The following is a 47,422-nucleotide window of genomic DNA, read 5'->3' on the forward strand; positions in this document are numbered from 1 at the left end:
CGTTTTAGAACCTATCCCAGTCGTGAGCGTCTTCTGCTGGCCGCGCATCGGGAGCGCGGACCAGGCGTGAGGAGGACGCGTGGCGCGCCACGCGACGACGATCAACGCAGTCCCCGCTACTGAGGAGCGCCAGAACAGGGCGTATTCATCTACTGGGATAGGTTCCTGGAGCGCCGATGACCGCCAGGCAAGTGTCCAGGCCGGCCGCGCCGCGTGACTGAAACAAATTACGTTGCCGGCCGTAACACTGTTATACTTCGCCCGTGCGGCAGCTATGTCCAGTCCCCTTGCCGCTGTCTTTCGACCTCTAATCTGATTGCCTGCGACTGGCGCCTTGTATGGCGACAGGCCGATCTCACAATAAAGTTACCATGTCCTTTTCCACTCTCGGATTGTCCGACGCTATCGTACGTGCAGTTACCGAACACGGCTACACCGTCCCGACACCGATCCAGACACAAGCAATTCCCGCCGTGCTGGCTGGCGGCGACTTGCTGGCCGGCGCGCAAACCGGCACCGGCAAGACCGCCGGTTTCACGCTGCCGATCCTGCACCGCCTGTCGACCGACGCAAAAGGTAGCGCGATCACCAGCAATACCTCGACCCGCCCGATCCGCGCGCTGATCCTGACCCCGACGCGCGAACTCGCAGCGCAGGTCGAGGAAAGCGTGCGCGCCTACGGCAAATACACCAAGCTGAACTCGGCCGTGATCTTCGGCGGCGTCGGCATCAACCCGCAAATCAAGCAATTGAAGCACGGCGTCGACATCCTGGTGGCGACCCCGGGACGCTTGCTGGACCACATGGGCCAGAACACCGTCGACCTGTCGCACATCGAAATCCTGATCCTCGACGAAGCCGACCGCATGCTGGACATGGGCTTCATCCGCGACATCAAGAAAGTCTTGGCGGTATTGCCGCCGAAACGGCAAAACCTGCTGTTCTCGGCAACTTTCTCGGAAGAAATCAAGGCGCTGGCCGACGGCTTGCTGAACAAGCCGGCAATGATCGAAGTGGCGCGCCGCAATTCGACCGTCGAAGTCATCGCGCAAAAAATCCATCCGGTCGACCGCGACAAGAAACACCCGATGCTGTCGTACCTGATCAAGTCGAACAACTGGACCCAGGTGCTGGTGTTCACCCGCACCAAGCACGGCGCCAACAAGCTGGTCGAGCAACTCGGCGCGGACGGCATCGGCGCGCTGGCGATCCACGGCAACAAGAGCCAGTCGGCGCGTACCCGCGCATTGTCCGAATTCAAGGATGGCACGCTGCAAGTGCTGGTCGCCACCGACATCGCCGCGCGCGGTATCGATATCGACCAGTTGCCGCACGTCGTCAACTACGACTTGCCGAACATTCCGGAAGACTATGTACACCGTATCGGCCGCACCGGCCGCGCCGGCGCCACCGGCGAAGCGGTATCGCTGGTCTGCGTGGATGAACACGAAATGTTGAAAGACATCGAAAAGCTGATCAAGCAAACCTTGCCGCGCGCCGTCATTCCTGGCTTCGAGCCAGACTTGAACGCCCGCGCCCAGCCTGTGCAATTGCGCAGCGGCACCGGCGGCCATCGCAATCCGCGGCCGGCCGGCACCGTCGTGCGCGTCAAGACCGGCGGCGGCGCCAAACCGCGCAGCGGCGGCAATGGTGGTGGTGGCAATGGCGGCGGTGGCCGCAGCGCCCCGCGTTCGGCAGCCCAGCACCGTTCGGGCGGCCGTGGCCGTTAAGCCGTATTGAGCTTTAGTGTCATGGAGAAACAGCGCCAGCATCCTCGCGGATCTGGCGCTGTTTTTTTATACCGGCGTGCGGCAATCTGGTTTAGCATGGCAGGCTGCCTGCTCCCCTTATTTTGATGCCGATGCCACGCTTTGCCGCCAATATTTCGATGCTGTTCACCGAACTGGACTTCCTGGACCGCTTTGGCGCCGCCAGGGCAGCCGGTTTTGACGCCGTCGAATTGCTGTTTCCCTATCCTTACCAGCCGGAGCAACTGGCCGAACGGCTGCAACGGCACGCCATGCAACTGGTGCTGTTCAATATGCCGCCCGGCGACTGGATCAATGGCGAACGCGGCATTGCCTGCGACCCGCGCCGCGGCGATGAATTCCAGCACGGCGTGCAGCAGGCGCTGAGGTACGCGCTGGCACTGGGCGTGAGGCAATTGCATTGCATGTCAGGCATCGTGCCGCCGGACCTGCCGCTGGAACAGGCGCGCGCGACGCTGATCGTCAACCTGCAATACGCCGCCGACCAGTGCCGGCCGCATGGCATCGATGTGCTGATCGAACCGATCAACCACTACGACATGCCGGGCTATTTCCTGAACCACAGCCGGCAAGCGGCCGGCATCATCGCCGATTGCCAGCGCGACAATGTCTTCCTGCAATACGACATTTATCATATGCAGCGCATGGAAGGCGAGTTAAGCAATACCATCGGTACGCTGCTGCCGCTGATACGCCATATACAGCTGGCCGATACGCCGGGCCGCCATGAACCGGGCAGCGGTGAAATCAATTTCCGCCACCTGTTCGGATTGCTCGACCGGATCGGCTACCAGGGCTGGGTCGGCTGCGAATACCGGCCGCTGGGCCAGACCGTGGCCGGCCTGGGCTGGCGCGAGATGTCGGCAGGCTGAGCATCGCCTTGCGTTTTCGCAAGACATCCACCGTCCCCTACAGCAACAATACCTTTTGCGACGCATTCCGCTGTCGCTGAAAGGACCCATGCAATCCTTGCATTTGATGGCATCGCCAGTATTGTCACTGATATTGACACTGATGCTGGCCGGCTGCGCCAGCCATCCGAAACCGTTGCACGAAGTCCGCGATTTCGCCGCCGAATCGGCCAGGCTGGGCGCATTCTCGGAGTTGACGACGCGCTACCGCAACACTTACCAGCGCGAGCAAGCGTACCTGTCGCCCGCCGCCGACAGCCGGGAACGGGTGCTCGATGCCAGCCGCCGCGCCGCCGCCGACGATTTTCTCCATATCCAGAAAAGCGTGGTGCTGTACATGCAAACGCTGGGCAAACTGGCTGGCGGCGACCAGTACGATTTTTCGCGCCAGGTCAAGGATCTCGCTGCTTCGATCAAAGCCTGGCCGGACAGCGGCTTGAACCAGCGCCATGTCACCGCCTATGCCGACCTGGGCCGTTTGCTGGGCCGGCTGGCAAGCGCGTCCTACCAGCAACGGGCGGTACACGACATGGCCGGCGAAGGCGGCGAACCGGTGCAGCAACTGCTCGATGCCATGACCGTGCTGCTGCGCATGTATGACAAGAGCAACCAGGAAGAAAAGAAAATCGTGCAGGGATTTTTCGACGTCAACATTCCATTTGCCGATGCGCCGAAAGACAGTTTGCTGGCCGCGCTGGCCAGGACCCAGGCGCAAGACAAGCACACCGAATACAGCCTGATTACGCGGCGCATCAGGCTGGCCGAAAAGAATCTCGATACGATTGCGCAAGGCCACCGGCAATTGCTGGACCAGCTGGGGCAACTGTCCGGCGCGACGGCGCAAACGGCGCTGAACCGGGCCGGCGCCAACATCCGCAACAGCCGCGCGGCGCTCGACAGCGCCGCCTATCAGGCTTATTAACCCGGGAGACGGCCATGGTGAAACCGACGGCAGCGCTGGCCAATGCTGCGCAGATAGAACAATTGGCCGACGGCTTGTCCCTGCTGGCCGATGCGCTGCATGGCCAGCTGGTGCGCGCGCTCAGGAAACGTGCCGCCGACCACGGCAACGGCATCAGCCAGCAAGAAGCGCAGCAATTATTCGACATCGAAGTGGGCTTGCGCCAGCAAGCGATGACATTGCACCTGGACGCCGCCATCCACGCCATCGCCGGGCTGCAGGTATCGCAAGACAGCGTGCTGAAACTGGCCGAGGCAGCCAGGATCAAAATCGCGAAACTCGACAAGGCCAGGGATTTGCTTGGCATCGGCACGAGTTTGCTGGAACTGGCCGGCGCCATCGTCGGCGGCAAACTGGACAAAGTGGCCAGCACCTTCAAGGACGTCAAAAGTCAGTTACAGGATCTCCAGCAAGTTCCCCCCTCATCGAGCTGAATCCGGGCTGAATGCGGCACAGCAGACGGCGCGCAAGCAAACCATCACTTGGCCTTTGCATTCGCGCCGCAGTTACCTACACTGTTCCTGAGCGCCGCTATCAAATGGGTGCGTGCGCCGTATAGCCTGGCCTGGTCGTGCAAGCAATGCCGCGATTTCAAAAGACATTGAGGAGACATTCATGGATATCAACCCCTATCTGCAATTTAACGGCAATTGCGCCCAGGCTTTCACGTATTACCGGCAGCACCTGGGTGGCCAGGAATTAACTTTGATGCCCTTTCGCGGCAGCCCGGCCGAAGATCAGGTCGAGGGCGACTGGAAAGACAAAATCATGCACGGCTCGATCAAGATCGGCAACACCACGCTGATGGGTTCCGATACGATGTGCGCGGAAACCGGCGCCGCCAGTGCCATCCAGGGATGCAGCATCTCGATCCACCTGGACGACCCGGCAGAAGCCGAACGTCTGTTCAATACGCTGGCGGAACGCGGCAAGACCACCATGGCGCTGGAAAAAACCTTTTGGGCGCGCAAGTTCGGCACCCTGACCGACCAGTTCGGCGTGCCGTGGATGATCAATTGCGAATGAACGGACTGGAACCAGCCCAGCGCCAGCGCTTGCAACACATGCTGGAACAGCGCAAGGCATCCTTGCTCGGCCAGATGGCGATCGATACCGCCGAGGCGGACTTGCGCGCGGCGATGGCGCATGAAATCGAAGCGTCGCCCGCCGACAATGCCAGCGTGCGCACCCTGAACGAATTGGTCAACGAAGCGGCGGAACACAATGCGGCGCAATTACGCACCGTTAAATATGCGCTGGCCAAGGTTGCCGATGGCAGTTATGGTATCTGTGAAAGCTGCGGCGAGGAAATCGGCTGGTCGCGCCTGGAAGCAAAACCGGAGGCGCGTTTTTGCATCAACTGCCAGACCCGCATAGAAAAGGCCCGCAAATAAGGCGCCAGCCGACTGGACCCGATTTGCGGGACTACCCCTTTCCACCGCTCCTGCTACAGGCGGCGGGCCGGCTCTTTGTCCAGCCTCGCGCACCTGGTCTCCTCCACAAATCATGCTCAGCTCATGTGCTGGCCGCCATTAATCGCAATATTAGCACCGGTCACGAATGCGGCTTCTTCCGACGCCAGGTAAGCGACCAGCGCCGCCACTTCCTCCGGTTCGCCCAGCCTGCCCATCGGAATTTGCGGCAAGATCTTGCTTTCCATGATATCGGCCGGCACCGCCGTCACCATCTTGGTGCGCAGATACCCGGGAGAAACGGTGTTGACCGTCACGCCATGGCGCGCCACTTCCAGCGCCAGCGACTTGGTAAAACCATGCATGCCGGCCTTGGCCGCCGCATAATTACATTGACCAAACGCACCTTTTTGCGCGTTTACCGACGAAATATTAATGATGCGGCCCCACTTGCGGGCCAGCATCGGTTCCAGCACTTGCTTGCTCATATTGAACAGGCTGTCCAGGTTGGCCGCCATCACCGCCGACCAATGTCCCAGTTCCATCTTGCGCATGCTTTGGTCGCGCGTGATGCCGGCATTATTGACCAGCACATCGACCCGTCCCAGGTCGGTCAGCACGCGCTCCACCGCCGCCGCGCAGGAATCGAAATCGGCCGCATCGGTCTGGTAAGCCGTGAAACGAAAACCCGCGTCTTTTTGTTCTTCGATCCAGTGCTGGAAGCGATCGTTGCCGGGCGAATACGTCGTTACCACTTGAAAACCCGCCGCATGCAATTTTTGACAAATTGCCGTACCTAAACCACCCATGCCGCCGGTTACCAATGCCACTTTCTTGTCGTTCATCTTCGTCTCCTGTTTTTTTGGTTTCTATTTTTTTAACTGCAAGAAACCAGTCTATGAGCTACGTCGATAAACGACATTGAGCAAAATCAAAGGCTGCGATTGCTGGCAACGATCAAATCGTGCGCGGACCAGCGCCGCGAGTATGCCAAAATGAACCTCACGCAGGAAATCGCAGGAGGTTTGGCCATGTCCTACAAAAACGTACTGGTGCACCTGGATGAAAGTGAGCGCAGCCTGGAACGCAGCGCCATCGCGGCCGGCATCGCCCACGCGTGCGGCGGCCATTTACTGGGCGTGGCGCTGACCGGCGTATCGCGGCTGCTATATCAAAACGGCCTCGGCGAAGGCGAAGACCCGAACCTGGAATTACACCTGGACTTGCTGCGCCAGCGCGCCAGCCGCGCGCTGGCCGGCTTCGGCGAACGGGCTGCGGCCACCGGCTTGCTGTCGTTCGAGCAGCGCGTGGTCGATGACGAAGCGGGCGGCGGCATCAGTTCGCTGGCGCGCTACGCCGACCTGGTGGTGATCGGCCAATTCAACCCGCAACAGCCGTCGCGATCGGTGATGAGCGATTTTCCCGGCCACGTATTGCTGCATGCCGGACGGCCGGTGCTGATCGTGCCCTACGCGGCGCCGGCAGCCGACCTGGCGCCGGTGCACGCGGCCCGTAACATCCTGGTTTCATGGAATGCCAGCAAGGAAGCCAGCCGCGCCGTCAGCGCCGCCCTGCCCCTGCTGCAACGGGCCGGCGCCGTGCATGTGACGGTGATCGACCCGCAACATCATGCCCACGAGCATGGCGAACAACCGGGCGCCGACATCGTGCGCTACCTGCAGCGGCATGGCGTGGCCAGCCGGCTGACGCTGCACCAGGTCGCCAGGCGGCGCGGCGACGTCGGCGACATCCTGCTATCGCTGGCGGCCGACGTGGCGGCGGATGTGATGGTGATGGGCGCTTACGGCCATTCGCGGCTGCGCGAAACGATACTCGGCGGCGCTACGCATACGGTGTTGCAGAAAATGACGATCCCGGTACTGATGAGCCATTAAAAAGAGCGCCGGAGAAAACCTTGAGGGCAAGGCAACGCCGCGATGGACGTTGTGTCAGGCGCTCTCATCCTCGGAAGCCCAAGGCTGGCCGCGGATCTTGGCCACCTGCCGCTGCGCCAGCCAAGTCCATAGCTGCAACGCGGCTTGCTGGCTCAGCGCCTGCATGTGGCGCGGACTGGCCAGCGCGATTTCGCAGTCGCGGTCCGACCATTCCTCGAACGTGACGGCGCCGCCATCGGCCACTTCCAGCTGGTACATCAAGCCGTCGTCGTAACCAAAACGCAACAGCGCCGATGCGGGCAGCCGATCCGCCCCTTGCGCCGCGCCTTGATACACTTCGGCCAGCGCCGCCGCCAATTGCGCTTCGCTAGGCGCACTCACTTCGCGGCCATCCGGCCTGGTGAGGATTACCCATGCTTGTGTCATGACCGCGCCCCCTGTGTCTACTCGTTAGCGTGCGATGAGCGCCGTTGCTGGAATAGCGGGCGCCTGTTGGCGGTATGAATTTATTTAATATCCAGGTAATCATACCGAAAAATGCCATGCAAGGAGGGCATTTTTCGGCAACGTTGAATTTGTGACACAGCGGCGCAAGGCAAGCAGCGCAGCGCGTTCAAGCCACCAGCACCGGCGTGGTCAAGGGATTGAAGTCGCTCCAGTCGCCGTTGGCGATGGTGCCCTGGGCTTCCTCGATATGCTCGGCGCCCAGCTGGTGCAGCACGTCGAGCGCCCGCTGGCGGTCGGCCGCGCCGTGCAGGGCGACGGCGATCAGCATGCCGGCCTTGCGCGGCGCGGCCCGGTTTTCGCCGCCCTGCTCGGCCTCGCCGCGTTCTTTCATGCTGTTGAAGCTATACAGCGAACCGACGTGCGCCCCGACCAGCGCACCGACCACCGGCCCGATCGGCCCCGTCGCCAGCACTGTCGCGGCGCCGACCGCCGCACCGACGGCGCCGCCGACCGCCACGCCCTGGCTAATGCCTTGCGGGGTTTCCTTGGCGCCAGGAGATGCAGCGCGGTCGCCGCCCAATTCATGCAAATCATGCTGGCCCGGCTGGTTGACGTAAAACGCGCTGATCTGGCTGTCCGGAAAACCGGCTTGCACCAGCGCCGCGCGCGCCTCGGCGATTTGATCCTGCAACTGAAAATGGCCTGCGAGTATGCGTGACATGATGTTTTTCTCCATGGTGACGATAGCCGGGACGCTCTGCTCCCCGATTACAAGCTTGCACCTTGCGCGGGCTGAAATCCGTACGCTTGCGCACACACGGCCAGCAATCGAAAAAATGTTCCAACAGCAAGAAAACATGCGGCTTTCGCCGTATAATAAATTGCGCAAACCGTAGCCATGACCTCTGCAAAGAAGGGAACGCTCGATGTATCCGCACCAGACGCACTCAGCCGAAACGCCCGGGACGACGCCGCTGCCGCGCTTGCAAAAGCGCCAGTTGCTGCTGGTCGACGATGAGCCGAATATCGTGTCCGCGCTGAAACGTTTGCTGCGCCGCGACGGTTACCGGATTTTTTCCGCGACCAATGGCCAGCAAGGCCTGGACTTGCTCGCCAGCGAAAGTATCGATGTGATCGTGTCGGACCAGCGCATGCCCGGCATGATAGGCGTCGATTTTTTGCGCAAAGCCAAACTGTTGTATCCCGATACGATACGCATCATGCTGTCCGGCTACACCGAGCTGCAATCGGTGACCGACGCCGTCAATGAAGGCGCGATCTACAAATTCCTGACCAAGCCGTGGGAAGACGATTTATTGCGTGGCCACATAGCCGAAGCGTTCCGCCTGAAAGAAATTTCCGATGAGAATCAGCGCCTGAACCAGGAGTTACGCCGCACCAACCTGGAGCTGGCGCTCGCCAACCGCAAGATGGAAGAGTTGCTGCAACAAAAGCAGCAGCAAATCCAGCGCGACGAGATCAGCCTCAGCATTGCGCGCGAATTGCTGCAATTGCTGCCGCTGCCGGTGATCGGCATGGATGAGGACGGCATGATCGCCTTCACCAACAGCGCCGCCGACAGCGTATTCCGCCACGGCCCGCCATTGCTCGGCTACCAGGCCAGCCTGGTGCTGCCCAAGCTGATGCATCGCGACGACATCGCCGATATCGACGGCCGCCGCTACCGCATCGAAGTGCATGCGATGGGCGAACATTCCGCATCGCGCGGCAGCTTGCTCGTCCTCAACCGTTGCGAAAGTCCGCCATGAGCGGCGCCGTGTTGATCGACATGAGCCAGGCCCGCGCCGGCATGGTGCTGGCCGGTCCGCTGCACGACAGCGGCGGCGGCATCTTGCTGCCGGCCGGCGCCACTTTAAGCGACAGCAATATCCAGTCGCTGCTGCGGCGCGGCATCGAAGTGTGCTGCGTGGCCGAACGGGAGCCGCCGCAAGACGAGGCCGCGCTGCGCTTGCGCCGGCAATACCACATGCAGCGCCTGGAACGCCTGTTCCGCCACAGCATTGCCGCCAGTGGTGGCGCAGACCGCGACGACGACGCCTCCGGCCTGCTGCTGCAATTGCTGCGCAACTACCGCAACACTTGTCAGGAGCATCGTTGACCATGCCCGGGATAGACTTGCAAGATGTGATCGCCCGCATCCAGGACTTGCCGTCGCTGCCGGCCGTGGTCACGGAATTGCTGTCGAGTATGGAGCAAGAAGATATCGACACGCACTTGCTGGCCGACAAAATCACGCTGGACCAGGCTTTGACGGCGAAAACCTTGCGCTTGGCGAATTCCTCGTTTTACGGCATGCAGTCGCAAGTCACTAGCATCCAGCAAGCCATCACGGTACTCGGTTTCCACAGCATTCGCACGCTGGTGACCGCCTGTTCGATTACCGGCAGTTTCCAGCCCGCGCCGGGCAGCCGCTTCGACTTCGAGGCCTTTTGGCGCCATGCGGTCGGCACGGCGGTGGCGGCGCGCGCGCTGGCGCCGCACCTGCGCCAAAATCCCGAAACGGCCTTCACCGCCGGCTTGCTGCACGACCTCGGCACGCTGGTGCTGGTCACCAGCTATCCGGCGCTGTACCGGCAGGCCGAACTGTACCGCGGCAGCCACGATTGCGGCGAGGCCGAAGCCGAACGCGCCATCTTCGGGCTGGATCACGCGCTGGTCGGCAGCACGCTGGCGGCGCACTGGAAATTTCCACTGGCGATACAGGCCGCCGTGGCCGGCCATCACGATCTGTCCGGCCCGGACGCGTGCTCGCCATCGCTGGCCCTGACGGTACACCTGGCCAACATCCTGGCCCACGCGCTGGACTTGTCCGGCATCGAAGACGACCTGGTACCGCCGCTGTCGCGGCAAGCGTGGACCAGCGCCGCGCTCAGCGATGATGATTGCTTGCAAGTATTGCGCGACATCGAACTGGGGTTCCAGGAAATGTGCCAGATCCTGGTCGGCGCATGAAGGATAACGCCCATAAAACCGCGGCCATCGCCCTGTCGGAATTCTTCGACGGCCACCCGGTGGCCACCTTCGCGATCGATACCGACCATATGATCACGCAATGGAACAAGGCGTGCGAACACTTGCTGGGCTGGAATGCGGCCGAGATGATCGGCACCCGCAAGCACGGCCTGGCGTTTTATGGACAACACCAGCCGATGCTGTGCGACCTGATCGTCGATGCCGACACCGCGCTGGCTAACCACGCCGGTTCGGACGTGATCCCCGGCGCCTATGAAGCCGAGGATTTTTTTCCCAACATCGGCGCCGGCGGCCATTGGCTGCACTTCACCGCCGCGCCGCTGCGCGATGAAAGCGGCAAGCTGGTCGGCGCGATCGAAACCATGCTCGACGTCACCGAACGGCGGGTGGCCGAAAACGCGCTGCGGCGCACCAACGACAACCTGGAACTCATCGTCGAAAAACGCACCGCCCAGCTGGCCGAAGCGAACCAGCGGCTGGAAGACGATATCCGCCAGCGCGAAGCGGCCGAGGCGGAATTGCGCAGCCGCAACCTTGCCCTGACAGAATTGAACGCCCGCCTGTCGATGGCCCAGCAACAATTGCTGCAAGCGGAAAAACTGGCCTCGATCGGCCAGCTGGCGGCCGGCGTGGCGCATGAAATCAATAATCCGATCGGCTATATTTTCTCGAATGTCGGCACGCTGCAAACCTATCTGGACGACTTGTTCCACATGCTGGCCAGCTACCAGGACGCCGAAGCGGCGCTGGCCGGCCCGGCCGCCGCACAACTGCGCCAGCGGCGCGCGCAGATCGACCTGGATTTCCTGCGCGCCGACATCCCGGTGCTGATGTTTGAAACCAGGGAAGGCATCGCCCGGGTGCGCCACATCGTGCAGGACTTGAAGGATTTTTCACGGGTCGATGCCAGCCAGCAATGGGTGTGGGCCGACTTGCACCAGGGCATAGATTCAACGCTGAACATCGTTGCCCATGAAACCAAATACAAGGCCGAGCTGGTCAAGCAATACGGCGACATTCCCGACATCGAATGCCTGCCGTCGCAACTGAACCAGGTCATCATGAACCTGGTCGTCAACGCGGCCCACGCGATCAGCGGGCCGCGCGGCACCATCACCATCGCCACCGGCTGCGACCTGCGGCGCGAGCATGTGTGGCTCAGCATCCAGGACAGCGGCGCCGGCATCGCGCCGGAAAACCTGTCGCGCATCTTCGATCCCTTTTTTACCACCAAGGCGGTCGGCCAAGGCACCGGCCTGGGCTTGTCGCTGGCCTACGGCATCGTGCAAAAGCACTGCGGCCGCATCGAGGTCGACAGCCTTCCCGGCCGCGGCAGCACCTTCCGCATCACCTTGCCGGTACGCCAGCCAACACCGCAGTCACAGGACCCGCCGCCATGAGCCTATCCAACCAACAACTGGCGCAAGCCACCGTGCTGTGCGTCGACGACGAACCGAATATATTGTCGTCGCTGCGGCGGCTGTTCCGCGCGCGCGGCTACCGCGTGCTGACTGCCGACAGCGGCGCGGCCGGACTGGCCGTGCTCGACAGCGAAACGGTGGACCTGGTGATTTCCGACATGCGCATGCCGGAAATGGACGGTGCCCGGTTCCTGGCCGAAGTACGCCAGCGCCAGCCGGACGTGATGCGGCTGCTGCTGACCGGCTATTCCGATATCCAGTCGATACTGGACGCCATCAACCGCGGTGAAATCTACCGCTACATCACCAAGCCGTGGGACGACAACGATTTGCTGCTGACGGTGCGCGACGCCTTGGTCCGGCGCGGGCTGGAACAGGACAAGCAACGCCTGGAAGCGCTGACGCGCCAGCAAAACGACGAGCTGAAAGCCCTCAACCAGACGCTGGAAGCGAAGGTCGAGATGCGCACCCTGCAACTGAAACGAAGCCACGATGAAGTGCAGGCGGTCAACGTGAAGCTCAAGATGAACTTCATCACCACCATCAAGCTGTTTTCGGGGATGATAGAAATGCGCGGCGGCAATTTGTGCGGCCATTCGCGCCGGGTGGCCGACCTGGCCCGCAAGATCGCCGTCGAGATGGCGCTGCCGGCGCCGGAAGTGCAGGAAATCTTCATCGCGGCGCTGCTGCTCGACATCGGCAAGATCGGCTTGACGGACGAGTTGCTGGCCAAGCCGGTGACGCTGATGAATGGCGAGGAACTGGGCTTGTTCCGCAAGCATCCGCTGCGCGCCGAACAATTGCTGATGGCGCTGGAGGACTTGCGCGGCGCCGCCGCCATCTTGCGGGCGCAACTGGAACGTTTCGACGGCGCCGGGTTCCCGGCCGGCCTGGCCGGGCTGGCGATCCCGCTCGGCGCGCGCATCCTGGCGCTGGCCGCCGATTACGACAACTTGCAAAACGGCGCCATGGTCAAGCGCCCGCTGCGTCAGGAAGAAGCCAAGGCGCTGATCTACGACAGCAGCGGCAAGCGCTACGATCCGGCGGTGGTGGCCGCGTTCCGCCACCTGCTCGACGGCGATGCGGCGCAGGAAATCGATGACGTCGCCGCGCTGTCGGGCCAACTGGTGCCGGGCATGGTGCTGTCGCGCGACTTGCTGAGCCGCGAAGGCTTGATGCTGCTGGCGGCCGAACATATCCTCGATGCGCGGCTGATCCAGCAAGTGCAGGATTTCGAGAGCAAGAGCGGCGGGCGCCTGGCGATCCGGATCCACCCGCCGAAGGACGAATCAGGCAGTTGCTATAATGGGTCATCCAGCACTCACCAGACATGACAGCATGCCGCCATCCAGCAACCGCAATCAACCCGATCAAAATAAGCCCGCTTCCGCGCCGAAAAGAAATGCCTGGATCTGGCCGCTGTTGCTGGTGCTGATCGGCTTGTACGATATGCGCAGCGGCTTCGTGCTCGGCAGCACCGGCGAAATGCTGTGGGGTGGCGCGTTTGTGGCCGGCGCCGCGGCCGTGATGGTGAAACTGCGCTGGCTGGCCGACACGCCGCCGGCTGAACGCTCGCCACGCCAGCAACGCCTGGCGCAACTGGTGGCGGCGCTGGGCGCGGTCACCGTGCTGATGGCGGTGGCCGGCTTTTGCATGATGCGCGGCTACTTTTAATCGGCGTTCAAGCGCCTGCGGCAAACGGCGTGCGGATATCCGACAGGAATTGCCGGGCGCGCGGATGTTGCGGGCGGTTGAAAAACTGGTCCGGCGTGGCCCGCTCCAGCACCTGGCCGTGGTCCATGAACCAGACCCGGTCCGCCACTTCGCGCGCAAAGCCCATTTCATGCGTCACGCAGACCATCGTCATGCCGTCGCGCGCCAGGTCGCGCATCACCAATAGCACTTCGCCAACCATTTCCGGATCGAGCGCGCTGGTCGGCTCATCGAACAGCATCAGCGGCGGCTGCATCGCCAGCGCGCGGGCAATCGCCACGCGCTGCTGCTGGCCGCCGGACAAGGCCGACGGCAGCGCCTGCGCCTTGTGGACCAGGCCGACCCGCTCCAGCAAATCGAGCGCGCGCCGTTCCGCTTCCTTGCGCGGCAAGCCGCGCAGCCGGGCCGGCGCCAGCGCGCAATTTTGCAGCACCGTCAAATGCGGGAACAGATTGAATTGCTGGAACACAAAACCGATATGCGAGCGGAATGCATTGACGTCGAGACCGCGTCCATGAATATCCCGGCCATCGACGTCGATCTGTCCGGAATGGATGCCTTCCAGCCGGTTCACCGTGCGTATCAAGGTCGACTTGCCGGAACCGGACGGCCCGCACACCACCACCACTTCGCCCTTGGCGACGTGGCCGCTGACATTCACCAGTGCGTGGTAGTCGCCGTAATATTTATTGACGTTATTAAATTGGATCATGAGGTTTTTGTTTCGTTTTTATTCGCTGTGCGCCGTTCCAGCGCAAAGGCCAGCCGCGACAAGCCGAAACACAGGATGAAATAACTCAAGCCGAGCAAGAAATACACTGCGGTCGATTTGGTCAGCACCAGGCTGTTGATCTGGGTCGCGATGAACGACACTTCGGTCAAGCCGATGATGTAGCCGAGCGAGGTTTCCTTGATGGTCGACACAAACTGGTTGATCATCGACGGCAGCATATGACGCAACGCTTGCGGCAGCACGATCAAACGCATGGTGTGCAGATAGCCGAAACCCAGCGCGCGCGACGCCTCGGCCTGCCCTGTCGGCAAAGCCAGTATGCCGGCCCGAATGATTTCCGCCAGATACACGGCGTCGTAGATCACCAGCGCCGTCAGCATGGTGGTGAATTGCCCGGTTTTATGGCCGGTCACGGCCGGCAAGAAAAAGTAGGCCCAGAAAATCACCAGCAATAACGGGATGCCGCGCACCACGTGCATCAGGACCGTCACCGGCCAGCGCAGCCAGCGACAAGGGCTGACGCGGGCCAGCCCCAGCAGCAAGCCGAGCGGCAAGCTGAGCAACAGCCCCAGCGCCGCCAGCCAGACCGTCAGCGCCAGGCCGCCCAGCGGACCGTCCGGGTATTGGCCGATCAGGAAATAAATCCAGTAATCCTGTATCAATTGCAGCATCAGCTTTGCCCCCGCGGCCAGTGGCGCTGGCTCCACGATGCCAGGGCGGCGATGCCCAGCGATACGCCCAGATAACAGACGCTGGCGAAGGCAAACACTTCGATGCTGCGGAACGACGCGCTTTCAACCCGCTGCGCCTGGTTAATCAATTCGGCGGCGCCGATCACCGTGGCGATGCTGGTGTTTTGCCACAGAATCAGGGTTTGCGACATCAACGGCGGCGTGCTCAGGCGCAATGCCTGCGGCAAGATGAAGCAGCGCATGGTCGCCACAAAACTGAAGCCCAGCGCGCGGCCCGCTTCGAATTGCTGCTTGGGAATGGCTCGGATGCCGCTGCGGATATCTTCCGCCATGTAGGCGGCGCTGTACAGCGTCAGCGCGACGATGGCGGCGATGCATTCGACATTGCCTTCGTACAAGCGCTCCTTCCATTGCTGCGGCAATAATTCGGGCGCGCCGAAATACCAGAACAGCAGATGCACCAGCAAGGGAATATTGCGGATCGCCTCGACATAGGCAAACCCGCAGGCGTTCAACACGCGCGACGGCGCCAGCCGCAACAGCGCCAGCAGACAAGCCAGCGGCAAGGCCAGCGAGAAACTGACGACTGTCAATTGCAGCGACAGTAACAAGCCGGCGATCAGCCAGTCGTGATAATTACCGGACAATAAAAGAGCAAGATCGAAATGCGCCATGATATAGCACCCGGCCGCCCTGTACATTCACACGGCGGCGCATGGGTTTACGCTCCTGCCCTGTCGGAATCGAGCTTGAAGTTGCGCTTGTCGTATTTCACATTGCTGCTCGGGCCATACCATTTGAAGAACAGTTTTTCCGCGTCGCCCGATTGTTCCAGCGCGCGCAAGGTGCCGTCGATGCTGGCTTTCAAGCCGGTTTCGCCCTTCTTGATGCCCAGCGCCAGCGCTTCGACGCCTATGCTTTGCGGCAACACCAGATACTCCTTTTGCGCCGCGCCCAGCTTGCCGTAATTATTCAGCAGCGACACTTCATCGTCGACATAAGCGACCCCCTTGCCTTGCTGCAGCGCCAGGAATCCCTGCACGGCAGTTTCAAAAGTCACCACATCGACACCCGGCACGGCCTTGCGGATATTCGGTTCTTGCGTGCCGCCCTTGACGGTCAGCACTTTCTTTCCCGTCAGGCCGGCCAGGCTGGTGATATTGCTGCTTTTCTTGACCAGTACTTTTTGCCCGGTGACAAACGTCGAAATCGAAAAATCGACCAGCGCTTCGCGTTCCTTGTTATGGGTCAGCGACGCGCTCAGGATATCGACCCGGCCCTGCTGCAATTCCGGGATGCGCGCGGCCACCGCCAATTGCTTGATCACCGGCTTGACGCCCAGCGTCTTCGCCACCGCATAGCACAGGTCGACTTCGTAACCGACGATCTGGCGGGTTTTCGGATCGACAAAACTATTCGGTTCATCGGTGCCCAAGGTGCCGCACACCAACTCTCCCTTGGCCTTGATGGCCGCCAATTGATCGGCATGGCACAGCGGCGCGATCACAGCGCCGGCGATCAGCGCGGCGACGAATGTAAAACGAAGGTGCATGTAAACTCCCGGGTAATGGATGACAGGCGCCATGGTAGGGCGCGGGCATCGCATTAAACCGCAGGATGGTTATTCTAAAAACGAATCTTTTATTGCATGAATATGCAATAAATGCATATCAGGCAACAGCGTTGCCCGGCGGCTGCACCGGCAGACGTATCGTGAAGCGCGTGCCCTTGCCCAGCTCGGTGGCCACGTCGATCCTGCCGCCGTGTTTCTTGACGATGCCGTACGATAGCGACAAGCCCAGCCCGGTGCCGCTGCCGACCGGCTTGGTGGTAAAAAACGGCTCGAAGATGCGGTTCAGGTGCTGCGGCGCGATGCCGGCGCCGGTGTCGCCGATCTCGATCCAGACCCAGCCGTCGTCATGGCCGGTGCGGATGCTGATCACGCCCTGGCCCTGGATCGCATGGCCGGCGTTGACCAGCAAGTTCATGAATACCTGATTCAGCTGCGACGCCAGGCATTTGATTGGAGGCAACTGACCATAGTGTTTCTCAACCGTCGCCTTGTACTTGATTTCATTGGCGACGATGTGCAGCGTGCTTTCCAGGCCGTGATGCAGGTCGGCAATTTGCCATTCGGTTTCGCCGACGTGGGAAAAATCCTTCAGCGACTGGACGATATCGCGCACCCGCTTCAAACCATCCATCGATTCGCGCACCAGTTCGGTGACATCTTCTTTCAGGAAAGCCAGGTCGGCTTGCTGGCGGATGGCCGCCATGGTTGCCGCAGCGGCAGTAGCGGCAGGATGCCGGGCGACGGCCAGTTCGTATTGCTCGATGACGCCGAACAGGGTCGTCACATACGCTTCCAGCGACCCCATATTGGAATTGACGAAGCCAACCGGATTATTGATTTCATGGGCAATGCCGGCCGCCAGTTGGCCAATCGACGCCATCTTTTCCGATTGCAGCAATTGTTCATGCGCCTCTTGCAGCCGGGCAATCAGCAATTGCTGTTCCTCGCCCTTGGTATGCAGCGCCTGCTCCATTTCCTTGCGGCTGGTGATGTCGGTCAGCGAGCCGATCACTTCCAGCGGCGCGCCATGTTCGTCGCGGATCAGGCGCAAGGTGTCATGCATCCACAAATACGTGCCGTCGCTGGTACGAAACCGGTATTCATAGGCACGCTGGCCTTCGACAAATACCAGCGCCAGGCTGGAAAAGATCTGCGGCGCATCGTCCGGGTGAATGTGGTCGAACCAGAAATTGGGATCGGCAACCATGTCTTCCGGCCGGTAACCCAGCACATGGTAGGCGTTCTGGCTGACAAAGGTCATCTTGAAGTCGCCGCTGGGCACGGTGCAATAGATGATCGCCGGCGTATTATCGACCAGGTATTGCAGCCGCACCAGCGGCGAAGCGGGCTCTGCGGCCAGCGCCGGAGCGGCAGCCGCGGCATCGCTGGAAAAGAATTCGAATTCGTCGAATTGCATGGGCCGGACCTCGCTTGCGGCAGACCTGCCCGCACAGGATCAAACGTTGACCATGAGATTCATTATGCCTCAATTCAACAGCCTTGGCTGGCCGGTTTGCTGATCGAATGTCACCAGTGCGCAGCATAATTCGGCGGCTGCTCCACCGCTGGCGGCGGTGGAGGCGGCAGCCACTCGCGCGGATCGACCCGATAATATTTCTGGAATTCCTGATACAGCGCCGCGTGGTGTTCGGCCATCTGGTACGGTTTCTCAAAGAAAGTTTCCGTCGCCACCGCAAAGAATTCCGCCGGATTGGTCGCGCCGTAATGGTCCAGCACGCTTTGCTGCTGGTAAATCGCGTCATGGCGCAAATTGGCGAAATCGCGCGACAGCACTTGCGCCCAGCTGCGGTAGCTCGATACAGTGGCGAGGAATGGCGCACCGTTCGGTTCGCCCGATTCGCTGTCGAGCTGATGCGCGAATTCATGCAACACCACATTGTGGCCATCGGTCCAGTCGGCGGCGCCGCGCTGTACATGGTCCCACGCCAGGATCACACGGCCATCGCCCCAGGATTCGCCCAGCATGCCGTTTTCGATCGGCGTCACCACCCCGCCCGGCCCGACTTCATTGCGCTCCACAAAAAATTCGGTCGGATACACGAGGATGGTATGCAATTCCGGATAGACCTTGGTCGGCCGGTTCAGCAATAGCAGACACGCCTGGCCGGCGATGGTGTAGCGCATTTCATCGGTGACTTCCAGCCCGTCGCAGCCGACAAATTTCTTTTGGAATAGGAATTGCACCATCAGGCGCTGCAATTGCTGCTGCAATTCAAGCGGCATGCGCTGATAGATTGGAATATTGTTTTGCAGAATATGCACCGCTACTTCCGGCAAGGGCCGCTTCAAGGCCCGCTGCAAGCGCCAGCCCGGCCACCACAACACGACAGCCACGGCCAGCACCGACACCAGCAGCAAGATCAGCGCGTCCATGCGGCGCTCCCGGTGACAGGATGGCGGTGGACACGACTGCATCGACAGGCAAGAGCGAACAAGGACAGACTCCTTTATATGGCGGCCCGCGGCGCGAAGCGCCGGGAATCCCGAACCAGATGGGGCTCCTTGTTGTCATTTCAATTGCGGCCAGCATACAAGCGCAATAAAAAGAGTAATCAATAGAGGGCAATAAAAAAGCCGGGCGATGCCCGGCGATTGTATTCAGCCATCCAGACTGCGTGGGGTCTGGTACGTGGCTTGGCGCGTGGCGTGCCCACCCGCTCAGGTGTTTTCGCTTTTTTGCTGCGACGGCGCCGAACCGAACAAGGCCGCCACCAGCGGATCGCGCATCACCGGACCGCGGTTGACGCGGATCGCATAATGGGTATCGTCGGCCAGGATGTGGAAGTGGCGACCGCTGCCCGCCATGCTTTGCTCGCGCAGGCCCGGACGGTCCTTGCGTGGCGTGACGCCTTCGCGTTTTGGTTGCACGATGGCGGCCAGGAAGGCGCGCACGCGTTCCGGATCGGGCGTCAATTGATACACAGCCTTGCCCAGGTAGGTGGCGGTGCCTTCGATGTAGCGCGCCAGTTCGATCACGCCGGCATCGCGCAGGTCGCGGATGTATTTGCGGGCGCCGGACGGCGAAAACTTCAGGAACCAGGCGATTTCATCAGCCAGCATTTCGTGCAGCGATAATTCACCGATCAACTTTTGCATGTTTTCAATACGACGCAGCGTTGCCGAAGTGGAACGGACACGCTCGATAGGCGCCATCGAAATAGGATTTTTACGTTCCGGCGGAATCGGCGCGGCGCGCTCTACCATTGCCACCGAACCCTTGCTGGATGCACGATGTTCTTGGCGCGCTGCGTTCATATCGCTCGTTACGGATGCGTGTGATTGGGTCATTGCATGCATTTGTATACTCCTTTATAACGTTTTCCGGTAGCTTGGATTGTTGCAACATTAATGCTGTTTGAGCTTATGAGACCGCTAATCCAAGACATCTGACGCCAGAATGCCAGCCTGCGGCTTCCCGGTCTGTGCGCCAACGAACATAAAATAAGAATTGTTCAGTTCGCCTGGCTTAAAAAAACGTGCGTTCCCGTACAGCGATTCCATTTCAGGAGGCTTACAATCGTGATAAGTCCACCGTCAAGGAGCCACCATGAAATATCCTTTCCTGATAGCAAGCGCGATACTGGGCCTGAACGTGGCGGCGTGCGACAAACCGGTCAATAAACCCGTTCCCGTCGTCAGCGCACCGGGCCCCACCGATGCCGACACGCTGGCGCGCGCCGCCGGCAAGGCGGTCAGGCCGCCCACTCCCGATGGCGTTTTGCCGCCGCCAAAACCGGGAGAAGTGATACACCCTGTGCCCAAAACCCAATAAACACTGATTAACCGCACTCAGTACCGCGCTTACTTAGCGGAATTAAATACCGGGTTCACCGCATTCCAGATTGATGGAATGCAGAGCCGCCCTGCGTTTTTAAAACTTTGAGTACGTATTCGTAACTTAGTTCCAGCCATCGTGGAGGCGTCGTCATTGTGCGGAATTCCAGACTTGATTCCGCATGACTGTGCGAAAAATCGGAAAGACGATTATTTCCCTTGATCAATCACAAGAAACTATCTGTTTAAAAACAGCTACTTATATTTAATCTTGACGAATTCATCAATTGGCATGAAAGATGCTCTTATACTGAAAAGCTACCGTAGAAGTAGTGAAAAAGTATGCGTCCAATAATCTGACCTTGATGGAGACAAACAATGACCTCGTCTGCACGTTTCAAATCCTTCCTGAATAGCAAAGTAATGACCATCGCGCTGACGCTGGCCGCGCAATTGCCGCTGGCCGCCCATGCCGCCGATGTGGTGCGCTTGGGAAACCTTAAATTCGCCCATTACGGCGCGGTCGCGTATATGAAGGAAATTGCACCCAAGTACAACCTGAAAATCGAAGAGCGCATCTTCGCCAAGGGCCTCGATATCGTGCCGGCCATGATCGCCGGTGAAATCGATGTTTCCGCCAGTGCGCTGGAAGCCGCCATTTCCGGCCGCGCCAGCGGCGTGCCGGTATATCTGGTCGGCGGTTTCGCCAAGGGCGGCGTGCGCATCGTCGGCCGCCCGGACTTGAACCTCAGCAAAATTTCCGAATTGAAAGGTAAAAAAGTCGGCGTCACCCGCGGCAGCCCGCAAGAAATCCTGCTGTTTTCCGAATTGGCAAAAAACAAGCTGACCTGGTCGGACAAGCCGGGCAAGGACGTATTGATCATTTACATGGGTTATCCTGATTTAAATCAAGCTTTATTAACCAAGGAAATTGATGCGATGAGCCAATCCGAGCCATACTCGACCCAGGCCATCCATAAGAAATACGGCCATGAAATCCTGAAACCATACGACACCCCGCTGGGCGAACCGGTGCGCGCACTGGTGATGTCGGAAAAAATGTACAAGGAAAAACGCGACGTGGCACAACGGTTCATGGATTGTTTTGTCGCCGCGACCCGCCAATTCCTGGCCGATCCGAAACTGGCCGAGAATTACGTGCGTGTCTCGATGTTCAAGAACCAGGTGACGTCCGAGGATTACCGCGACGCCATGGAAAACGCCAGCTTTACCGAAGACATCACCATCAGCCACGTCCAGCTGACCACCGATTACATGGTCAAGTATGGCGTCGGCCGCATGTCCAATCCGCCGGCCGCCAAGGACTGGGTCAAGCTGGACTTGCTGGAAACCGCCAAGAAATCCTACGCACCACGTTGATAAGCGAGCGTCACGATGAATCTGCCATTCCTGAAACGCGTCCTGCATGGCGCAATCGTGCCGCTGGTGGCGCTTGCTATCTGGCAAGCGCTGTCCACCTTCGGCTGGATCAATCCGCATATCTTGCCGTCGCCGGTGGCGGTGATACGCAAATGGTTTGAATACATCGCGCCGATGGAGGCGTACCAGCCGGACAGCGGCAACTACCTGCTGTGGCTGATTTCCGGCGAATTGCCGCACGACGCGTGGGCCAGCCTGTCGCGCGTGCTGGGCGGTTTTGCCATCGGCGCCGGCCTGGCCTTGCCGCTGGGTTTGCTGATGGGCGCCAATCAGGCCATCTACAAATTGTTCGATCCGCTGGTGCAAATCCTGCGGCCGATTCCGCCGATCGCCTATATTCCGCTGGCGATCCTGTGGTTTGGCCTCGGCAATCCACCCGCCTTCTTCCTGATCAGCATCGGTTCCTTCTTCCCCGTGCTGATGAACACCATCGCCGGCGTGCGCCAGGTCGACGGCATCTATATCCGCGCCGCGCGCAACCTGGGCGCCAGCCAGATGACCATGTTCCGTCGCGTCATCTTGCCGGCCGCCACGCCCTACATCCTGGCCGGCGCCCGCATCGGCATGGGTACCGCCTTCATCGTCGTGATCGTCGCGGAAATGATCGCCGTCAATAACGGCCTCGGTTTCCGCATTCTGGAAGCCCGTGAATATTTCTGGTCAGACAAAATTATCGCCGGCATGTTCACCATCGGCTTTTTCGGCCTGGCGATCGATATCGCCATGAATGCGCTGAACAATCACTTGCTGCAGTGGCATCGCGGTCTCGAACATTAAAATATTGATCAGGAAGCAGCATGACCACCATACATATCGATGCAGTCAATAAAGTGTTCACCAGCGGCGGCAAGGATGTCGTCGCGCTCAAGGATATCCATCTCGACATCGCCAGCGGCGAATTCATTTGCCTGCTGGGCCCGTCCGGCTGCGGCAAATCGACCTTGCTGAACGCCATCGCCGGTTTTTCCCATCCCTCGTCGGGCCGTATCCTGGCCGACAGCAAGCTGATCACGCAGCCCGGACCGGACCGCGGCATGGTGTTCCAGGAATATGCGCTGTTTCCATGGATGAATATCGAACGCAATATCGCGTTCGGCCTGGAAATCGCCGGCAAGAGCGCGCCGCACATCAAGGAGCGCGTCGACATGCTGCTCGGCATGCTGGGCTTGCAGGAATTCCGCGACCGTTTTCCGAAAGACTTGTCGGGCGGCATGCGCCAGCGCGTCGCGATCGCCCGCGTGCTGGCGCTCGATTCGCCGATCATGCTGATGGACGAGCCCTTCGGCGCGCTCGATGCCTTGACCCGGCGTAACTTGCAAGACGAGTTGCTGAAAATCTGGAAAGTGTTCGGCACCACCATCGTGTTTGTCACGCACAGTATCGAGGAATCGATCTACCTGGCCGACCGCACCATCGTCATGACGTATCGCCCGGGCACCATCAAACGCGACGTAGCGATTACACTAGAGCGACCGCGCGATCCGAGCGATCCGGAATTCAACCGTCTGAAGCGTATGCTGGGCGACATGGTAATGGAAGAACAACAACGCCATCACCACGCCGAAACCATGGTCAGCACGGCGGATTAACATCAATTGAACAAGTAGAGAGTAGAGAGACATGGCCAACAAAACACAATTTCACTGGGACGATCCGCTGTTACTGTCCAGCCAGCTGAGCGACGATGAGCGCATGGTGCGCGACGCCGCCCACGCCTATAGCCAGGACAAGCTGCAACCGCGGGTGCTGGAAGCATTCCGCCACGAAAAGATGGACACCACCATCTTCCGCGAAATGGGCGAACTGGGCTTACTCGGCGTCACCATTCCGACCGAATACGGCGGTTCCGGCCTGAACTACGTCAGCTACGGCTTGATCGCGCGCGAAGTCGAGCGCGTCGATTCCGGCTACCGCTCGATGATGAGCGTGCAATCGTCGCTGGTGATGGTGCCGATTTATGAATTCGGTTCCGAAGCCCAGCGCCAGAAATACTTGCCGAAACTGGCGAGCGGCGAATCGATAGGCTGCTTCGGCTTGACCGAACCGAACCACGGTTCCGATCCGGGCTCGATGATCACCCGCGCCAGGAAAGTGCCGGGCGGTTACGCCTTGTCGGGCGCCAAGATGTGGATCACCAACTCGCCGGTAGCCGACGTCTTCGTCGTCTGGGCCAAGGACGACGACGGCGCGATCCGCGGCTTCATCCTCGAAAAAGGCGCGGCCGGCTTGTCGGCGCCGGCGATCCACGGCAAGTTCGGCTTGCGCGCGTCGGTCACCGGCGAAATCGTCATGGACAATGTGTTTTGCCCTGAAGAAAACGCGTTCCCCGACGTGCGCGGCTTGAAAGGCCCGTTCACCTGCCTGAATTCGGCCCGTTACGGCATCGCCTGGGGCGCGCTGGGCGCGGCCGAAGCGTGCTGGCACATCGCGCGCCAATACGTGCTCGACCGCAAACAGTTCGGCCGTCCGCTGGCCGCCAATCAACTGGTGCAAAAGAAACTGGCCGACATGCAAACCGAGATCACGCTCGGCCTGCAAGGCTGCTTGCAACTGGGCCGCATGAAAGACGCCGGCACGGCGGCGGTTGAAATCACGTCGATGATGAAGCGCAATTCCTGCGGCAAATCGCTGGAGATCGCCCGCATGGCGCGTGACATGCTCGGCGGCAACGGCATTTCCGACGAATTCGGCGTGATCCGCCACATGGTCAACCTGGAAGTGGTGAACACCTACGAAGGCACGCACGACGTGCACGCCTTGATCCTGGGCCGCGCGCAAACCGGCATCCAGGCGTTCTCTTAATTCTCACACCCCGGTTGTCTGTTTCCTGTTATCTCACGGAGTCACTCCCATGTCTGCAGCTCTTTCTCACCTTAAAGTCCTCGATCTGTCGCGCGTGCTGGCCGGTCCGTGGTCGGGCCAGGTCCTGGCCGACCTGGGCGCCGATGTCATCAAGATCGAACGTCCCGGCGTCGGCGACGATACCCGTACCTGGGGGCCGCCATACCTGAAGGACCGCCACGGCGAGGCCACCCGCGAATCGGCCTATTTCATGGCCGCCAACCGCGGCAAGCAATCGGTGACGGTCGATATTTCCCAGCCCGCCGGACAAGAGATCATCCGCGAACTGGTCAAGCAGTCCGATATCTTGCTGGAAAATTACAAGGTCGGCGCCCTGAAGAAATACGGCCTCGATTATGAATCGCTGCATGCCGTCAACCCGCGCCTGATTTATTGCTCGATCACCGGTTTCGGCCAGGATGGTCCCGACGCCCAGCGCGCCGGCTACGATTTCATGATCCAGGGCATGGGCGGCTTGATGAGCATCACCGGCACGCCCGATACGCTTCCCGGCGGCGGCCCGGTCAAGGTCGGCGTCGCGGTGACCGATGTGCTGACCGGCATGTACGCCACCGTCGGCATCCTGGCCGCCGTGACGCAGCGCGAAAAAACCGGTCTCGGCCAGCATATCGACATGGCCCTGCTCGACGTGCAAGTGGCGATGCTGGCCAACCAGGCCTCGAATTACCTGGTCGGCGGCGTGGTGCCCGGCCGGCTCGGCAACGCCCATCCGAATATCGTGCCTTACCAGGCGTTCGCCACCAGCGACGGCCATGTGATCCTGGCGGTCGGCAATGACCGCCAGTTCGCCAGTTTCAGCAGCGTGGCCGGCCATGCGGAATGGGCCGACGATGTCCGCTTTGCCAGCAACAATGCGCGCGTCGCGCACCGGGCCGAGCTGGTGGCCTTGCTGGAACCGGTATTGCTGACCCGCAGCACCCGCTTATGGCTGGATCAACTGGAAGCGGTCGCCGTGCCTTGCGGCCCGATCAATACCATCGATCAAGTATTTGAAGAGCCGCAGGTACGCGCCCGTCAGCTGGTGCACCATGTGCCGCACGCGCTGGCCGACGACGTGCCGACCGTGGCCTGCCCGATCCGCATGTCCGGATCGCCGCGCAGCGCCGAGCGGGCGCCGCCGCTGCTGGGCCAGCACACGCGCGACATCTTGCGCGAACGCTTGCAGCTGGACGATGCCGGCATCGACCGCCTGCTGGCGCAAGGCGTCATTTAAAGCGGCATGGAAATGGCATTGCGGGGATGGCGCGGCTGGGGCGTCAGGCGGCCGGCCGGCGTGCTGCTGGCCGCCGGCTCGCTGCTCGCCGTCACGCTGTTGTCGTACTGGTCTGTGAAGCAGCGCCAGCTCGACGATTTGCATCGCGCGCTGGCGTCGCGCGCCGAACTGTACGCCGCCACCATCGGCGGCGCACTGGGCAAATATGAATTCCTGCCGCTGGCCATCGCGCAAAGCGATGAAGTCGCCAGGCTGCTGGAAAAAAAAGACCCGGCGCTGGTGCCGCATTTGAACGCTTACCTGGAAGGCATCAACCGGCGCGCCGGCGCCTTTGCCGTGTATCTGCTGGACATGCAGGGCGTGACGCTGGCATCGAGCAACTGGCAAGAGTCCAGTTCCTACGTCGGCCAGTATTACGGTTTCCGGCCGTATTTCACGCAGGCGGCGGCGGGCGGCATCGGCCGCTTCTACGGCATCGGCGCGTCGACCTTCGAAGCCGGCTATTTTATTGCCCAGCCGGTGCGCCGCAACGGCGCCATCATCGGCGTCGCCGTCGCCAAGGTCAGCCTGGACTGGATCGAGGAAACCTGGCGCATGCCCGGTATCACCGAGCATATCTGGCTCAAGGATGCGAACGGCGTGATCATCCTGTCGTCGATCCCGTCGCTGAAATTCAAGACGCTGGCGCCGTTGTCTGATGTCGCCAAGCAAAACATTGCCGCACAGCGCCAATTCCTGCAAGAACCACTGCCGATCATGCCGCACCAGTTGCTGCAGCAATTCAGCGATGGCGCGACGCTGCTGTCGCTGGACCAGGGCAGCGGCGAATTTCTCGCGCTGGACCAGGAGCTGGGGCCGCTCAAATGGCATATCACGGTGCTGGCCGAATTGAACCAGGTGCGCGCGGCGGCCCGCAACGCGGCCACCGCGGCCGCGCTGGGCTGGGCCTTGCTGATGCTGGCCACGATGTATGCGCGGCAACGGCGGCGCCGCATCGACGAGCGCCTGAACGCCCAGCAAGCGTTGTCCAGCGCGTATGAGGAATTGGAAATCAAGGTGGCCCAGCGCACGTCCGACCTGCTCGACGCCAATGCCCGCCTGCAAGCGGAAGTGAGCGAGCGCCAGCGCGCCGAAGATACCTTGCGTTATGCCCAGGCCGAGCTGGTGCAAAGCGGCAAGCTGGCGGCGATCGGCCAGATGGCGGCCGGCGTGACCCACGAATTGAACCAGCCGCTGGCGGCGCTGCAAACCTTTTCCGACAATGCCAAGGTGTTGCTGGCGCGCGGGCGCACCGACGATGCGCTGGAAAATTTGTCGACCATTTCCGACCTGGTGCAGCGCCTCGGCTACATCACGTCGCAGCTGAAAGGGTTTGCGCGGCGCAGCGACGATGCGCGCAAGCCGGTCAGCGTGCGCCAGGCGTTCGCCCAGACCATGCTGCAAATGCGCACCCGCCCGGGTTCGCAGCGGCTGCTGTTGAACGAACGCTGGCCGGAACAGGATTTGATCGTGCTGTGCAACGCGATCGGCCTGGAACAGGTATTCGGCAATTTGATCGGCAACGCGATGGAAGCCGTGCCGCCGCCGCAAGACGTGCGGATCGATATCGAGCTGCACCGCGAAGGCGGCCTGGCGCTGATCCATGTCACCGACAATGGACCGGGCATCCCGGTGGCGCAGCTCGATAAAATCTTCGACCCGTTCTACACCACCAAGGAACATGGCCTCGGACTGGGCTTGTCGATCAGCGCCGGCATCCTGCGCGCGGCCGGCAGCACGCTGACGGTGCGCAACCGCGGCGCGGCCGAAGGCGGCGGCGCGCAATTTACCATCACTCTCACTTGCCACCAGCCGGATGGCGAACCGATCACCGCAATAGAAACAGGAACAGGAACCGAGCATGCATGAGAATAATTTCGAGGGCATGCACGTGCTGTTCGTCGAAGACGACGCGGTGGTCCGCAAGGGCGCCACCCAATCGCTGGAACTGGCCGGCCTGAGCGTGATCGCCTGCGCCAGCGCCGAACAGGCGCTGGCGCACCTGACGCCGGAATTTCCCGGGATTTTGCTGAGCGACATCAAGCTGCCCGGCATCGACGGCTTGAAGCTGCTCGACCTGACCGTCGCACAAGCGCCGAACTTGCCGGTGATCCTGGTCACCGGACATGGCGACGTATCGATGGCGGTCGGCGCGATGCGCCGCGGCGCCTACGACTTCATCGAAAAGCCGTTCACCGCCGACTTGCTGGTCGAAGTATGCCGGCGCGCGCTGGACAAGCGTCACCTGGTGCTGGAAAACATGAACTTGCGGCGCCAGCTGGAAAACCGCGCCGGCATCGACGCGCGCATCGTCGGCCGCAGCGCGGCGATGGCCAAGGTGCGCCAGCTGGTGCTGAACCTGGCGCCCAAATCGGCCGACCTGATCATCCTCGGCGAAACCGGCACCGGCAAGGAATTGGTCGCGCGCTGCCTGCACGATTTCAGCGAGCGGCGCGACCATCCGTTTGTCGCCATCAATTGCGGCGCGCTGCCCGAATCGATCTTCGAATCGGAATTGTTCGGCCATGAGGAAGGCGCGTTCACCGGCGCCCAGCGCCAGCGCATCGGCAAGATCGAATACGCCAACGGCGGCACGCTGTTCCTCGATGAAATCGAAAGCATGCCGCTGGCGCTGCAAGTCAAATTGCTGCGCGTGCTGCAGGAGCGCCAGGTCGAGCGGCTCGGCTCGAACAAGCTGATTTCGGTCAATTTCCGCGTCATCGCCGCCGCCAAGGACGACTTGAATCTGCTGGCCGAACAGGGCAAGTTCCGCGCCGACCTGTATTACCGCCTCAACGTCGCCAGCCTGAGCTTGCCGGCGCTGCGCAACCGGCGCGAAGACATCCCGCTGCTGTTCGAATTTTTCGTGCTGCAGGCGGCCGTGCGCTACGGCCAGCCGGCGGCGCTGGTCAGCGGCGAATTATTGGCCTCGCTGATGGCGCAGCGCTGGTCCGGCAATGTGCGCGAATTGCACAATGTCGCCGACCGCTTCGTACTGGGATTGCTGGACGACAGCCTGACCCCGTCCGGCCGGCGCGAAGCGTCGCTGGCCGAGCAAGTCGACGCCGTCGAAATGTCGATCATCGAAGACGCGTTGCGGCGCCATAACGGCAATGTGATCGACGCCGCAGCCAGCCTGAACATCCCGAAAAAAACCTTGTACGACAAATTGAAGCGCTTCGATATCTCGACCGAGCAGTTCCGCTAAGAGCCTGTCCCAGTAGATGAATACGTCTTCTGCCGGGATAAGCGCTACGCCGGACTGTTTCCTGCTTCCTTGCCGCGCAGGGTGATAAAGGTTGCAAAAGGTTTTAGAACACCGTTATCCGCCGCAGCGATAAAAGTTGTATACAGGAAATATTTCACCTGCTATATTTCGACTGGAATCGCTTCCATTTTTTGTGGCAAGCCGCATCACCCATCTGAACCGGCTTGCCATGCCGCCTTGCGGCAGCGTTTTTTCGATCGCCTCTCCAGCCGCCGCTTCAGCACTATCCACAGCAGGACCGGCGCACAGCCTGACCAGATCCTGCATCAATTACTATATTTTAAGCAATAGTTTACATTTATAAGTATTTCTATTGAGAAATTTTATATTTTCTTTATACTTATAATGCAATATTTCCTTATGGCAATTAAAACTGTCGAGCAGACGGTTTCCGGGCAGGCATGACAACCCGCGCCGCGACCCAACTGCATGCTGTTTCACCACCACCACTTCAGGAGCTTATTTATGCATTCGGCACTTCCCTCGCGCAAAGTACACAGGCTGTATCACGCCAGCCGCTTATCGGCCTTGCGCCCGGCGCTCAAGCGCATCGCCGCGGTCGGCCTGGCGCTGCAACTGGCCGGCATCGTCAGCGCCTACGCGCAAACCACCCCGTACCTGATGTCGGTCAACAAACCTGTCTATGGCTCGTCCGTCAGCGGCGCCAATACGCCGGACCTGGCGGTCGACGGTTCGCTCGGCTCGCGCTGGGAAAGCGCGCACGGCAAGGATCCGCAGTGGGTGTATGTCGACCTTGGCGCGCATGCATCGATTACGCGGGTGGTCGTCAATTGGGAAGGCGCATTCGCCAGCCAGTACCAGATCGAAGTATCGGATGATGAAATCCACTGGAACCCGGTGTGGAGCACCACCAATAACAACAGCACGCTGAACGATATCGCGCTGCCGGCCGGCACCGCCGGGCGTTTTGTCCGCCTGCTGGGCACCAAGCGCAACACCGCCTACGGTTATTCGATCTATGAATTCAGTGTCTACGGCACCGGCGCCAGCGGCGGTCCGGCCACCGCGCCGGCGCCGGATATCGCGCTGCATACGCCGGTCACCGCCTCGTCCGATGAAGCCCAGCAGCCGGGCCACCCGGCCGAGCTGACACCCAAGGATTATCTGGCCAGCAATATCACCGACGACGATGCGACGTCGCGCTGGTCGTCCCGATACAGCGACAATGAATGGATCCAGGTCGACCTCGGCAGCAGCAAGGTGATCGGCGCCGTCGAGCTGAACTGGCAAAACGCCTACGGCCGCGCCTACGACATCCAGGTCTCCGACAATGGCAGTAACTGGACCACGGTATACCGCCAATTGGCCGGCGCCGGCGGCAACGACAAGGTCGCGCTGTACGCCAGCGGCCGGTATGTGCGCATGCAAGGCATCGCGCGCGGCACGCCGTTCGGCTATTCGCTGTTCGGCTTCAAGGTCTATCCTTACCGCGACGGCGATCCGAAACCGGCTTACCCGCTGCCAGCCGTCACCACGCCGCAAGTGGTGCAAGTCGGCAAAGGCAGTTATGAAATCGGCGACCTGTCGCAGCCGGAGCCGCCGCCGCCGCTGTTCAAGACCGCCAATATCAGCGGACCGATCCCGTCCAACGACTGGTGGCAATCGCTGCTGATCGCCAACCTGGGCAACGGCAACAGCCTGGTCACGCTGCCGCTGCGCAGCAAGTACACCAAGTCCGGCCTGGCGCTGACCACCATCGACGCCGGCTACGTGGCGGCGGACGGCGGCGCGATCGACACCGACAGCGAGCCCGACCTGTATATCCGGCCAAGCAACCTGGTGCCGGCCAATCTGAAGACCAAGGTGTCGGGTTACGGCGACTATTCCGTCAACGTCATCATGAGCGACGACGACAGCGCCAAGATGACCAGCACGCTGGTGCAGGGTTCGCCGTTCGTCTACAACACCTTCGTCAATCCGGACAAGGTGCAACTGACGTCCTACAATATCAAGCGCCTGTTCGACGACGCCGGCAACACCATCCTGGCCAACGATTTCGAATCGTACCAGGGCGACCATATCGGCATCGAACTGGAAACCACCAACAAGGCGCCGCAGCCGCAAACGGCGACCCGCTGGTATGGCGTGTTCGCGCCGGCCGGCTCGACCTTCCTGCGCATCGGCTCGACCATCAAGGTCACGCTCGCCAATGGCCAGAACTTCATGTCGCTGGCGACGCTGACCGCGCCGGGCGACTTGCCGGGCTACTACCAGCGCGCCTACGCCTTCGTCAGCGACACCAAGGTCGATTACCATTACGACCCGGCCACGTCGCTGGTGACCACCAACTTCAACACCAGCACCGACGTCAAGCGCAACGGCTTTTCCGGCGAGACGCTGATGGGCCTGATGCCGCACCAGTGGAAACTGTCCGGCGCCGCCCTGAACGGCCGCGAATACGCCAGCGTGCGCGGCCAGATCAAGCTGCATGAAGGGAACAGCTTCACCACCACCGACCGTTTTTATGGCGTGATCCCGCAATTCGTCGAACCGAAGAATCCGGAATATTCGCGCGCCCGGCTGTCCGGCTACCTCGACCAGCTGGACCAGAGCCTGGCCGGCGGCTTGATGAATGACGACCCGTACTGGCAAGGCAAGGCGCTGCATCCGCTGGCGATGGCGACGCTGATCGCCGACCAGATCGGCGACGCCAGCCGGCGCCAGCGCTATCTGTCGCAACTGAAAACCATCCTGTCCGACTGGCTGACCTATTCGCCGACCGAGCGCAAGCACGGCACTTATTTCCACTACGTGCCGTCGTGGGGGTCGCTGGTGGCCTACAACACCGGCTTCGGCTTGAACACCGGCTTGACCGACCACCATTTCACCTACGGCTATTTCACGTTTGCCGCCGCGGTGCTGGCCACCTACGACAGCCAGTTCGTGAGCGACTACGGGCCGATGGTGGAAATGCTGATACGCGATTACGCCAATCCGTCGCGCACCGATCCGCTGTTCCCGCAACTGCGCAACTTCAACCCGTACGAAGGCCATTCGTGGGCCGGCGGTTTCGGCGACAACACCAGCGGCAACAACCAGGAAGCGGCCGGCGAGGCGCTGTTCAGCTGGGTCGGCCAATACCTGTGGGGCCTGGCCACCAATAATACGGCCTACCGCGATACCGGCATCTACGGTTTCACCACCGAGGAAAAGGCCACCGAGCAATACTGGTTCAATTACGACCGCGACAACTGGACCCCGGCCTACCAGCATGGCGGCGTCGGCCAGGTGTACGGCTCGTCCTACCGCTACGGCACCTACTTCGAGGGGCGCCCGCCATTCATCTACGGCATCCACTGGGTGCCGACCGCCGAATGGCTGACCTACTACGGCCGCGATGTATCGCGCGCCAACGACCTGTACAACAGCATGGTGGCCGACAATGGCGGCACCGAACAGGTATGGCAGCACATCATCTGGCCATTCCAGTCGCTCAGCGACGCGCCGGCCGTATTGCGCAAGTTCGACGCCAGCGTGATGCAGCAAAACGAGGTGTTCAACTCGTACTGGTTCATCAACAGCATGGCCACGCTGGGCCAGCGCAGCAACGATATCTGGAGCGTCAACTGGCCGGCGGCGACGGTCTACCGCAACGCGTCCGGCTACACGGCGCAAGTGTGGAATCCGGGCGACACGGCGCGCACGGTACAGTTCAGCAATGCCGGCGGCGGCATCATCGGTTCGGCCGTGGTGCCGGCCCGCGCGACGATCGCGGTCGACCCGACCAAGACCGTCACCACGCCGCCGGTGGTGACGCCGCCGCTGGACCCGTACCTGAGCCGCGATGGCTGGAGCGCCAGCACCTCGGCGCCGAACGGCGAACCGGCCGCCAATATGCTGGACGGCAAGCTGACCACGCGCTGGAGCACGGCCCAGTCGCAGCAGCCGGGCCAGTGGGTGCAGATCGACATGAAGCAACAGAAAAGCTTCGATACGCTGTTCGTCAACGCCGGCAGCGCCGGCGACCAGATGAAGGGCTACCAAGTGTTTGTCTCCAACGACGGCGTCAACTGGGGCGCGGCGGTCGCCAGCGGCGCCGACGCCAACCAGAACGCGCTGATCGTGCTGCCGCGCCAGAACGCCCGTTACATCAAGCTGGTGCAAACCGGCACGGCCTCTAACTGGTGGTCCATCGTCGAACTGCGGGTCGCCAATTTCGGTTCCGCCACGCAATAAGCGATAAGCAGCGCACCCCAAGCGGGGACAGGCCACGCATGCAGCAATCTATTGCCTCATTGTGCTAGCCTGTCCCCGGTTTTTTTGATGGGGTTGCCGCGTACCTGGAAGCCGCTCGTCGCAACGACGGTGCCCGCGGCGTCCCACAGCGCCAGTTGATGCTGGCCCGGTTCCGGGCGCCAGCTGTAGCTGCCATTGGCCGGCCACATCCGTCAGCCCGGTTTCCAGCGTAAACCGGCACGCCACGCCGGCCGGCACATCGCGCTCGAAGTCGTAGGCCCAATTATTACCGTCAGCCCAACGCCCGCTACCCACCTCCGGACAATCTATGGTAAACGGGTCGGCCGGACGCAGTTCGCCGAACGGTACCATTTGCCCGCTGAAACGGACCCGTACCTGGCGCACATTCTTGACGGTCCCCGACGGCGAAAACCAGGCCACGCTGGTGTTTGCCGCCGCCGGCAATGGCGGCAACACGGCCAGGATACAACAGACGCCGCTCAGCGCTTTGAATACTTCCGGCAAAAATTGGGCCACCACAAGCTCCTTTAATTTCTATCTAGAAACTATCAATACACTAGTAAGAGCACGACTTTTTACGTGCTTAATTACAACAACAACAAGTTAAAAATGGTCATTTTGATTAATAATATTGTTAATATACCGTGCGAAATGCGAATATTATTGTTCAATTGCATTCTCATAAAAGCATGGTCTATTTTTTTAAATAGTGGTCTTTGTCGCAAAACCACAACAACTTTGACGCAGCGCAATTCTCTGTACGCTAGCGCACTGACGAGTTGAACCTGAATTTGTATTCTTCAGTCCAACAGCAGTGCAAAAAGACTGCGATACAGCACTTTATTGAATATCGCAGCCTTGCCTTGAGCGTTTGCTGGTAAGGGATAGTGAATGTGTTTCAGTGTAGGTGATGTGCCAGAAAAAACTTTTATCAACGTCGGGAGTTACTTGTGAATAATTTAAAAAAAATTGCTGTTGCCGCCGCAACTCTCTGCTCCGCGCTTGCCGTGCAAGCACAGGAAATTAATCCTTCCTGGTATATCCAGCCCAGCATCAATGCCTTGAAACCAGATTCAGATTTCTCGTCGGATAAAACCGGTTATGGCGCAGGTTTGCGTCTCGGTAAACCGGTATCCGAATCGTGGGACATCCAGATCGGCACCACCTACGCCCGCTCCAAGGATAACGATCAGCGCTACCAGCAAAATACGCTGGGCGTCGATGGCTTGTACCTGTTTTCGCGTAAAGCCTTCCGTCCATACATCCTGGTCGGTATCGGCGCGCAGCGCGACAAGGATACCAACCTGGTGCTTGGCGACCGCTCCAAGACTTCGCCATACGCCAGCCTCGGTCTGGGTTTCCAATCGACCATCAACGACCAATGGTCGTTGCAGACCGACATACGCAATGTGCACGGCTTCTTGCGCGGCGATACTTTCCCGTCGAGCAAATCGAACAATTACTACTTCACCGTGGGCTTGAACTACGCGTTCGACAAACCGCCGGCACCGGTGCGCCCTGCGCCACCGCCGCCGGCGCCTTACGTCGCACCGCCGCCGGCACCAGTGGCGCCGCCGCCGCCACCGCCGCCACCGGCTCGCTTCGAGAAAGTGACCATGTCGGCTACCGAACTGTTCGCTTTCGACAGCGCCAAGCTGAACGCACCGCAAACCAAGCTCGATGACATTGCCAACGTGCTCAACAATAACCGCGACATCAACAACGTTGTCATCACCGGTTATGCGGACCGTATCGGCGCCGCCAAGTACAACCAGAAACTGTCCGAACAGCGCGCCGCATCGGTCAAGACTTACCTGGTAGGCAAAGGTGTCGCAGCGGATCGCTTGACGGCGGTCGGCAAGGGTTCGAGCAACCCGGTAGTGGTGTGCAGCGACAAGAAAAAGGCTGATTTGATCAAGTGCCTGGAACCGAACCGCCGGGTTGAAGTGGAACAAATCACCATCGAACGCCGCGTGCAATAAGAGCCTATCCCAGTAGTGAGCGTCTTCTGCTGGCAGCGCATCAGCAGCGCGGACCAGGCAACGCAGTCCCCGCTGCTGAGGGGCGCCAGCAGGGGACGTATTCATCTACTGGGATAGGCTCTAACTACCGTGGTTCGCCACGGAGTAAAACAAAAAGGGGCGTTGCGCCCCTTTTTTTCGTCGAGGATCATGAAATGACTACGCCCGATACCCATCCCGCTGCACGACAGCAAGGCTGGCTGCCCTTCATCAAGGACATGCGCACCGTAATCGTCTGTTCCGTCACCGAGTGGCTGGAACACCGCGGCTCCAGCAAGGGCGCGGCGCTGGCCTTCTACACCATGTTTTCGATCGCGCCGATTTTAGTGCTGGTAATTGCCATCGCCGGTTTCTTTTACGGCACGGAAGCGGCACGCGGGGAACTGTTTACCCAATTGCGCGACCTGCTCGGCTCGCAAGGTGCGGAAGCCATCCAACTGGTGCTGGCCGGCGCGCGCAACCATGAGGAAGGCCGCCTGGCGACGCTGATCGCGACCGGCTTGCTGCTGTTTGGCGCGACCAGCGTGTTTGCCGAACTGAAAGCCAGCCTGGATGAAATTTGGCAAGTACCGCCCTTAAAAGAAGCCGGCGTGTGGGATGTGCTGCGCACCCGTTTGCTGTCGTTCGGGCTGGTGCTGGTGCTGGCGTTCCTGCTGATGATTTCGCTGGTGGTCAGCGCCGCGCTGGCGATCCTGGAAAATTACTGGGGCGGTATCTGGAGGGATTCGGCCTATTTGTTTGCCGTGCTGTCCGGCCTGATCGGTTTCGGCGTGATTGCGGTACTGTTCGGCGTCATCTATAAAATGCTGCCGCGCGTCAAACTATCGTGGCGCGACGTGGTCATCGGCGCGCTGGGCACGGCCGCCATGTTTTCGCTGGGAAAATATGCGATCGGCATCTATATCGGCAATAGCGGCGTGGCCAGCAGTTTCGGCGCCGCCGGCTCGATGATCGCCTTGCTGCTGTGGGTCTATTATTCAGCCCAGATCTTCTTCCTCGGCGCCGAATTCGCCCGCCAGTACGCCCTGAAAATCGGCAGCCTGCGGCATTTGCCCAAGGATCAAGACGGCGATATCCAGCTGGCCTTGAAACATACGCACGCAGTGCAGCGCTAACGGTTTAAGAAAATCGGGGGCGCTTACTCGCCCAGCAACTCCGCCACCACTTCCATGCCCTGCACGCGTTCAGCCACCACCTTGACGATGACGATCACCGGCACGCCCAGCAGCAAGCCCCAGACGCCCCACAGCCAGCCCCAGAACAGCAGGCTGACGAATACCGCCGCCGGGTTCATGCGGGCGATGCGGCCCGTCATCCAGGTAGTGACAAAGGTGCCGACCAGGGTGGCGATGGCCATCGAGGTGCCGGTCACCAGCAACACCATTTGCAGCGATTCGAATTGCAGGAAGGCCACCATGCCGGTCGCCAGCGTGATCAACAAGGGGCCGAAATACGGCATGATGTGCAGCAAGCCGGCGACGATGGCCCAGGCGCCGGCGTTTTCCAGGCCGATCAGGCGTAGTGCGATCCACATCAGCAGCGCCAGCAAGCCATTGGTCACCAGCAGCATGAACATATAGTTCTGGATCGAGGTATTGATATCTTCCAGGATGTGCACGGTGATTTTCTTGCGGCTCAGCGAAGGCCCGGTCAGCTTGACCAGCTTGCGCTTGAAAGTATCGCCGGACAATAACAGGAAAAACACCAGGAAGATCACCATCGTGGCCTGGCTCAGGAACCCCATCAGCCCGACCGAACCGGCCCAGACCCAATCCATCACCTTGAAATTGTTTGGCTGGTCCGGACCCGTCGCCTTTTTGCCGGCGCGGCGCGCTTCGGCGCCAGCTGCCGCCTGTTCGATTTCATTGGCCACCGCCTGCATCTTTTGCAGCGTGCCAGAGCGGGTATTCATGTTTTCGCTGATCAGGCGCGACAATTTATGCGTGGCGGCCGGCAATTCTTCGACGATGGATTCAAATTCGCCCTGCACCCGGCTGACCACGGCGACCGAGCCCGACATGATCAACGCCGTGACCAGCGTCGCGGCCAGCGCGCGCGGCAAATGGCGCCGCTCCAGCCATGCCACCAGCGGATTGAGGGTATAGGCGATGAAGATGCCAAACAGCAGCGGTATCAGGAATTTTTGCGCCCATTGCAAGGCATAGACAAAGCTGACGGTGGCGATGATGCCCAGCGCAAAGCCGCGTGCATTGACATGCAGCGGCAGGCGCAGTGAAGGATCGTGCAAGTCTGCCGGCGCAGAGGAAGGAAGATCAAACGGCGCAGCATCGGAAGCTGCGGGGGTTGCGGGAGTCACTGGCGGAACGTCGACTGGCTCGGTACTCATGTGTTGGCACGCCTTCAAGGCAAGCCGGAGCGGACCGCATGGCGGCGTGCTCCGGCCAGGTAGGGCATTACTTCACGCGGATATCGTTTTTAACCGATTTCACGCCTTTGACGCCGCGCGCAATCTCGCCGGCCTTGGTGATATCGGCTGGCTGGGCGACGAAACCGCTCAATTGTACGGTGCCTTTGAAGGTTTCGACATTGATTTCGGTCGATTTCAAGGTAGGTTCATTGAAGATGCTGGCTTTGACCTTGGTGGTCAGCACAGTATCGTCGACATATTCGCCGGTACCTTCCTTGGTCGCGGTCGAAGCGCACCCAGCAACAGCGAACAGGGAAGCAACGAACAGGCCGGTAGCGATTTTTTGTGCGATTTTCATGGTTTTTCCTTAGAAATGGTCTATCAAATTTTACCCAGCCAAGTGTGCGAAAAGCAGTCCTTGGGATGAGCTTGTTTTACCGGTACGGCCTTACTCGCCGTACTGGCTTTTTGCAGCCGAAACACACTGGTCTTTGGCTGCGCCGGCTAATGCATCGCATTTCTCTGCTGCGACCTTGTACTCGGCAATTCTTTTTTCGCCGCGTGCATCGGCACGCGCTTCGATAACTTTCTTATCCGCCTTGGCGTCGGCCAGCGCGGCGATCTTGGTGGACTTCGCCAACTTCACGCACACATCCTTGTCATTGCCGGTCAGCGCCGCGCAACGCAACAGGTCGACGTCGTAATTGGCGTCGGCGATTTGCACCCGCGCCTTGGTATACGCCTTCAAGGTATTTTTGTATTGCGCCTTGGCATACGCTTCCGTGTACACCCGGGCCGCCTTGGCTTCCGCGATGCAGACATCTTTCGGATTGCCGGCGAGCGTGTCGCACTTGGCACGCGCCAACTTGAAGCTCGCTGCCGCCTGTTTGATACTGCTGTTATAGAGCATCCTGGCTTCGCTGCTGGCCGCCGCCGATGTCGCGGCGCAACTTCCCGCTACCAGCAGCCCCGCCAATAATGCCGCGTAAGGTTTGTTCATCCGGCTCTCCCATCTTCTTGTACTGCCTGGTTCATCACATCGCCGCACCCATGACTTACGTTTTACGTGGAAAGGAACCCTTGATCTGTACGCTATCGTACATAGCAATATTTATTTTGAAACTACGCGTGCCTCGACAACAAATCGTGCGTAAACAGGCGCTCGCCCCGGGTGGATTGCGACTAGTCAGTTAACACTAAGAAACATTTTTAATATCAAATCAATACGTGCGGCAGCGTACAGACCCATGGCGCCGCGCTTCATAAGATGACGACACACTATGTCAGGAGGACAAAATGAAAACCAATAACACCTTGGCAGCATTGATGATGACCGGCGCGGTACTGCTGACCGGTTGCGCCAGCACCCAGCAAGCACCCGGTTATTCGGCGTCGCAGCCGGAATCGGCCACGTACGGCACCATCGACAGTATTCAAATGACCCAGGGCAATGCCAGCGGCAGCGGCCTCGGCGCGGTGGCGGGCGGCGTGGTCGGCGCCTTGCTGGGCAACCAGGTCGGTTCCGGCGGCGGACGCACGGCGGCCACGGTGGCGGGTGCGGTCGGCGGCGCCGTAGTAGGTAATGAAGTCGAGAAAAACCGCGCCCAATCCAGCACCGCCTACCAGATCAGCGTGCGTCTCGACAATGGCGAATACCGCACCGTGATCCAGGACAGCGTGGTGGACCTGCGTCCGGGCAACCGGGTGCGTGTCATCGACGGCCGCGTCTATCGTTATTAAGCATCTTGGCTACGCTTTAGAGCGTCTAACAAAACGTTCAGGGCAAGGCGCATTGCCGTAGGCAGTACACATGGTCGACAAGGCAATGCAACGCTGCCATGGATGTTTTGTCAGGCGCTCTTAGACAAGCGGGCCGCGATCAACTCACCAGGGAGCATCACATGGGCACCATACTGTTAATTATCCTGATCCTCGCACTGGTCGGCGTCTTGCCGACCTGGCCCCACAGCCGCGGCTGGGGTTACGGCCCGAGCGGCCTGACCGGCTTGATCGTCGTGATACTGATCATCCTGCTGCTGACCGGCAGGCTATAACAAGCAGGGCGCCGATGGCGCCCTTTTTTGAGACTGCTTCAACCCTAGCTTGCTCCACAGGTTTCAGTCCTCCCCTCAAATATCCACCGTAGCGCCAGTCTTGATCAACGTCAAATCACCACGGCGCCGCACGCCGTCCTGCTTCAGCTGTTTGACGATGGTGTCGGTAAAGTCGATTTTACCGGCCAGCGTGACCTGTCTCAAGGTCAGCACATCGAATGTACTATGGTCAAAATTCGCATCGACGATGTCGCAGTCGCTGATAGTGACTTCTTTAGCGTGGACATAGGCAAAAGATGCGCCCTTCAGTGAAGTCTTTTTAATGAATATTCTTCCATATGTTGCGTAATCAATTGGTTGTGATTTTTTCAATTTTCTTGGATCATAATATACATTGACCGCGCCACCGGCAAATAAACTTCCATTACTTCCTTGGAAACCAACATTATTAATTTCCAGATTATCTATTTTTCCATACAGCGTGGAAAATCCAGAAAACTCTCTCTCTCCTACGCTGGATGGATCTCCATTATCATGAAACATGCAATCACTGATCTTGGCATCGCGTAACACCAAACCATGCCCTAGAAGTCTTGCACTGGACCTGCTCATAACAAAGTCATCGCCTTCAACATTAATCATCTGCAGATCGTCAATTTCAGAATCATCAATTCTAATGCTGCTAAATCTGCTATTTTTAAAATTCAAATACTCTTTACATTTCACTTTCTCCACCAACAAAATACCGCCACCATCTTGCACAGGAGCGGAAATTTTTTGAAGTTTACTGTTAGTAATGCTCAATCCGGCCTCACCGTACAAACGCATATATTTCAAATTACAATTATTAAAAACCGTATCCCCAGCGCTTCCAGCAGCACCAAAATAATTTTCATGAATAATATTTTTATTTGGTGGCAAACCCATAAAATCACATTCATCAAAAAATGTTTTTTTACTCCCCTCGCCACCCAAGATTACAAACTTCCCTCGTCCATCAGTCTTTCTGAAAGTTACATTATCCCAAATTCCTTGACCTATATTAGCATTCATAAATTGACATTTTTCAAATAAAACATCCTTCAGCGACTTAACTCTGATGAATACTCCAGGATAAAAATAACAACCAATAAACCTCGTGTTTTCACACTCCAAATTTTCCACTGTATTTTTAAAATCAGCATTTTCGATAATCAATGGTGCATCACCAAGCTTTTTTCGACGAAACTTAATATCTGTTAGCATCGAAAATTCTTCTTGCACGTCTTCAATGTTTTTTGAAGTTAGCCCTCTTGAATTTTTTAATAAAATTGCACCCATTGCCATCAGCGACACTATCGCACCTGTGTGTCTTAAAATATCACGTCGTGTTGATTTTTTTGAAAACAATTGATCTTCCATTAAATATCGATAATGGCGCCAGTTTTTATTAAACTCAACTTGGAATCACGTCTTACGTTTTCTTGCGTTACTCGCTTCACGATAGTATTGGTAAAATCAATTTTACCTGCCAACGCAACTTGCCTTAACGTCAAAATATCAAATTTACTATGATCAAAATTTGCATCGGAGATGTCGCATTCGCTGATATTGACTTCTTCTGCGTGAACATAAGCCAAAGACGCCCTTTTCAAGGATGTCTTCTTAATCGATATCTTTCCATATTCCGCATAAAAAATCGGCTTCGATGGCTTTAATGATTTTGGATCGTGATAAATATTGATCGATCCTCCGATAAATAAACTTCCATTACTTCCGCCAAAACGTACGTTATCAATCGAAAGATGGTCAATTTTTCCATAATAGGTAGAAAATCCTGAATATCTTCGTTCCACAGGATTACCTGGATCACCTTCATCGTGGAACGTGCAATCACGAATAGTGGCATCTACAGATTTCAATCCATGTCCGATCATTTTCGCCGTGCACTCACCCATCATCAAGGCATTCGTCTCTACGTTAACCATCCGCAAATCTTCAAAAGTAGTTTTTCTCATCTCCACCTTATTGAACTTACTGGAAGTTAAATCAAAATAGTCTTTTGAAACAACGTCATCCAACAACAGATCACATTTTCCCGACTGAATATTGCTATATACCTTCTCCAGTCTACTGCTTTTGATAGACAATCCATCATCACCTTCCAATCCCACATATTTTAAATTGCAATTAAAAAATGCAGCATGACCATGCGTACCTACCATGCCAAAATAATTTTCATGAATGATTTTTTCATTTTCGGGGACTCCCATGAAATCACATTCATTGAATACAACATTTTTGCTGCCCATGCCACCCAACAAGAAAAATTTTGCACGGCCATCTGATTTGTTAAAAGTGACGTTATTCCAAACTCCTCCGCCAAAATTACAGCTCATGAATTGGCAACCATCAAAAGTCACATCATTCATCGATATAATTTCAATTGAGACATCCGGATAAAAATAACATCCTATAAATTTCGTATTCTCACAAACAATCCCGCTCATTCCATTTTTAAAATTTGCATTTTTAATGATCAATGCTTCACTGCCTATTTTTTCCCGTCGCAGTTTAACATTTTGAAGCATGGAGTATTCCTCCTTCATTTCTTCAATATTTTTTGACATGATCAGTCTTCCATTCTGCAGTAAAAATTTAGCTCCGACTGCGGCAACCAAGCCAACACTCGCGCCAGTTATAATTTTCCTACGAATTGATTTGTTCGTCATATTATTTATTAGATGTAACATCTGAATCTTTAGGGTACTTACCTGGATACATCTTATTTAACATTTTCCAATCCGGTATCTCTCCTGATTGACCGCGCCGTCGAGCTATCATCCAATGTGAAGCTGCTGACTTGACGATACTCACTGGGAAAATCCACTTATCCTCCCAGTTATAATGTTTCACAGCAACTCCATGCGCGGCCTTCAATCCCACCTCGCAAAACATCATCGGTTTATCTTTTCTGCTAATCTTACTTAACATCTCATCCAGTCGGGCTTTACCATTGCCATCAAAGATCAACGCGTACTGATAATTTCTTCCTGCCCATATATCAGGCATCTTCTTATCCAGTTTCATACTGATTTTATTCCACCCGATAGAACCAGTATCAATATAAACCCAGAAATTAATCTCAGCGATACAATCCAGGGCATTGATCTTGGCCCCTAGTCTGACTGCGAAACTATCTGGCAAGCTGCCGCTGGGTGGTTTCGCCTGAATTTGCCTGGGATTGTGAAACTGTATCGGTTCCTCGCCCTGTTTTTGATCCGACATTTCCCAAATCACCCATAAGTAATCTAATGCCACGCATAACCTCGGCTTGGTGAATGCCGCCTTGCTGACATCCGCCTTCACCACTTTGATAGGCGGTGTGGCATCTTCATTCAACAGGGTCCCAGAAGGAACTTGCATATTGAATGCATATAATTCGTTATCATAATTTTGTACGCCGATCGGTCCGCCGCAGGAAGAGACAATCAGCCGCGTGATATTATTGATACCTGCTGCATTATCCGGATGGTTCGGTTCGATCAAGGGATCGAAGCCGCTGACGGAGCGAAAGTCCGAAACAACTTCGGCCGCAGGTCCGCGCATGGGCACTATGTAACGTTTTTCTTCTTTTCCCTTCCTGCTGACTTTATACACGGCGGAACGGTGTGAATGCCCAGAAAAATGATAATTGATATTAATATTGACACATTTTTCAAATAGCCATTTCTGTTCTTTTTCACAAGTTCCCACATTGTAGTCATTGAATTGTGCAACTTTATGTTTCACAACATTGATTTTATTATTCTTGCGTAGAGGCACACCCATATTGAAATTAATAAAGGTAAAGTGACTGAATAGCAGCTTGCTACCGCCTGGATTCTGTTTTATTCTGAAAGCGCTTTCCAGCAAGGATTTTTGCCCCGCGCTGATCGATTCGACCGCCCTCGGCAAAATTCCGATGCCTTGATCATCCTTGCCATCGGTAAAGCTTTGCAAGTTGATATAATTTTCGGCGCTGCCCCAATCCAGCCCTATCAAGACTTGCTGTTTATAATCAATGACATAGTCGGCCAGCGGGGTAAACAGCGTAAAGAACCAATCGTAGTTGGCGGTGGTGAAATTCTGGCTGGTCAATGCCTGGGCATAGCTTGGACCATACATCAAACAAGCTTCGTAGACTGTCAAGTTATGATCGGCCGGCACACCCTCATTGGCTTTGCCATGGGTATACGAATTAATGTCGCTATTTTTATAGAGCGCGCCAACACCTGCTTTCACCAGATCCCACATGCTGGAATTGAGCTCGACTTTGGTATCGGGCTGGCGGTCGCCGTGCGGCCCTTTGAGGATATTCATCATTTCAGCCACGCCAGTGGTCGCCACCTTGGTATTTTTACGTGGAGAAATACCATACGGCACGTCATACGCCTCATGATTGCCCGTAGTAACAAACACCGGCATCTTCAGCACCTTGTAGCTATAGCGCAGCAATGAAAACATCAGCATGTCGTCGATGCCGCGCTTATACAGGCTGGCATCCCGAATGTTCTTGGCGACGTTGAACTTTGTCCATTGGTCGGCGACGCTGGCGCCAACCTGGTTGGGATCGATATTGCGGTTAAAGTCGAGCAGGTCGCCGGTAATGAACAGCACGTCCGCGCCCGCCTTTTTCATCTCGTCGAACAAACTCTTCAGGGCCGCAAAACTGATGTCGAGCTTGGGGCCCAGCGTCGCGCTGTTGCCCTCGATGACTTGCGTGGTCGACTTCGCCAGTGCGTAATGCCGGCTATTGATATGGACATCGGACAGATGACCGATGCTGAGTTTTTTCCTGGTGCCGATCGAAATCGGATGCCACGCTTTCAAGCGGTGCGAAATGGTTTTAGTCTGCGCCGGCAGTTTGATCGGAATCGCGTTTTTGCTGAGGTCAAACTCATACAAATCCGGAAAATGGGCATGTTGCGGACTTTTCTTTTGTGCTTCAAGGAAATCGTAAATCAGCTTGTCCTGGTATTCCCAGTCGCTCAAGCCAGTCAGCGCTTTCTGTTTCTTGTATGCCTGTGGCATCGACACCATCCAGGCCAGCGTCGCCTGTTCGCCTGGTCCCGGTTTATGCGGGATGTTATCCAGGTCGATCTGGACTTGATAAATCCATGCCAGCCCCGGATTTTCCGACAAGGGATCTTTCGTATCAGGATGCGCCGGCCTGATGCCATTGTATTGATCCAGCGTGCCCTGGCGGATGTTGGCAACGATATTGCCATCGATATCCTTGATGACACCGCCCCGCATGCGGCCGACACACCATACCTTGACATGCTCGAATGCGCTGCTGCATACCCGGCCGTCATTCCACAAACGGCCTTCCTTGGTATCTTCTTTCGGTTTTTTTTCGCTGATCGGATAGATCCGCAAATGCTTGTCCACATACATATAGCCGAGAAAGGCAGGCGATGGAAAGTCGTTCGGCGTGGTTTTACGCACCAGGAACAACTCCTTCGATTTGGCTTCGGCGGCAATGAAGATATTCAGTTTCTTTTCACCCGGCGGCACGATCAGCGGCGTTCCCAGGTTCGGGTACAGTATCACCGCGCGCACGGCGGGTATATCGGTGCATTCCGTGCAGGATGGATCGACTTTCTTGTTCTGGACTTCAATCGCCGAACGCAGCATGGCGCGAACTTTGGATGCCGGATTACTCGATGTGACCATAAACGCTTCCTGACGGATTACAAAATAGCGGCCGGATCGGCGGCCAACTGCTGGTTGATCGAGAGGCGCCAATCGCGCAACGCCGAAACACCGCTGGCACCGAGACGCTCCCACTCCCGGTCCGGGACCTGGTGCACCACATCGACCAGGCTGATTTTGCCGCTGGCGAGATTGGCTTGTTCATGTTGAAAACTGCTCAGTAGCTGATGAAAATCGGGATGCACTTGCAAAGCCAGCGATGCGAATAATTGCAGGTCGGCGACTTCCTTCAAGCCAAAACGGCGCGCCTGGTCGATTTTCCTTTGTACCGCGCTATAGAAAGCGTGCGGGAGCCATTGCTCAAATTCGCTGGCGTCGGCTTCTTCATACATCGTGCTGCAAATCAGATCGCCCAGCGCCGCATGGGCCATCGCGGCCTGTACTGCGGCGGAAATCGCGGTATCGCGTACGCCGGGCGAATCGGCTTGACGGCCGCCCTCGATGCAAGCCAGGCGCAACTGGCGGTCCCAGTAAATCCACTGCGCTACAGGCGCCAGCAAGGCGGCGCTGGCCTCGGGGGGCAAATGCTGCACAAAGGCCGGCAACAAACGCGCATCGTAATAACGCAGCAACACGTCTTTGTCATCGTCCAGCATACCGTTCAAATGCCCCGCCAGATGCTTGGCCAACGCGTCCATCGGCAAGGTGGAACTCAGCCAACTGACCGTCCAGCCATAGCGCATGCCCTGCAACAGCAGCGCGACCAGCGGATGCCTGCTGCGCGCACCGGCTTCCAGCGGAAACAGCAATGGGCCGTATTTGGCAATGCCGTGTTCCTTACTCAAACTAAACAGATTCGCATGTGGGAAATCAAGCGCCCGACTTTTCTGGCGGTGGAGTTCCGGAACTTGCGCGGCATCCACCAGCGCATACCACTGCATGCCCTCGCCTTCCTGATGCTGGTTTGTAAAATAATTGTCGAGGCTGCTTGCAAGGCGAGCGCGGATCGGTATCCAGTCAGCAAGGTTCATATCAGTTACGGGGAGTAAATGGCGAACCTTGCTGCGCCGCCTTCAGGATGCAATCTTCGCAAATACCGAATGCCGGCATTGGATATTGCAGCTTTTCCGGGCCAGTAAAGGTTTTCTTGCCCGCGTGGATGGTGATCTTGCCCGGACATTGCACCGTGATATTGCCGCCTGCAATCGTGATATTCGCCCCGCCCGTCGTCGACAGGCTGATGCTTTTCGCCGCCGCCCAGTCGATGTGGGCGTTGGCGCTGATGACATTGATTTCGTCGCGCGCCTGGATGTTCATCACATCGCTTTGCGCCTGCAATTCAATCGTGTTCCTGGCCGCGATCAATTGCAGGCCCACATTGTTGTCGCCGGCCTGCACCGCGCCGCCCAGCACACCGATCGCCTGGCCGGTGTGCACCCGCCATTGGCCGCCGCCGATGAACTGGCTGTCCAAGCCGCTCATCAGGGCCACTGTCTCGCCATTGCTCATCTGCATGTTTTGCCCGGCCACCAGACCCAATCCCGCCTTGGCCGACAGCGCGATGATCGGCTCCTTGACGTGCGGGACTTCGCTGCCGTCCATGTCATGCATGCCGGATACGCTTGCCAGCAACGCTTTTAACGGCGCCACATTCTCGCTGCAGGCCACCGTCTGATGCGTTTTGGCGGCCTTGCCGAAGGTCTCTGCCAGCACCACCGCCTGTTTCAGCAAGGCGATGCCGGGTGCATTGTCGCCGGCCGGATCGCGCCGGGCCGCGCCATGCGTGACCGCATAACTCGACACTAATAAACCGGCGCCGGCACGCACCGCGCCATACGCATCGGTGCGCAATTCGGCGCCGGCGCCGCGCAGGCTGCCGCGGTAATTGTCGGCGCTGTGTATCAAATGACCCAGGTTCAATTCGCTGGCCGCCTGGCTGCTTTTCAA

47 protein-coding genes are annotated in these 47,422 nt (G+C 58.5%); 27 read left to right on the forward strand and 20 right to left on the reverse strand.

The genetic code is table 11. The features are described 5' to 3' along the window. The first annotated feature begins 371 nt into the window (after positions 1–371). From GJA_RS17090 to GJA_RS17115, 6 genes are all read left to right on the forward strand, one after another. A complete protein-coding gene (locus tag GJA_RS17090) occupies positions 372–1,730 on the forward strand; it encodes a DEAD/DEAH box helicase (RefSeq protein WP_038494501.1) in 1,359 nt (452 codons plus the stop codon). Positions 1,731–1,861: 131 nt separating this feature from the next. After that, complete coding sequence (gene otnI / locus GJA_RS17095; RefSeq protein WP_038500208.1) at positions 1,862–2,641, forward strand: 2-oxo-tetronate isomerase; 780 nt, start codon at positions 1,862–1,864, stop codon at positions 2,639–2,641. 88 nt (positions 2,642–2,729) lie between these two features. After that, positions 2,730–3,602 (forward strand): hypothetical protein, encoded by an 873-nt coding sequence (locus GJA_RS17100; protein WP_174526000.1) that lies wholly within the window; start codon positions 2,730–2,732, stop codon positions 3,600–3,602. Positions 3,603–3,616: 14 nt separating this feature from the next. After that, positions 3,617–4,075, forward strand: a complete 459-nt coding sequence (locus GJA_RS17105) for a hypothetical protein (protein ID WP_051781020.1) — start codon at positions 3,617–3,619, stop codon at positions 4,073–4,075. Between the two features lie 181 nt (positions 4,076–4,256). Next, on the forward strand, positions 4,257–4,667 hold the full coding sequence (locus GJA_RS17110) for a VOC family protein (RefSeq protein WP_038494504.1): 411 nt from the start codon (positions 4,257–4,259) through the stop codon (positions 4,665–4,667). Next, positions 4,664–5,035: a TraR/DksA family transcriptional regulator gene (locus GJA_RS17115; RefSeq protein ID WP_038494507.1), complete on the forward strand. Its 372-nt coding sequence runs from the start codon at positions 4,664–4,666 to the stop codon at positions 5,033–5,035. Before GJA_RS17110 ends, GJA_RS17115 begins: the two co-directional genes overlap by 4 nt. Positions 5,036–5,151: 116 nt before the next feature. Here the strand turns inward: GJA_RS17115 and phbB are convergent, their stop codons facing one another. Further along, positions 5,152–5,898 (reverse strand): acetoacetyl-CoA reductase, encoded by a 747-nt coding sequence (gene phbB / locus GJA_RS17120; RefSeq protein WP_038494510.1) that lies wholly within the window; start codon positions 5,896–5,898, stop codon positions 5,152–5,154. A gap of 186 nt (positions 5,899–6,084) precedes the next feature. On the opposite strand from phbB, the gene GJA_RS17125 reads away from it, so the two are divergent. Further along, complete coding sequence (locus GJA_RS17125) at positions 6,085–6,948, forward strand: universal stress protein (RefSeq protein ID WP_038500213.1); 864 nt, start codon at positions 6,085–6,087, stop codon at positions 6,946–6,948. Between the two features lie 54 nt (positions 6,949–7,002). Here the strand turns inward: GJA_RS17125 and GJA_RS17130 are convergent, their stop codons facing one another. After that, positions 7,003–7,374 (reverse strand): hypothetical protein, encoded by a 372-nt coding sequence (locus GJA_RS17130; protein WP_038494513.1) that lies wholly within the window; start codon positions 7,372–7,374, stop codon positions 7,003–7,005. Between the two features lie 187 nt (positions 7,375–7,561). Next, the gene (locus tag GJA_RS17135; RefSeq protein ID WP_038494515.1) at positions 7,562–8,116 is read right to left on the reverse strand and encodes a glycine zipper domain-containing protein; all 555 of its coding nucleotides are present in this window, start codon (positions 8,114–8,116) and stop codon (positions 7,562–7,564) included. A 205-nt stretch (positions 8,117–8,321) separates the two neighbouring features. On the opposite strand from GJA_RS17135, the gene GJA_RS17140 reads away from it, so the two are divergent. The 6 genes from GJA_RS17140 to GJA_RS17165 are packed head-to-tail and all read left to right on the forward strand — an operon-like array spanning position 8,322 to position 13,484. Then, complete coding sequence (locus GJA_RS17140; protein WP_174525999.1) at positions 8,322–9,164, forward strand: response regulator; 843 nt, start codon at positions 8,322–8,324, stop codon at positions 9,162–9,164. Then, positions 9,161–9,514: a hypothetical protein gene (locus tag GJA_RS17145; protein ID WP_038494518.1), complete on the forward strand. Its 354-nt coding sequence runs from the start codon at positions 9,161–9,163 to the stop codon at positions 9,512–9,514. Before GJA_RS17140 ends, GJA_RS17145 begins: the two co-directional genes overlap by 4 nt. Before the next feature lie 2 nt (positions 9,515–9,516). Next, positions 9,517–10,368: an HDOD domain-containing protein gene (locus GJA_RS17150; protein WP_038494521.1), complete on the forward strand. Its 852-nt coding sequence runs from the start codon at positions 9,517–9,519 to the stop codon at positions 10,366–10,368. Beyond that, positions 10,365–11,789: an ATP-binding protein gene (locus GJA_RS17155; protein WP_038494524.1), complete on the forward strand. Its 1,425-nt coding sequence runs from the start codon at positions 10,365–10,367 to the stop codon at positions 11,787–11,789. Before GJA_RS17150 ends, GJA_RS17155 begins: the two co-directional genes overlap by 4 nt. After that, positions 11,786–13,144 (forward strand): response regulator c-di-GMP phosphodiesterase, NosR family, encoded by a 1,359-nt coding sequence (nosR, locus tag GJA_RS17160; protein ID WP_051781022.1) that lies wholly within the window; start codon positions 11,786–11,788, stop codon positions 13,142–13,144. Before GJA_RS17155 ends, nosR begins: the two co-directional genes overlap by 4 nt. 4 nt (positions 13,145–13,148) lie before the next feature. Further along, on the forward strand, positions 13,149–13,484 hold the full coding sequence (locus tag GJA_RS17165) for a hypothetical protein (protein ID WP_038494527.1): 336 nt from the start codon (positions 13,149–13,151) through the stop codon (positions 13,482–13,484). A gap of 7 nt (positions 13,485–13,491) precedes the next feature. Here the strand turns inward: GJA_RS17165 and GJA_RS17170 are convergent, their stop codons facing one another. The 7 genes from GJA_RS17170 to GJA_RS17200 all read right to left on the reverse strand — a co-directional run bounded on the left by GJA_RS17170 (position 13,492) and on the right by GJA_RS17200 (position 19,797). Further along, positions 13,492–14,235: an amino acid ABC transporter ATP-binding protein gene (locus GJA_RS17170; RefSeq protein ID WP_038494530.1), complete on the reverse strand. Its 744-nt coding sequence runs from the start codon at positions 14,233–14,235 to the stop codon at positions 13,492–13,494. Beyond that, the gene (locus tag GJA_RS17175) at positions 14,232–14,927 is read right to left on the reverse strand and encodes an amino acid ABC transporter permease (RefSeq protein ID WP_038494533.1); all 696 of its coding nucleotides are present in this window, start codon (positions 14,925–14,927) and stop codon (positions 14,232–14,234) included. Before GJA_RS17175 ends, GJA_RS17170 begins: the two co-directional genes overlap by 4 nt. Further along, a complete protein-coding gene (locus tag GJA_RS17180; RefSeq protein WP_038500221.1) occupies positions 14,927–15,622 on the reverse strand; it encodes an amino acid ABC transporter permease in 696 nt (231 codons plus the stop codon). The genes GJA_RS17175 and GJA_RS17180 overlap by 1 nt, the downstream gene beginning before the upstream one ends. Before the next feature lie 47 nt (positions 15,623–15,669). Next, the gene (locus tag GJA_RS17185; RefSeq protein ID WP_038494537.1) at positions 15,670–16,500 is read right to left on the reverse strand and encodes an ABC transporter substrate-binding protein; all 831 of its coding nucleotides are present in this window, start codon (positions 16,498–16,500) and stop codon (positions 15,670–15,672) included. Positions 16,501–16,618: 118 nt separating this feature from the next. Continuing rightward, a complete protein-coding gene (locus tag GJA_RS17190) occupies positions 16,619–17,938 on the reverse strand; it encodes an ATP-binding protein (RefSeq protein ID WP_038494539.1) in 1,320 nt (439 codons plus the stop codon). A gap of 110 nt (positions 17,939–18,048) precedes the next feature. Next, positions 18,049–18,915 (reverse strand): M90 family metallopeptidase, encoded by an 867-nt coding sequence (locus GJA_RS17195; RefSeq protein ID WP_038494542.1) that lies wholly within the window; start codon positions 18,913–18,915, stop codon positions 18,049–18,051. 285 nt (positions 18,916–19,200) lie between these two features. Next, the gene (locus tag GJA_RS17200) at positions 19,201–19,797 is read right to left on the reverse strand and encodes a winged helix-turn-helix domain-containing protein (RefSeq protein ID WP_038494545.1); all 597 of its coding nucleotides are present in this window, start codon (positions 19,795–19,797) and stop codon (positions 19,201–19,203) included. Between the two features lie 292 nt (positions 19,798–20,089). Here GJA_RS17200 and GJA_RS17205 point away from each other — a divergent pair, with 292 nt between their 5' ends. The 8 genes from GJA_RS17205 to GJA_RS17240 all read left to right on the forward strand — a co-directional run bounded on the left by GJA_RS17205 (position 20,090) and on the right by GJA_RS17240 (position 29,078). Continuing rightward, positions 20,090–20,314 carry a hypothetical protein gene (locus tag GJA_RS17205; protein ID WP_038494547.1) on the forward strand — a complete coding sequence of 75 codons (225 nt, stop codon included), beginning with the start codon at positions 20,090–20,092 and terminating at the stop codon, positions 20,312–20,314. 380 nt (positions 20,315–20,694) lie between these two features. Continuing rightward, positions 20,695–21,696 carry an ABC transporter substrate-binding protein gene (locus GJA_RS17210; protein ID WP_038494551.1) on the forward strand — a complete coding sequence of 334 codons (1,002 nt, stop codon included), beginning with the start codon at positions 20,695–20,697 and terminating at the stop codon, positions 21,694–21,696. Positions 21,697–21,711: 15 nt separating this feature from the next. Next, on the forward strand, positions 21,712–22,533 hold the full coding sequence (locus tag GJA_RS17215; RefSeq protein WP_038494554.1) for an ABC transporter permease: 822 nt from the start codon (positions 21,712–21,714) through the stop codon (positions 22,531–22,533). Positions 22,534–22,553: 20 nt separating this feature from the next. Continuing rightward, positions 22,554–23,345: an ABC transporter ATP-binding protein gene (locus tag GJA_RS17220; protein ID WP_038494557.1), complete on the forward strand. Its 792-nt coding sequence runs from the start codon at positions 22,554–22,556 to the stop codon at positions 23,343–23,345. A 31-nt stretch (positions 23,346–23,376) separates the two neighbouring features. After that, positions 23,377–24,558, forward strand: a complete 1,182-nt coding sequence (locus GJA_RS17225; RefSeq protein WP_038494560.1) for an acyl-CoA dehydrogenase — start codon at positions 23,377–23,379, stop codon at positions 24,556–24,558. 49 nt (positions 24,559–24,607) lie between these two features. After that, entirely contained in the window at positions 24,608–25,831 is a 1,224-nt protein-coding gene (locus tag GJA_RS17230) for a CaiB/BaiF CoA transferase family protein (protein ID WP_038494562.1), read from the forward strand. Positions 25,832–25,843: 12 nt separating this feature from the next. Continuing rightward, entirely contained in the window at positions 25,844–27,739 is a 1,896-nt protein-coding gene (locus GJA_RS17235) for a sensor histidine kinase (protein ID WP_051781456.1), read from the forward strand. Next, complete coding sequence (locus GJA_RS17240; protein WP_038494565.1) at positions 27,732–29,078, forward strand: sigma-54-dependent transcriptional regulator; 1,347 nt, start codon at positions 27,732–27,734, stop codon at positions 29,076–29,078. The genes GJA_RS17235 and GJA_RS17240 overlap by 8 nt, the downstream gene beginning before the upstream one ends. A gap of 114 nt (positions 29,079–29,192) precedes the next feature. Here the strand turns inward: GJA_RS17240 and GJA_RS27465 are convergent, their stop codons facing one another. After that, positions 29,193–29,408, reverse strand: a complete 216-nt coding sequence (locus tag GJA_RS27465) for a hypothetical protein (RefSeq protein ID WP_144241578.1) — start codon at positions 29,406–29,408, stop codon at positions 29,193–29,195. 195 nt (positions 29,409–29,603) lie between these two features. Here GJA_RS27465 and GJA_RS17245 point away from each other — a divergent pair, with 195 nt between their 5' ends. Continuing rightward, a complete protein-coding gene (locus tag GJA_RS17245; RefSeq protein WP_051781025.1) occupies positions 29,604–33,335 on the forward strand; it encodes a discoidin domain-containing protein in 3,732 nt (1,243 codons plus the stop codon). Positions 33,336–33,383: 48 nt separating this feature from the next. Here the strand turns inward: GJA_RS17245 and GJA_RS27470 are convergent, their stop codons facing one another. After that, complete coding sequence (locus tag GJA_RS27470; RefSeq protein WP_144241579.1) at positions 33,384–33,872, reverse strand: hypothetical protein; 489 nt, start codon at positions 33,870–33,872, stop codon at positions 33,384–33,386. 434 nt (positions 33,873–34,306) lie between these two features. Between GJA_RS27470 and GJA_RS17250 the strand changes: the two genes are divergently transcribed. Both GJA_RS17250 and GJA_RS17255 read left to right on the forward strand, forming a co-directional pair. Continuing rightward, positions 34,307–35,338, forward strand: coding sequence for an OmpA family protein (locus GJA_RS17250; RefSeq protein ID WP_038494568.1), 1,032 nt, complete (start codon positions 34,307–34,309; stop codon positions 35,336–35,338). A gap of 257 nt (positions 35,339–35,595) precedes the next feature. Beyond that, positions 35,596–36,492, forward strand: a complete 897-nt coding sequence (locus tag GJA_RS17255) for a YihY/virulence factor BrkB family protein (RefSeq protein WP_242404674.1) — start codon at positions 35,596–35,598, stop codon at positions 36,490–36,492. Positions 36,493–36,515: 23 nt separating this feature from the next. Here GJA_RS17255 and GJA_RS17260 read toward each other — a convergent pair whose 3' ends face one another. The 3 genes from GJA_RS17260 to GJA_RS17270 all read right to left on the reverse strand — a co-directional run bounded on the left by GJA_RS17260 (position 36,516) and on the right by GJA_RS17270 (position 38,745). Continuing rightward, positions 36,516–37,610 (reverse strand): AI-2E family transporter, encoded by a 1,095-nt coding sequence (locus GJA_RS17260; RefSeq protein ID WP_038500234.1) that lies wholly within the window; start codon positions 37,608–37,610, stop codon positions 36,516–36,518. Between the two features lie 181 nt (positions 37,611–37,791). Next, positions 37,792–38,103 carry a BON domain-containing protein gene (locus tag GJA_RS17265; RefSeq protein ID WP_038494571.1) on the reverse strand — a complete coding sequence of 104 codons (312 nt, stop codon included), beginning with the start codon at positions 38,101–38,103 and terminating at the stop codon, positions 37,792–37,794. A 90-nt stretch (positions 38,104–38,193) separates the two neighbouring features. Then, positions 38,194–38,745 carry a hypothetical protein gene (locus tag GJA_RS17270; protein ID WP_038494574.1) on the reverse strand — a complete coding sequence of 184 codons (552 nt, stop codon included), beginning with the start codon at positions 38,743–38,745 and terminating at the stop codon, positions 38,194–38,196. A gap of 296 nt (positions 38,746–39,041) precedes the next feature. Between GJA_RS17270 and GJA_RS17275 the strand changes: the two genes are divergently transcribed. Beyond that, the gene (locus tag GJA_RS17275) at positions 39,042–39,485 is read left to right on the forward strand and encodes an outer membrane lipoprotein (protein WP_038494577.1); all 444 of its coding nucleotides are present in this window, start codon (positions 39,042–39,044) and stop codon (positions 39,483–39,485) included. Between the two features lie 161 nt (positions 39,486–39,646). Beyond that, positions 39,647–39,799 carry a DUF3309 family protein gene (locus tag GJA_RS26850; RefSeq protein WP_038494579.1) on the forward strand — a complete coding sequence of 51 codons (153 nt, stop codon included), beginning with the start codon at positions 39,647–39,649 and terminating at the stop codon, positions 39,797–39,799. Between the two features lie 75 nt (positions 39,800–39,874). Here GJA_RS26850 and GJA_RS27475 read toward each other — a convergent pair whose 3' ends face one another. From GJA_RS27475 to GJA_RS17300, 4 genes are read right to left on the reverse strand one after another with little or no spacing between them, the layout of a single operon-like run. After that, positions 39,875–41,200: a hypothetical protein gene (locus GJA_RS27475; RefSeq protein WP_144241580.1), complete on the reverse strand. Its 1,326-nt coding sequence runs from the start codon at positions 41,198–41,200 to the stop codon at positions 39,875–39,877. Beyond that, positions 41,200–42,510, reverse strand: coding sequence for a hypothetical protein (locus GJA_RS27480; RefSeq protein WP_144241581.1), 1,311 nt, complete (start codon positions 42,508–42,510; stop codon positions 41,200–41,202). The genes GJA_RS27475 and GJA_RS27480 overlap by 1 nt, the downstream gene beginning before the upstream one ends. 1 nt (position 42,511) lies before the next feature. Further along, entirely contained in the window at positions 42,512–45,496 is a 2,985-nt protein-coding gene (locus tag GJA_RS17295; RefSeq protein ID WP_038494587.1) for a metallophosphoesterase, read from the reverse strand. Between the two features lie 17 nt (positions 45,497–45,513). Beyond that, a complete protein-coding gene (locus GJA_RS17300) occupies positions 45,514–46,416 on the reverse strand; it encodes a DUF4123 domain-containing protein (RefSeq protein ID WP_167541131.1) in 903 nt (300 codons plus the stop codon). Between GJA_RS17300 and GJA_RS27865 the strand changes: the two genes are divergently transcribed. Next, a complete protein-coding gene (locus GJA_RS27865) occupies positions 46,336–46,524 on the forward strand; it encodes a hypothetical protein (RefSeq protein ID WP_061301660.1) in 189 nt (62 codons plus the stop codon). The genes GJA_RS17300 and GJA_RS27865 overlap by 81 nt on opposite strands. Here GJA_RS27865 and GJA_RS17310 read toward each other — a convergent pair. Next, the gene (locus GJA_RS17310) at positions 46,508–47,422 is read right to left on the reverse strand and encodes a type VI secretion system Vgr family protein (RefSeq protein ID WP_051781029.1); all 915 of its coding nucleotides are present in this window, start codon (positions 47,420–47,422) and stop codon (positions 46,508–46,510) included. The genes GJA_RS27865 and GJA_RS17310 overlap by 17 nt on opposite strands.

Origin of the sequence: Janthinobacterium agaricidamnosum NBRC 102515 = DSM 9628 (genome assembly GCF_000723165.1) — a bacterium.
Classification (GTDB): Bacteria; Pseudomonadota; Gammaproteobacteria; order Burkholderiales; family Burkholderiaceae_D; genus Janthinobacterium; species Janthinobacterium agaricidamnosum.

Excerpts from the sequence above, each read along its gene's own strand:
- GJA_RS17130 (WP_038494513.1), bottom strand. The coding sequence starts at position 7,374 with ATGACACAAGCATGGGTAATCCTCACCAGGCCGGATGGCCGCGAAGTG.
- GJA_RS17225 (WP_038494560.1), top strand. The coding sequence starts at position 23,377 with ATGGCCAACAAAACACAATTTCACTGGGACGATCCGCTGTTACTGTCC.
- GJA_RS17210 (WP_038494551.1), top strand. The coding sequence starts at position 20,695 with ATGACCTCGTCTGCACGTTTCAAATCCTTCCTGAATAGCAAAGTAATG.
- GJA_RS17155 (WP_038494524.1), top strand. The coding sequence starts at position 10,365 with ATGAAGGATAACGCCCATAAAACCGCGGCCATCGCCCTGTCGGAATTC.
- GJA_RS26850 (WP_038494579.1), top strand. The coding sequence starts at position 39,647 with ATGGGCACCATACTGTTAATTATCCTGATCCTCGCACTGGTCGGCGTC.
- GJA_RS17170 (WP_038494530.1), bottom strand. The coding sequence starts at position 14,235 with ATGATCCAATTTAATAACGTCAATAAATATTACGGCGACTACCACGCA.
- GJA_RS17275 (WP_038494577.1), top strand. The coding sequence starts at position 39,042 with ATGAAAACCAATAACACCTTGGCAGCATTGATGATGACCGGCGCGGTA.
- GJA_RS17220 (WP_038494557.1), top strand. The coding sequence starts at position 22,554 with ATGACCACCATACATATCGATGCAGTCAATAAAGTGTTCACCAGCGGC.
- GJA_RS17140 (WP_174525999.1), top strand. The coding sequence starts at position 8,322 with ATGTATCCGCACCAGACGCACTCAGCCGAAACGCCCGGGACGACGCCG.
- GJA_RS17115 (WP_038494507.1), top strand. The coding sequence starts at position 4,664 with ATGAACGGACTGGAACCAGCCCAGCGCCAGCGCTTGCAACACATGCTG.
- GJA_RS17165 (WP_038494527.1), top strand. The coding sequence starts at position 13,149 with ATGCCGCCATCCAGCAACCGCAATCAACCCGATCAAAATAAGCCCGCT.
- GJA_RS17205 (WP_038494547.1), top strand. The coding sequence starts at position 20,090 with ATGAAATATCCTTTCCTGATAGCAAGCGCGATACTGGGCCTGAACGTG.
- GJA_RS17295 (WP_038494587.1), bottom strand. The coding sequence starts at position 45,496 with ATGGTCACATCGAGTAATCCGGCATCCAAAGTTCGCGCCATGCTGCGT.
- GJA_RS17125 (WP_038500213.1), top strand. The coding sequence starts at position 6,085 with ATGTCCTACAAAAACGTACTGGTGCACCTGGATGAAAGTGAGCGCAGC.
- GJA_RS17215 (WP_038494554.1), top strand. The coding sequence starts at position 21,712 with ATGAATCTGCCATTCCTGAAACGCGTCCTGCATGGCGCAATCGTGCCG.
- GJA_RS27475 (WP_144241580.1), bottom strand. The coding sequence starts at position 41,200 with ATGGAAGATCAATTGTTTTCAAAAAAATCAACACGACGTGATATTTTA.
- GJA_RS17300 (WP_167541131.1), bottom strand. The coding sequence starts at position 46,416 with ATGCAGTGGTATGCGCTGGTGGATGCCGCGCAAGTTCCGGAACTCCAC.
- GJA_RS17190 (WP_038494539.1), bottom strand. The coding sequence starts at position 17,938 with ATGCAATTCGACGAATTCGAATTCTTTTCCAGCGATGCCGCGGCTGCC.
- GJA_RS17240 (WP_038494565.1), top strand. The coding sequence starts at position 27,732 with ATGCATGAGAATAATTTCGAGGGCATGCACGTGCTGTTCGTCGAAGAC.
- GJA_RS17255 (WP_242404674.1), top strand. The coding sequence starts at position 35,596 with ATGCGCACCGTAATCGTCTGTTCCGTCACCGAGTGGCTGGAACACCGC.
- GJA_RS17100 (WP_174526000.1), top strand. The coding sequence starts at position 2,730 with ATGCAATCCTTGCATTTGATGGCATCGCCAGTATTGTCACTGATATTG.
- GJA_RS17195 (WP_038494542.1), bottom strand. The coding sequence starts at position 18,915 with ATGGACGCGCTGATCTTGCTGCTGGTGTCGGTGCTGGCCGTGGCTGTC.
- nosR (WP_051781022.1), top strand. The coding sequence starts at position 11,786 with ATGAGCCTATCCAACCAACAACTGGCGCAAGCCACCGTGCTGTGCGTC.
- GJA_RS17245 (WP_051781025.1), top strand. The coding sequence starts at position 29,604 with ATGCATTCGGCACTTCCCTCGCGCAAAGTACACAGGCTGTATCACGCC.
- GJA_RS17135 (WP_038494515.1), bottom strand. The coding sequence starts at position 8,116 with ATGTCACGCATACTCGCAGGCCATTTTCAGTTGCAGGATCAAATCGCC.
- GJA_RS17270 (WP_038494574.1), bottom strand. The coding sequence starts at position 38,745 with ATGAACAAACCTTACGCGGCATTATTGGCGGGGCTGCTGGTAGCGGGA.
- GJA_RS17200 (WP_038494545.1), bottom strand. The coding sequence starts at position 19,797 with ATGAACGCAGCGCGCCAAGAACATCGTGCATCCAGCAAGGGTTCGGTG.
- GJA_RS17175 (WP_038494533.1), bottom strand. The coding sequence starts at position 14,927 with ATGCTGCAATTGATACAGGATTACTGGATTTATTTCCTGATCGGCCAA.
- GJA_RS17230 (WP_038494562.1), top strand. The coding sequence starts at position 24,608 with ATGTCTGCAGCTCTTTCTCACCTTAAAGTCCTCGATCTGTCGCGCGTG.
- GJA_RS17090 (WP_038494501.1), top strand. The coding sequence starts at position 372 with ATGTCCTTTTCCACTCTCGGATTGTCCGACGCTATCGTACGTGCAGTT.
- phbB (WP_038494510.1), bottom strand. The coding sequence starts at position 5,898 with ATGAACGACAAGAAAGTGGCATTGGTAACCGGCGGCATGGGTGGTTTA.
- GJA_RS17105 (WP_051781020.1), top strand. The coding sequence starts at position 3,617 with ATGGTGAAACCGACGGCAGCGCTGGCCAATGCTGCGCAGATAGAACAA.
- GJA_RS17235 (WP_051781456.1), top strand. The coding sequence starts at position 25,844 with ATGGCATTGCGGGGATGGCGCGGCTGGGGCGTCAGGCGGCCGGCCGGC.
- GJA_RS27865 (WP_061301660.1), top strand. The coding sequence starts at position 46,336 with ATGTGGGAAATCAAGCGCCCGACTTTTCTGGCGGTGGAGTTCCGGAAC.
- GJA_RS17145 (WP_038494518.1), top strand. The coding sequence starts at position 9,161 with ATGAGCGGCGCCGTGTTGATCGACATGAGCCAGGCCCGCGCCGGCATG.
- GJA_RS17265 (WP_038494571.1), bottom strand. The coding sequence starts at position 38,103 with ATGAAAATCGCACAAAAAATCGCTACCGGCCTGTTCGTTGCTTCCCTG.
- otnI (WP_038500208.1), top strand. The coding sequence starts at position 1,862 with ATGCCACGCTTTGCCGCCAATATTTCGATGCTGTTCACCGAACTGGAC.
- GJA_RS27480 (WP_144241581.1), bottom strand. The coding sequence starts at position 42,510 with ATGACGAACAAATCAATTCGTAGGAAAATTATAACTGGCGCGAGTGTT.
- GJA_RS17180 (WP_038500221.1), bottom strand. The coding sequence starts at position 15,622 with ATGGCGCATTTCGATCTTGCTCTTTTATTGTCCGGTAATTATCACGAC.
- GJA_RS17185 (WP_038494537.1), bottom strand. The coding sequence starts at position 16,500 with ATGCACCTTCGTTTTACATTCGTCGCCGCGCTGATCGCCGGCGCTGTG.
- GJA_RS17110 (WP_038494504.1), top strand. The coding sequence starts at position 4,257 with ATGGATATCAACCCCTATCTGCAATTTAACGGCAATTGCGCCCAGGCT.
- GJA_RS17150 (WP_038494521.1), top strand. The coding sequence starts at position 9,517 with ATGCCCGGGATAGACTTGCAAGATGTGATCGCCCGCATCCAGGACTTG.